Origin of the sequence: Sinosporangium album (assembly GCF_900100605.1) — a bacterium.
GTDB lineage: Bacteria > Actinomycetota > Actinomycetes > Streptosporangiales > Streptosporangiaceae > Sinosporangium > Sinosporangium album.
Map to the genome: position 1 here is coordinate 1 of NZ_FNCN01000043.1, position 47,053 is coordinate 47,053.

At 69.7% G+C, this 47,053-nt stretch carries 44 protein-coding genes, 1 tRNA gene, 1 pseudogene and 1 riboswitch; of the genes and pseudogenes, 12 read left to right on the forward strand and 34 right to left on the reverse strand.

Annotated elements, in window-relative coordinates:
• Nucleotides 1-74 precede the first annotated feature (74 nt).
• A complete protein-coding gene (locus BLQ73_RS35160) occupies nucleotides 75-443 on the reverse strand; it encodes a transposase (protein WP_093175048.1) in 369 nt (122 codons plus the stop codon).
• A 141-nt stretch (nucleotides 444-584) separates the two neighbouring features.
• Between BLQ73_RS35160 and BLQ73_RS27630 the strand changes: the two genes are divergently transcribed.
• From BLQ73_RS27630 to BLQ73_RS33600, 3 genes are all read left to right on the forward strand, one after another.
• Nucleotides 585-821 carry a hypothetical protein gene (locus BLQ73_RS27630; protein WP_093175051.1) on the forward strand — a complete coding sequence of 79 codons (237 nt, stop codon included), beginning with the start codon at nucleotides 585-587 and terminating at the stop codon, nucleotides 819-821.
• A gap of 123 nt (nucleotides 822-944) precedes the next feature.
• Nucleotides 945-2,102 carry a radical SAM protein gene (locus tag BLQ73_RS27635; RefSeq protein ID WP_093175053.1) on the forward strand — a complete coding sequence of 386 codons (1,158 nt, stop codon included), beginning with the start codon at nucleotides 945-947 and terminating at the stop codon, nucleotides 2,100-2,102.
• Nucleotides 2,095-2,760, forward strand: a complete 666-nt coding sequence (locus BLQ73_RS33600) for a 3'-5' exonuclease (RefSeq protein WP_218126049.1) — start codon at nucleotides 2,095-2,097, stop codon at nucleotides 2,758-2,760. Before BLQ73_RS27635 ends, BLQ73_RS33600 begins: the two co-directional genes overlap by 8 nt.
• Nucleotides 2,761-3,005: 245 nt before the next feature.
• Here BLQ73_RS33600 and BLQ73_RS32875 read toward each other — a convergent pair.
• Together BLQ73_RS32875 and BLQ73_RS27645 are read right to left on the reverse strand one after the other, a co-directional pair.
• A tRNA-Ala gene (locus BLQ73_RS32875) sits at nucleotides 3,006-3,129 on the reverse strand.
• Nucleotides 3,129-3,803, reverse strand: a complete 675-nt coding sequence (locus BLQ73_RS27645) for a phosphoribosylanthranilate isomerase (RefSeq protein ID WP_245691483.1) — start codon at nucleotides 3,801-3,803, stop codon at nucleotides 3,129-3,131. Before BLQ73_RS27645 ends, BLQ73_RS32875 begins: the two co-directional genes overlap by 1 nt.
• A 126-nt stretch (nucleotides 3,804-3,929) precedes the next feature.
• Here BLQ73_RS27645 and BLQ73_RS27650 point away from each other — a divergent pair, with 126 nt between their 5' ends.
• Nucleotides 3,930-4,688, forward strand: a complete 759-nt coding sequence (locus BLQ73_RS27650) for a cobalt-precorrin-6A reductase (RefSeq protein WP_245691485.1) — start codon at nucleotides 3,930-3,932, stop codon at nucleotides 4,686-4,688.
• Nucleotides 4,689-4,738: 50 nt separating this feature from the next.
• Here the strand turns inward: BLQ73_RS27650 and cobN are convergent, their stop codons facing one another.
• Complete coding sequence (gene cobN, locus BLQ73_RS27655) at nucleotides 4,739-8,353, reverse strand: cobaltochelatase subunit CobN (protein WP_093175059.1); 3,615 nt, start codon at nucleotides 8,351-8,353, stop codon at nucleotides 4,739-4,741.
• A 116-nt stretch (nucleotides 8,354-8,469) separates the two neighbouring features.
• Nucleotides 8,470-8,594: riboswitch (cobalamin riboswitch) on the reverse strand.
• A gap of 75 nt (nucleotides 8,595-8,669) precedes the next feature.
• Between cobN and BLQ73_RS27660 the strand changes: the two genes are divergently transcribed.
• The 3 genes from BLQ73_RS27660 (at nucleotide 8,670) to BLQ73_RS27670 (ending at nucleotide 12,593) form a co-directional block, all read left to right on the forward strand.
• The gene (locus BLQ73_RS27660) at nucleotides 8,670-10,220 is read left to right on the forward strand and encodes a precorrin-3B synthase (RefSeq protein ID WP_245691486.1); all 1,551 of its coding nucleotides are present in this window, start codon (nucleotides 8,670-8,672) and stop codon (nucleotides 10,218-10,220) included.
• Nucleotides 10,217-10,843 (forward strand): precorrin-8X methylmutase, encoded by a 627-nt coding sequence (locus BLQ73_RS27665; RefSeq protein ID WP_093175064.1) that lies wholly within the window; start codon nucleotides 10,217-10,219, stop codon nucleotides 10,841-10,843. Before BLQ73_RS27660 ends, BLQ73_RS27665 begins: the two co-directional genes overlap by 4 nt.
• Nucleotides 10,844-11,087: 244 nt before the next feature.
• On the forward strand, nucleotides 11,088-12,593 hold the full coding sequence (locus BLQ73_RS27670) for a precorrin-2 C(20)-methyltransferase (protein ID WP_093175066.1): 1,506 nt from the start codon (nucleotides 11,088-11,090) through the stop codon (nucleotides 12,591-12,593).
• A 1-nt stretch (nucleotide 12,594) separates the two neighbouring features.
• Here the strand turns inward: BLQ73_RS27670 and BLQ73_RS27675 are convergent, their stop codons facing one another.
• From BLQ73_RS27675 to BLQ73_RS27770, 23 genes and pseudogenes are all read right to left on the reverse strand, one after another.
• Nucleotides 12,595-12,942 (reverse strand): hypothetical protein, encoded by a 348-nt coding sequence (locus BLQ73_RS27675; protein ID WP_218126050.1) that lies wholly within the window; start codon nucleotides 12,940-12,942, stop codon nucleotides 12,595-12,597.
• A 72-nt stretch (nucleotides 12,943-13,014) separates the two neighbouring features.
• On the reverse strand, nucleotides 13,015-13,755 hold the full coding sequence (locus BLQ73_RS27680) for a 4'-phosphopantetheinyl transferase family protein (RefSeq protein ID WP_245691488.1): 741 nt from the start codon (nucleotides 13,753-13,755) through the stop codon (nucleotides 13,015-13,017).
• Between the two features lie 232 nt (nucleotides 13,756-13,987).
• Nucleotides 13,988-14,197 (reverse strand): annotated as a pseudogene (locus BLQ73_RS35165) (transposase); the annotation flags it as partial.
• Between the two features lie 42 nt (nucleotides 14,198-14,239).
• Nucleotides 14,240-14,638, reverse strand: coding sequence for a YbaB/EbfC family nucleoid-associated protein (locus BLQ73_RS27685; protein WP_093175074.1), 399 nt, complete (start codon nucleotides 14,636-14,638; stop codon nucleotides 14,240-14,242).
• 2 nt (nucleotides 14,639-14,640) lie between these two features.
• Entirely contained in the window at nucleotides 14,641-15,027 is a 387-nt protein-coding gene (locus tag BLQ73_RS32880) for a YbaB/EbfC family nucleoid-associated protein (RefSeq protein WP_176955722.1), read from the reverse strand.
• Entirely contained in the window at nucleotides 15,024-15,692 is a 669-nt protein-coding gene (locus BLQ73_RS32885) for a hypothetical protein (protein ID WP_176955723.1), read from the reverse strand. The genes BLQ73_RS32880 and BLQ73_RS32885 overlap by 4 nt, the downstream gene beginning before the upstream one ends.
• A 175-nt stretch (nucleotides 15,693-15,867) precedes the next feature.
• Complete coding sequence (locus tag BLQ73_RS32890) at nucleotides 15,868-16,032, reverse strand: hypothetical protein (RefSeq protein WP_176955724.1); 165 nt, start codon at nucleotides 16,030-16,032, stop codon at nucleotides 15,868-15,870.
• Nucleotides 16,033-17,283: 1,251 nt separating this feature from the next.
• On the reverse strand, nucleotides 17,284-17,733 hold the full coding sequence (locus BLQ73_RS27700) for an SRPBCC family protein (RefSeq protein ID WP_093175076.1): 450 nt from the start codon (nucleotides 17,731-17,733) through the stop codon (nucleotides 17,284-17,286).
• Nucleotides 17,734-17,885: 152 nt separating this feature from the next.
• Nucleotides 17,886-18,482 carry a DUF4276 family protein gene (locus BLQ73_RS27705; protein WP_093175079.1) on the reverse strand — a complete coding sequence of 199 codons (597 nt, stop codon included), beginning with the start codon at nucleotides 18,480-18,482 and terminating at the stop codon, nucleotides 17,886-17,888.
• The gene (locus tag BLQ73_RS34745; protein WP_275936330.1) at nucleotides 18,479-18,613 is read right to left on the reverse strand and encodes a hypothetical protein; all 135 of its coding nucleotides are present in this window, start codon (nucleotides 18,611-18,613) and stop codon (nucleotides 18,479-18,481) included. Before BLQ73_RS34745 ends, BLQ73_RS27705 begins: the two co-directional genes overlap by 4 nt.
• A 40-nt stretch (nucleotides 18,614-18,653) precedes the next feature.
• Nucleotides 18,654-19,838 carry an RNA-guided endonuclease InsQ/TnpB family protein gene (locus BLQ73_RS27710; RefSeq protein WP_245691490.1) on the reverse strand — a complete coding sequence of 395 codons (1,185 nt, stop codon included), beginning with the start codon at nucleotides 19,836-19,838 and terminating at the stop codon, nucleotides 18,654-18,656.
• A complete protein-coding gene (locus BLQ73_RS27715; RefSeq protein ID WP_093175082.1) occupies nucleotides 19,831-20,187 on the reverse strand; it encodes a hypothetical protein in 357 nt (118 codons plus the stop codon). The genes BLQ73_RS27710 and BLQ73_RS27715 overlap by 8 nt, the downstream gene beginning before the upstream one ends.
• 353 nt (nucleotides 20,188-20,540) lie before the next feature.
• Complete coding sequence (locus BLQ73_RS27720) at nucleotides 20,541-21,437, reverse strand: NAD(P)-dependent oxidoreductase (protein ID WP_093175084.1); 897 nt, start codon at nucleotides 21,435-21,437, stop codon at nucleotides 20,541-20,543.
• Nucleotides 21,438-21,653: 216 nt separating this feature from the next.
• A complete protein-coding gene (locus BLQ73_RS27725) occupies nucleotides 21,654-22,625 on the reverse strand; it encodes an alpha-ketoacid dehydrogenase subunit beta (RefSeq protein WP_245691491.1) in 972 nt (323 codons plus the stop codon).
• A gap of 126 nt (nucleotides 22,626-22,751) precedes the next feature.
• On the reverse strand, nucleotides 22,752-22,991 hold the full coding sequence (locus BLQ73_RS27730; protein ID WP_093175089.1) for a biotin/lipoyl-containing protein: 240 nt from the start codon (nucleotides 22,989-22,991) through the stop codon (nucleotides 22,752-22,754).
• Between the two features lie 69 nt (nucleotides 22,992-23,060).
• The gene (locus BLQ73_RS27735) at nucleotides 23,061-24,065 is read right to left on the reverse strand and encodes a thiamine pyrophosphate-dependent dehydrogenase E1 component subunit alpha (RefSeq protein ID WP_093175091.1); all 1,005 of its coding nucleotides are present in this window, start codon (nucleotides 24,063-24,065) and stop codon (nucleotides 23,061-23,063) included.
• Between the two features lie 13 nt (nucleotides 24,066-24,078).
• Nucleotides 24,079-25,326 carry a M24 family metallopeptidase gene (locus tag BLQ73_RS27740; RefSeq protein ID WP_218126051.1) on the reverse strand — a complete coding sequence of 416 codons (1,248 nt, stop codon included), beginning with the start codon at nucleotides 25,324-25,326 and terminating at the stop codon, nucleotides 24,079-24,081.
• A gap of 97 nt (nucleotides 25,327-25,423) precedes the next feature.
• Nucleotides 25,424-26,467 carry an ABC transporter ATP-binding protein gene (locus BLQ73_RS27745; RefSeq protein WP_218126052.1) on the reverse strand — a complete coding sequence of 348 codons (1,044 nt, stop codon included), beginning with the start codon at nucleotides 26,465-26,467 and terminating at the stop codon, nucleotides 25,424-25,426.
• Nucleotides 26,464-28,437 (reverse strand): dipeptide/oligopeptide/nickel ABC transporter permease/ATP-binding protein, encoded by a 1,974-nt coding sequence (locus BLQ73_RS27750; RefSeq protein WP_093175097.1) that lies wholly within the window; start codon nucleotides 28,435-28,437, stop codon nucleotides 26,464-26,466. Before BLQ73_RS27750 ends, BLQ73_RS27745 begins: the two co-directional genes overlap by 4 nt.
• 2 nt (nucleotides 28,438-28,439) lie before the next feature.
• Nucleotides 28,440-29,384 carry an ABC transporter permease gene (locus BLQ73_RS27755; RefSeq protein ID WP_093175099.1) on the reverse strand — a complete coding sequence of 315 codons (945 nt, stop codon included), beginning with the start codon at nucleotides 29,382-29,384 and terminating at the stop codon, nucleotides 28,440-28,442.
• Nucleotides 29,381-30,748: an amidohydrolase family protein gene (locus BLQ73_RS27760; RefSeq protein WP_143020476.1), complete on the reverse strand. Its 1,368-nt coding sequence runs from the start codon at nucleotides 30,746-30,748 to the stop codon at nucleotides 29,381-29,383. Before BLQ73_RS27760 ends, BLQ73_RS27755 begins: the two co-directional genes overlap by 4 nt.
• Nucleotides 30,741-32,417, reverse strand: a complete 1,677-nt coding sequence (locus BLQ73_RS27765; RefSeq protein ID WP_093175104.1) for an amidohydrolase — start codon at nucleotides 32,415-32,417, stop codon at nucleotides 30,741-30,743. The genes BLQ73_RS27760 and BLQ73_RS27765 overlap by 8 nt, the downstream gene beginning before the upstream one ends.
• Before the next feature lie 53 nt (nucleotides 32,418-32,470).
• Nucleotides 32,471-34,051 carry an ABC transporter substrate-binding protein gene (locus tag BLQ73_RS27770; protein WP_093175106.1) on the reverse strand — a complete coding sequence of 527 codons (1,581 nt, stop codon included), beginning with the start codon at nucleotides 34,049-34,051 and terminating at the stop codon, nucleotides 32,471-32,473.
• Between the two features lie 231 nt (nucleotides 34,052-34,282).
• Here BLQ73_RS27770 and BLQ73_RS27775 point away from each other — a divergent pair, with 231 nt between their 5' ends.
• A complete protein-coding gene (locus tag BLQ73_RS27775; RefSeq protein WP_093175108.1) occupies nucleotides 34,283-35,065 on the forward strand; it encodes a helix-turn-helix domain-containing protein in 783 nt (260 codons plus the stop codon).
• A gap of 18 nt (nucleotides 35,066-35,083) precedes the next feature.
• Here the strand turns inward: BLQ73_RS27775 and BLQ73_RS27780 are convergent, their stop codons facing one another.
• A complete protein-coding gene (locus BLQ73_RS27780; protein ID WP_245691493.1) occupies nucleotides 35,084-36,304 on the reverse strand; it encodes a cytochrome P450 in 1,221 nt (406 codons plus the stop codon).
• 373 nt (nucleotides 36,305-36,677) lie between these two features.
• On the opposite strand from BLQ73_RS27780, the gene BLQ73_RS27785 reads away from it, so the two are divergent.
• The 3 genes from BLQ73_RS27785 (at nucleotide 36,678) to BLQ73_RS27795 (ending at nucleotide 38,294) form a co-directional block, all read left to right on the forward strand.
• The gene (locus BLQ73_RS27785) at nucleotides 36,678-36,845 is read left to right on the forward strand and encodes a DUF3073 family protein (protein ID WP_093175140.1); all 168 of its coding nucleotides are present in this window, start codon (nucleotides 36,678-36,680) and stop codon (nucleotides 36,843-36,845) included.
• A 118-nt stretch (nucleotides 36,846-36,963) separates the two neighbouring features.
• On the forward strand, nucleotides 36,964-37,323 hold the full coding sequence (locus tag BLQ73_RS27790; protein ID WP_093175115.1) for an ArsR/SmtB family transcription factor: 360 nt from the start codon (nucleotides 36,964-36,966) through the stop codon (nucleotides 37,321-37,323).
• A 140-nt stretch (nucleotides 37,324-37,463) separates the two neighbouring features.
• Nucleotides 37,464-38,294: an SAM-dependent methyltransferase gene (locus tag BLQ73_RS27795; protein ID WP_245691495.1), complete on the forward strand. Its 831-nt coding sequence runs from the start codon at nucleotides 37,464-37,466 to the stop codon at nucleotides 38,292-38,294.
• A 91-nt stretch (nucleotides 38,295-38,385) separates the two neighbouring features.
• Here BLQ73_RS27795 and BLQ73_RS27800 read toward each other — a convergent pair whose 3' ends face one another.
• Nucleotides 38,386-39,738 carry a serine hydrolase domain-containing protein gene (locus BLQ73_RS27800; protein WP_093175120.1) on the reverse strand — a complete coding sequence of 451 codons (1,353 nt, stop codon included), beginning with the start codon at nucleotides 39,736-39,738 and terminating at the stop codon, nucleotides 38,386-38,388.
• A 260-nt stretch (nucleotides 39,739-39,998) separates the two neighbouring features.
• Nucleotides 39,999-41,351 (reverse strand): serine hydrolase domain-containing protein, encoded by a 1,353-nt coding sequence (locus tag BLQ73_RS27805; RefSeq protein ID WP_245691496.1) that lies wholly within the window; start codon nucleotides 41,349-41,351, stop codon nucleotides 39,999-40,001.
• 164 nt (nucleotides 41,352-41,515) lie between these two features.
• Between BLQ73_RS27805 and BLQ73_RS27810 the strand changes: the two genes are divergently transcribed.
• Nucleotides 41,516-42,175 carry a TetR/AcrR family transcriptional regulator gene (locus BLQ73_RS27810; protein ID WP_093175122.1) on the forward strand — a complete coding sequence of 220 codons (660 nt, stop codon included), beginning with the start codon at nucleotides 41,516-41,518 and terminating at the stop codon, nucleotides 42,173-42,175.
• Here BLQ73_RS27810 and BLQ73_RS27815 read toward each other — a convergent pair.
• The 4 genes from BLQ73_RS27815 to BLQ73_RS27830 form a co-directional block, all read right to left on the reverse strand.
• Nucleotides 42,172-42,906: an HAD family hydrolase gene (locus BLQ73_RS27815; RefSeq protein ID WP_245691497.1), complete on the reverse strand. Its 735-nt coding sequence runs from the start codon at nucleotides 42,904-42,906 to the stop codon at nucleotides 42,172-42,174. The genes BLQ73_RS27810 and BLQ73_RS27815 overlap by 4 nt on opposite strands.
• Before the next feature lie 437 nt (nucleotides 42,907-43,343).
• A complete protein-coding gene (locus BLQ73_RS27820; protein WP_176955725.1) occupies nucleotides 43,344-44,060 on the reverse strand; it encodes a FadR/GntR family transcriptional regulator in 717 nt (238 codons plus the stop codon).
• Nucleotides 44,061-44,326: 266 nt separating this feature from the next.
• Nucleotides 44,327-45,934, reverse strand: coding sequence for a SulP family inorganic anion transporter (locus BLQ73_RS27825; RefSeq protein ID WP_093175127.1), 1,608 nt, complete (start codon nucleotides 45,932-45,934; stop codon nucleotides 44,327-44,329).
• A gap of 605 nt (nucleotides 45,935-46,539) precedes the next feature.
• On the reverse strand, nucleotides 46,540-47,053 hold a 514-nt coding region (locus BLQ73_RS27830), incomplete at its 5' end, for a pyridoxamine 5'-phosphate oxidase family protein (RefSeq protein ID WP_245691499.1).

A 47,053-nucleotide genomic window follows, 5' to 3' on the forward strand; every position in this document is an offset into this window, starting at 1 on the left:
GCGACCACCATCGAGTTCCGCGGTCATCTCAAAGCCCAGCACACCGACGCGCAACGCCACGGCGACATCGACCGTCAAGCTGCATACGCCAAGGCCATCGACACGCTCAACGACACGGTCGCTTGACAGCGATCACCCGCATAAGCGGCGGCTTTTTTAAGGAACTCGTTTTCCGTCCGCAGTTCCCTGTTCTGGCGTTCGAGTTCGCGGAGGCGGGCTCTTTCGTCCACCGTCAGATCGGCTGCGGCGTTTGCTTCCTGCTGCTCCCGCCGGTAAGTGTTCACCCAATTGTGGAGGGTGTGGGAACTGATGCCGAGCTCACGCGCAACTTGAGCGACCGGGCGCGAGGTCTCGATGACTAGGCGTACGGCCTCTTCCCGGTACTCGGGCGAGAAGCTTTTTCTCTGTCGGGCCAAATCTCTTACCTTCCGGGTGACCCCCACTCTAGCGGGGGACCTGTCCGGAACCTTCGAGGCACCTCAGTCCTGGCTCGGGACAGGGACCGGCCGCGCTTGACGCTCCCACTCCTGCCCGCCACGATGGGTCGAGAACGGTTCGCTAAGTTTCTCGCAACGGAGGCAACGATGCGCGCTAGGTTCCTCGGCAAGGACCCGGAGTCCCAGGAGGGGCAGTCGCCCACCCTGTTCGCCACCGACCGCGCCGACCGGGTGACGTACATCGCCCAGGGCTGGAAGGTCACCGACCCTCAGGCGCTCGCGGACGTCGGGGACGTGCCCGATCATGAGACCCTGATCGAGATCCCGGAGGACGTGCTCAAGATGTACGCCCGCCGCTACCTGGAGCAGGAGAGCCAGCGCTGAGCCGTATGATCCAGATGTTTCGAGAAATCATAAGAAACTTTCTATTCACCGCTGCCTTTCCTTCCTACTCTCCAAACGAGGACGCCGAACAGCGTCCGCCCACAAGGGGCTTGGGAGTAGCCAGTGGCGACCCGTGTTGCCCTGCTGAGCAGGGATCAGATCGACAAGCTTCCCGACCGTGCCCGTGAGGTCGTGGAGTACCGCAAGAGTGGCCTCAGCCTGAACCACATTCAGGGCTGTCCGCTGGACTGCGCGTACTGCATCCGGCACACCTACGGCCTGTGGGATCAGCGCGTACCGCGGGCACTCATGTCCGACGCCCAGGCCGTTGAGGAGCTGGTGGCTCACCAGTACTTCCAGCCGCACGTCACGCCGATCCAGGTGTTCAACCGGGCGACCGACCCGTTCCTCCCTGTCGTCCGGCCGCACACCTTCGCCGTGTTGGAAGACCTGGACGAGCGCGAGTTGACCAACCACGTCCTCGTCATCACGCGGCATCAGATGAAGCCAGAGGACATCGAGCGGCTGAACCAGCTCAAGCACATCAAGCTCACGCTGCTGTTCACGTTCAGCGGCATCGACAACAAGGAGATCGAGCCGTACCCGTCGTCGGTGGCGGCTGAGTCCTTGAAGCTCATGAGCGGGCCAGCGCGGCGCCGGTATCGCACAGTTCTCTACTGGCGTCCGTTAGTGCCCGGTCTCAACGACACCCCCGAGCACCTGGACGCCGCCTACCAGCTCGCCCAGCACGCCGACGCCACGGTGTTCACCGGCCTGTTCTACCGGGACGAGATCGCGGAGTACTACAAGGCCAACGGGCTGCCCGAGCCGTACGACGAGACTGCTCGGCGCAAGATCGTGCCGGAGACGTTGGAGGAACGCATCCTCGCGGCGTTCGGCAACACCACTCCGTTGTTCCGCAAGACCTCGTGCGCCGTTGCGTACGCGCACGGTTTGCCGGACTACAACGGCCACATCGGCATCCCCGAGCTGTGCGACATCTGCCCGCTGAGTCAGCTCGAACTCTGCCGGAACGCACACACGCAACCGTCACCCGAGCGGTTGCGGGAGGTCGCAGCACGCCTGCCTGAGGCGCGTGGTCTTGTGGTCGTGGACATCACCGAGCGGGCGGCCGTGGTGTCTGGCCTGGAAACCGAGCAGCCGCGCTACTACCTGCAACACGCCCTCGGCTTCCAGGTTCACGACGTGCGCCACCCGCACCGTGAACGTCGGCACGGCCGTGCCAACATCGGCTGGAAGGGCGAGACGCAAGATGAGTGACTGGACGAGCCTGAACTTCGTGGTCGTGGACGTCGAGGGCAACGGCCAGCAGCCGCCCGACCTGGTGGAGCTGGCCGCCGTCCCCGTGGTCGGCGGTGTCATCGGGGAGCCGCTGAGCTGGCTGGTGAAGCCGGACGCCCCGATCAAGCACTTCGCCACCCGCATCCACGGCCTGACCAACAAGGACGTGGCCGACTGCCCGTCGTTCGAGGCCATCACCGGCAACGTGCTCGCCGCCCTGGACGCTGACGCCCTCGTCGCGCACAACGCCCACGTCGACCTTGGCGTGCTGAGCCGCAAGCTCCCCGACTGGGAGTCGCCCGAGGTGTTCGACACGCTGAAGCTGGCGCGACGGCTAGTTCCGGGCCTCGACAGCTACCGGCTCGGCAACTTGGTGGAGACGTACAGCCTGCGACGTGCTCAAGTCCGAGCAGGAACGCATCACACGCGAGCTGGCCGGAGCACAGCAGGCCATCGGCCGCGCCTCAACCCAGATCGAGGCCGTTGTGCGGGTGGTCGAGGAGGCATTGCTGTTGTGCGTCAACGCCCACCGGCTCTACCTCAGCGCCCCGCCTGCCGTCCGCCGCCAGCTCAATCAGGCCGTCTTCGCTCGCTTCTGGATCATCGACGATCAGGTGCATGGTGCGGACCTGACTGAAACCTTCGCCCACCTACTCACACCCGACCTTGCCGACCGGCTGGCCGGAGATCAGGACGGCGAAGACACCACGAACGGTGGCAACCAGCGCGGCCGTAAGGCCCGCAAACGTGCCCCAGAGGCACGGAAACCCACCCTGGAATTGGTGCGGCCCACGGACGCCATACAGCGCCCGCGCGGCCCACTTCCCGCCGAAACGACGAACCCCGGACCCAACCGGGACCGGGGTTCGAACGTACTTACTCTGGTGGAGATGAGGGGATTCGAACCCCTGACCCCTTCGATGCGAACGAAGAGGTCACTTAGCGCCTGCGGGGCACAGGAGTGAGCTCTAGACAGTTACCTTCTTGAGGTCGACGTCACAGCCCCTAAACCTGGGCGCGGGCTGCCTTGATGAAGGACGTGATCAAGGCCGGGTCCTTGACCCCACGGCTGACCTCGACGCCGCTTGACACGTCTACCCCGAAAGGCTTGGTTGCCGCGATGGCTTCCCCGACGTTGTCCGGAGTGAGACCTCCGGCGAGAAGCCACTTGTCCGTTGATGACCCGAATTGCGCCCAGTTCCAGGGGACGCCCGCCCCGGGCGTGGGGGCGTCGAGAAGGAGCATATCCTCCCCCATATCGCCATACTGCGGGATCGGCTCACGAAAGGCGGCGCCGCGGATCAGTACGACGTCGTCCTGGCGCAGAATGTCGTAGTAGTCGCGCCCCTCGCTCCCGTGCAGCTGAACCGCGCCCACGCCCGCGGCGGAGCTCAAAGCCCGTACCTCCCCCAACGACTGGTTGCGGAAGACAGCGACCGTAAGCACATGCTCCGGCACTCGCCGTACAAGCCGCCGCGCGGTGTCCGCATCTACCTGACGCGGACTCTCGGCGAAGACAAACCCGATGGCGTCAGCTCCGGCTTCCACCGCGGTGTCCACGTCACGCTCGGTACGAAGACCACAGACCTTCACGAAAAGCGACGTCAATGGGTTCCAATCGTTCACGGCGGCCCTGTCGAGGGGATGACCTATCGCCATCAGCGGATAGCGACGACTCACGGCAAATCTAAGATCACGAGAGCTCTTCGAGCTGCTCCCGTCTGGGGACAGATTACCCTCGCAGCGCCCACGGGCCGATCGGCCCCGGGCCGCCGCGCGCTCAGCGCACGCCGTACTCTGCGTGACGTGAACCTGAATGTCTTGCTGCTCGGCGGCACCGACGAGGCGAGGAGGCTTGCCGCGGCGCTGTACGGCCGGCCGGACCTGCGTGTCGTCTCGTCGCTGGCCGGGCGGGTCCGCGATCCGAAGCTGCCCGTAGGGGAAGTGCATGAAGGCGGTTTCGGTGGCGCGGAGGGCCTGGCCGCCTGGATACGCGACCACGGGGTGGATGTCGTCGTCGACGCCACCCACCCGTTCGCGGCGCGCATGAGCGCCTCTGCCGTGCAGGCCACCCGGGCCGCCGGGGTGCCGCTGCTGGTGCTGCGCCGCCCCGGCTGGCGCGAGCGCGACGGCGACGACTGGCATTGGGTGCCGTCCCTGGAGGCCGCAGCCCAGGCCCTGCCGGCCCTCGGCAGCCGAGCGTTCCTTACAACCGGCCGCCGAAGCCTTCCGGTTTTCGCGGCGCTGGATGGCGTCTGGTTCCTCGCCCGTTCGGTGGATCCGCCCGAGCCGCCGGTGCCCGCCAATGTCGAGATCGTGCTCAGCCGGGGCCCTTTCACGGTCGAGGGCGAGATCGCGCTCATGCGCGAGCACGACGTGGACGTGCTGGTCACGAAGGACAGCGGCGGACAGATGACGACCGCCAAGCTCGACGCCGCCCGCGAGCTCCGCATCCCCGTTGTGATCGTACGGCGACCGCCGGCCCATGAGGGCACCCCCCATGTGGACACCGTGGAGGCCGCCGCGCATTGGATCGACGCGCTCCGGTCAGCCGGGTCCCGTTGAGTGTGAAACCCGGGCACCCACCGAAAGGGTGGGCGCCCGGGCGGGGATGACTAGGCTTCGCCTTCCAGGTCGCCTTCGGCTTTGAGGTAGACCTCTTGCAGTTGGGCGTAGATCTCGGGGTCGGGGTGCTCCCACATGCCGCGGTTGGCGGCTTCGAGAAGGCGTTCGGCGATGGAGTGGAGGGCCCAGGGGTTGGACTGGGTGAGGAAGGCCTGGTTCTCCGGGTCGAGGACGTAGGTGGCGGTCAGTTTGTCGTACATCCAGTCGGCCACGACGTCGGTGGTGGCGTCGTAGCCGAAGAGGTAGTCGACGGTGGCGGCGAGTTCGAAGGCGCCCTTGTAGCCGTGTTTGCGCATGGCGGCGAGCCAGCGCGGGTTGACGACGCGGGCGCGGAAAATGCGGGAGGTCTCCTCCGACAGGCTGCGGGTGCGGACGGCGTCGGGCCGGGTGCTGTCGCCGATGTAGGCGGCGGGGGCGCGGCCGGTGAGGGCGCGTACGGTGGCGACCATGCCGCCGTGGTACTGGAAGTAGTCGTCGGAGTCGGCGATGTCGTGTTCGCGGGTGTCGACGTTCTTGGCGGCGACGTTGATGCGCCGGTAGGCCGCCTCCATGTCGTCGCGGGCGGGCACGCCGTCGAGGTCGCGGCCGTAGGCGAAGCCGCCCCACACGGCGTAGACCTCGGCGAGGTCGCGGTCGTCGCGCCAGTTGCGGCTGTCGATGAGGGGAAGCAGGCCGGCGCCGTACGCCCCGGGCCGCGAGCCGAAGACCCGCATGGTGGCCCGGCGCGTGTCGCCGTGGGCGGCGCGGTCGGCGGCGACGTGGGCACGGACGTAGTTGTCGTCGGCGGGTTCGTCGAGCTCGGCGACGAGCCGTACGGCGTCGTCGAGCATGGCGACGACGTGGGGGAACGCGTCGCGGAAGAAGCCGCTGATGCGGATGGTGACGTCGATGCGGGGGCGGCCGAGCTCGGCGAGGGGGATGGGTTCGAGGCCAGTGACGCGGCGGGAGGCCTCGTCCCAGACGGGGCGGACGCCGAGCAGGGCAAGGACTTCGGCGACGTCGTCGCCCGCGGTGCGCATGGCGCTGGTGCCCCACACCGACAGGCCGACGGATCGGGGCCATTCGCCGGTGTCGGCGCGGTAGCGGGCGAGCAGCGAGTCGGCCATGGCCTGCCCGGTCTCCCAGGCGAGCCTGCTGGGGACGGCCTTGGGGTCGACGGAGTAGAAGTTGCGCCCGGTCGGCAGCACGTTGACGAGGCCGCGCAGCGGCGAGCCGCTGGGACCGGCGGGCACGTAGCCGCCGTCGAGGGCGTGCAGGATGGCGCCGATCTCGTCGGTGGTGCGGGCGAGACGCGGCACGACCTCGTCGGCGGCGAACCGGAGGATCTCGACGACCAGGCCGTGATCCGCACCGTGATCCGCATCGGTGCCGGCGAGTACGGCCGACGCCACCTCGCCCGCCGCCTCCGCGTCCCAGCCCCGCTCCTCCATGCCCTCGACGAGCGCTCGCGCCGCGCTCTCCGCCTGGTCGACGGTAAGGCGGCCGACGGTGCCGTCCTCGGCGAGGCCGAGCGCTTCGCGCAGGCCGGGCAGCGCCTGCTTGCCCGCCCACATCTGCCTGGCGCGCAGCATCGCCAGCACCAGGTCGACCCGGCCGGCGCCTTCGGGCGCCGCGCCGAGGACGTGGAGGCCGTCGCGGATCTGCACGTCCTTGACCTCGCACAGCCACCCGTCGAGGTGCAGCAGGAAGTCGTCGAACTCCGCGTCGTGCGGCCTGTCGTCGACGCCGAGGTCGTGGTCGAGTTTGGCCGCCTGGATGAGGGTCCAGATCTGCGCCCGGATGGCGGGCAGCTTGGCCGGGTCCATGGCGGCGATCGAGGAGTGCTCGTCGAGGAGCTGTTCGAGTCTGGCCATGTCGCCGTAGGTGTCGGCGCGGGCCATCGGCGGCACGAGGTGGTCGACGAGGGTGGCGTGGGCGCGGCGCTTGGCCTGGGTGCCTTCGCCGGGGTCGTTGACGAGGAACGGGTAGATCAGCGGCAGGTCGCCGAGGGCGGCGTCGGGGCCACAGGTGGCCGACATGCCGGCGGATTTGCCGGGCAGCCATTCGAGGTTGCCGTGCTTGCCGACGTGGACGACGGCGTGGGCGCCGAAGCCGTCGGACAGCCAGCGGTAGGCGGCGAGGTAGTGGTGGCTCGGCGGCAGGTCGGGGTCGTGGTAGATCGCGATGGGGTTCTCGCCGAAGCCGCGCGGCGGCTGCACCATGACGACGATGTTGCCGGCGCGGAGCGCGGCCAGCACGATCTCGCCGTCGGGGTCGGCGGAGCGGTCGACGAAGAGTTCACCGGGCGGCGGGCCCCAGTGCTGCTCTATGTCGTCGCGCAGCTCCTGCGGCAGTGTGCCGTACCACTGGGCGTAGCGGCTCGCCGCGATGCGCACCGGGTTGCCGGCGAGCTGCTCTTCGGTGAGCCAGTCCTGGTCCTGTCCGCCGGCGGCGATGAGGGCGTGGATGAGGGCGTCGCCGTCCTGGGCGACCACTCCGGGCAGTTCGCCGTCGGCGCCGATGTCGTAGCCGTGCTCTTTCAGCGCGGCGAGCAGCCTCACCACGCTGGCGGGCGTGTCGAGGCCGACGGCGTTGCCAATGCGGGAGTGCTTGGTCGGGTAGGCCGACAGCATCAGCACGATGCGCCGCTCGGCGGGCGGGATGTGGCGGAGCGCGCCGTGCCGTACGGCGATGCCAGCGACTCTGGCGGCGCGCTCGGGGTCGGCGCGGTAGACGGTGAGGCCGTCCTCGTCGATCTCCTTGAACGAGAACGGGACGGTGATGATGCGCCCGTCGAACTCGGGGATGGCCACCTGGGTGGCGGCGTCGAGGGGGGACAGGCCGTCGTCGTTCTCCTCCCACGAGTCGCGGCTCGCGGTGAGGCAGAGGCCTTGCAGGATGGGGATGTCGAGCTCGGCGAGCGCCCCGACGTCCCACGCCTCGTCGTCGCCTCCGGCCGAGGCGGTGGCGGGGCGGGTGCCTCCGGCGGCGAGTACGGTGACCACGAGGGCGTCGAGCGTGCGCAGCTTGGCCAGCAGGTCGGGCTCCGCCGTGCGCAGGGAGGCGCAGTAGAGGGGCACGGCCTGGCCGCCCGCGTCTTCGACGGCCGAGCACAGGGTCTCGACGAACGCGGTGTTGCCGGCGACGTGGTGGGCCCGGTAGTAGAGGACGCCGATGACCGGTCCGTCGGTGCGGCGGGTCTCGCGGTCGAGCACGCCCCACGACGGGGTCTCGACGGGCGGGGCGAACCCGTGGCCGGTCAGCAGCACGGTGTCGGACAGGAAGTTGTGCAGCTCGGCGAGGTTGGCCGGGCCGCCGTGGGCGAGGTAGGCGTGGGCTTGCGCGCACACACCTCCGGGCACGGTGGCGAGCTCCATGAGCTCGGCGTCGGGGGCCTGTTCGCCGCCGAGCACCACCACGGGTCTCGGCCCGGCGAGCAGCAGGTCGAGCCCTTCCTCCCAGGCTCTGCGCCCGCCGAGGAGCCGGACCACGACGAGGTCCGCGCCTTCCAGGAGGGGCGGGAGGTCGTCGGCGGTGAGCCGCGCGGGGTTGCCGAGCCGGTAGTCGGCTCCGCTCGCGCGAGCGCTCAGAAGATCGGTGTCGGAGGTCGAGAGCAGAAGGATCATGCCTGGCCTCCCGCCTGGTGCGTCGGGACCGTCGAACGGCATGGGCACGGCAGACAGCGCACTGAGCGTCCTCCCTCGGGGTCCTCGCCCCGGGTTGTGGTGGTCGCGACGGCGGGAGTCTCCTGGCTCCCGGATCGACGCTCGCCCCAGCCTTCCCGCCCGGTTTTCGGGCAGTGGCGCGCGGTGGGGGTCGCTCCCCGGTCACAGTGGCGGGACCACGCCGGAATCTCACCGGCTTCCTCCCAGGACCGTCACCTACGGTGAGCCTACGGCAGGGCGATCGGTCACAAGAAACCGGTGTATACCTTCGATACGTGTGGATTCATCGTTTTCGTCCGGCGATCCGAGCTCTCGCAGCGCCATCCGGGGCGGCGGCCCGATGACGGCGATCGGCGACCCGGGCCGCACGCCCGCCCCCGGCGGGCGCGCCCGGGCGGACGCGTGCCCGGGAGCGCTCCACGTCCACCAGGCCGCCGACGGCGGCCTGGCCCGCATCCGCGTGCCCGGCGGCCACGTCACCGCACCACAGCTCAGGCTCCTCGCCGCCTTCGCGCCCGTCGAACTCACCTCCCGCGCGAACATCCAGATGCGGGGCCTCGCCTCCGGCGCCGAGCTCCCCCTCGCGGCCCGCCTCGCCGACGCCGGGCTGCTGCCGTCCCGCACCCACGAGCGCGTACGCAACATCGTCGCCTCCCCCTTCAGCGGGCTCGACGATCAGAGCCTCCTCGACGTCGCCCCCCTCGCCACCGCCCTCGACGCGGCCCTGTGCGCCGCCCCGGCCCTCGCCGCGCTCCCCGGCCGCTTCCTGTTCGCCCTCGACGACGGCCGGGGCGACGCCACCGCCCTCGACGCCGACGTCACCGCCGTCCCGCTCGGCGGGGGAACGCCGGACCGTACGGCGAAAGCCGGCCCGCCGCAGGTGGCGCTGCTTCTCGCCGGCGTGGACACGGGTCTGCGGGTGCCCGCCGCCCACGCCGTAGCGGCCATGCTCGCCGCTGCCTCCGCGTTCCTCGACGAGGTCGCCGCCGACGGGACGCGCGCCTGGCGTATCGCCGAACTGCCCGACGGCCCCCGGCGTGTCACGGCCCGTCTGCTCACCGCCCCTCACAGGGCGACAAGCCTGTACGGCACAGCCCCGTCCACCTCCGCCCCCGCCACCGGCCCGCTCCCCATGGCCCCCGCCTCCGCCGACCCCGACGGCGGGCCGCTCCCGGTCCCCCCCAGCCCGGTCCCCCGCAGCGCAGTCCCCCCCGGCCCGGTCCCCCGCAGCGCAGTCCCTCCCGGCCCGGTCCCCCCCGGCCCGGTCGCCCAGCTCGACGGCCGGGTGGCGCTGGCTCTCGCCGTACCGCTCGGCCGCCTCACCTCCGCGCAGCTCGACCTGCTCGCCGAGGCGAGCGAGGCCACCGGCCGTGCCGTACGGCTGACGCCGTGGCGCGGCGTCGTCGTGCCGGGCCTTGCCGCGGCGGACCTCGACGCGTGGACCGAGCGGCTGGCCGCCGCCGGCCTGGTGGCCGATCCCGCCTCGCCGTGGGTCGGGGTGACGGCCTGTACGGGGCGTCCGGGGTGCGCGAAGTCGCTGGCCGACGTCCAGGCGGACGCGGCGGCGGCCGTGGACGCTTCGGCCGTGGACGCTTCGGCCGTGGGCCTGGGTGCGGCGCGCCCGGCGGAGGCGGGTACGCTTCCCGTGCACCGGGCTCCCGTGCATTGGGCGGGCTGCGCGCGGCGGTGCGGACGCCCGAAGGGGCGGGTGGTGGACGTGGTCGCGACCGGCAACGGCTATCGTGTCGATTTCGGAAATGTCGGTGTGAACTGCGCCGATCTCCAGGAAACCGTGGCCGCGACGGCGGCTGTCAGAGGGGAACGTTGAGCGACTACGTCAAGGACGGCGCGGAGATCTACCGCCGCTCCTTCGCCACCATCCGCGCCGAGACCGACCTTTCCGGCATGCCGGAGGATGTCGCCCGCGTCGCCGTCCGCATGGTGCACGCCTGCGGCATGGTCGACCTCGTCGAGGACATCGCCTACAGCCCCGGCGTCGCCGCCGCCGCGCACGCGGCGCTGCGCGCGGGAGCGCCTATCCTGTGCGACGCGATGATGGTCGCCTCCGGCGTCACCCGCAAGCGCCTCCCCGCCGACAATCCGGTCATCTGCACCCTCGGCGACCCCCGCGTGCCCGACCTCGCCGCGCGCCTCGGCACCACCCGCAGCGCCGCCGCGCTCGAACTGTGGCGCGACAAGCTCGACGGCGCCGTCGTCGCCGTCGGCAACGCGCCGACGGCGCTGTTCAGGCTGCTCGAACTGGTGGAGGAGGGCGCCGGCCGACCGGCCGCCGTGCTCGGCATCCCCGTCGGGTTCATCGGCGCCGCCGAGTCCAAGCAGGCCCTCGCCGACCACCCGTCCGCCCTCGAACACCTCGTCGTCCACGGCCGCCGGGGCGGCAGCGCCATGGCCGCCGCCGCGGTCAACGCCATCGCGAGCGAGCAGGAGTGAGCCGGGACCACGCCCTGGCCGAACAACCCGGCGGGCCGGACTCCCCGAGCCCCCGGACGGCCGGCGAAGCGGAACTACGACACCACGGTCCGGCGCGGCGAACGCGGCGGCGGACGCGTGATCGGCACGTGGGCGAAGCGGAACTACGACACCACGGTCCGGCGCGGCGAACGCGGCGGCGGACGCGTGATCGGCACGTGATGGACACCGGATGGACACGGCAGCGACGGCAGAGGACACAGACATGACGGGTAAGCTCTACGGGGTCGGGCTCGGCCCCGGCGACCCGGAACTCGTGACCGTCAAGGCCGCCCGGCTCATCGGCGAGGCCGACGTGATCGCCTACCACAGCGCCCGGCACGGCAGGAGTATCGCCAGGTCGGTGGCGGAGCCGTACTTCCGGGGCGGCCAGATCGAAGAGGCCCTCATCTACCCCGTCACGACGGAGACCACCGACCACCCCGGCGGCTACCAGGGCGCGATCGACGAGTTCTACGCCTCGTGCGCCGAGCGGCTGGCCGCCCACCTCGACGCGGGCCGCACGGTGGTGGTGCTGAGCGAGGGCGACCCGCTCTTCTACGGGTCGTACATGCACATGCACAAGCGGCTCGCGGGGCGCTACCCGACGGAGGTCGTGCCGGGGGTGACGTCGGTCAGCGGGGCATCCGCCGTACTCGGCAGGCCCCTCGTCGAGCGGGACGAAACGCTCACCGTGCTGCCCGGCACGCTGCCGCCCGACGTGCTCGCAGAACGGCTCGCCGCCACCGACTCGGCCGCCGTGCTCAAACTGGGCCGCACGTTCGAACGGGTCAAGGAGGCGTTCACCAAGGCCGGACGCCTCGACGAGGCGTGGTACGTCGAGCGCGCCACCACCGGCGCGCAGCGCATCGCCCCCCTGGCCGACGTGGACCCGGCGAGCGTGCCGTACTTCTCCCTCGCCCTCCTCCCCAGCCCCGTCAACGCCGCCCTGCCCGTCCCGGCCGAGGCGGCGCCCAAGCCGTACGGCACGGGCGAGGTCGTCGTCGTCGGCCTCGGCCCCGCCGGCAGCCCGTGGCTCACCCCCGAGGCGCAGCACGAGCTGGCCGCCGCCGACGAGCTCATCGGCTACGGCCCCTACCTCGACCGCGTGCCGCCGAACCCGCGCCAGCGGCGCCACCCCACCGACAACCGCGTCGAGGCCGAACGCGCCGCCCACGCCCTCGACCTGGCCCTCGCCGGCTCCCGCGTCGCCGTCGTGTCGTCCGGCGACCCGGGCGTGTTCGCCATGGCCAGCGCCGTACTCGAAGTGTCGTGCGAGCCGCGCTTCGCCGACGTGCCCGTCCGCGTCGTGCCCGGCCTCACCGCCGCCCACGCCGTCGCGTCGCGCGTCGGCGCTCCCCTCGGCCACGACTACTGCGTGCTGTCCCTGTCCGACCTGCTCAAACCGTGGGACATCATCGCCGGGCGCATCAGCGCCGCCGCCAAGGCCGACCTTGTCATCGCGATCTACAACCCGGCGTCGCGCAGCCGTACATGGCAGGTGGACGCGGCCAAGGACCTCCTCCTCGCCCACCGCGCCCCCGACACCCCCGTCGTCATCGGCCGCGCCGTCGGCTCCCCCGCCGAAACCGTCACCGTCACCACCCTGGGCGACCTCGACCCGGCGGCGGTCGACATGCGCTGCATGCTCCTCATCGGCTCCAGCACCACCCGCGTCGCCGACCGGCCCGCCGGCCGCGTCGTCTACACCCCGCGCCGCTACCCGGCGTGATTCACGTGCGCAGCATGCCCACCAGGGCGACCACGGCACGCTCGTCGTAGTCGGCCGCCGTCTCCGCCCCGTGCAGGACGCGGTCCTGGAACAGGCCGACCAGCAGGGCGTGTACGGCGGGAGCCGGATCGGCCGCCTGCTCCGCCGTCGTGCGCTCCTCGCCTCCCTCGGCCAGGCGGCGGCCGGTGAGGAGCGCGGCGATGGAGATCCCCATCTCCTCCGGCGGGTCGACGACGGCATCACACGCCTCGTCGAACGCCTTCCGATCGGCCATGGTCAGGGACGCCACACCATCCGCATCGCCGACACCCCCGGCGCCGTCGGCCGGCAGACCCGCATCATCGGGCACCACTGACCCGGCGCCCCACCAGGCCGCTCCCCGACCCTCCGCGTCCGGGAGCGGCTTGCCGCGCCAGAGCCGTCAGCCCGCGGCGGGATGAGCGATCGCCGTGATCACCAGCCCGTCCCGGGCCAACCAGCGCCCCTCGAACCCGGCGAGCGCCTCCCCCGCGACCACCGGCCCGGGGACGAGGAGGCTCGCGGTGAAAGTGCCGTCCACGTGGAACACGATGCGAGCGTCCTCGAACCCCAGCCAGCGCCGCGCCAACGGATACCACGCCTTATAAACGGCCTCCTTAGCGGAGAAGATCAGCTTCTCCCACGGAACACCGGGTTCCACCGAGCCCAGGTGGGCCAACCTCGTGCGCTCCTCCGGAAGCGTCACCGCCTCCAACACCCCCTCCGGCAGCGGCCCCGCCGGCTCCGCGTCGATCCCCACCGAAACAAGGTCGCGCTCCCAGGCGACCACACACGCCCGATACCCCTGGCAGTGCGTCATGCTCCCCACCACGCCCCCCGGCCACACCGGAGCCCGCGCCTCCCCCGGCACAATCGGCACCCGCCCGAACCCCAGGCCCGCCAGCGCCCGCCTCGCACACACCCGGACAGTGATGAACTCGTGCCGGCGACGCTCCACCGCCTTCGCGATCGTCGCCTCTTCCTCAGGAAAAAGCCGCGCCTCCGGATGGAGCTCCGGGTCGACGGCATCCTTGAACAACTCCACCGCCACCGCGTTGGGCGGCAACAACCCGTTCAACAGGCCGCTGTCCGAACCGCTCCCCCACGCTGCTTCCCCCGACGACACCGGGCCCGGAACCGTCACGAGAGCACGGGAACAACGTCGAACGATCCCCCGGCGTACGGCTCGGCAAGACATCTGGACACGTGTTGTGCCACCCCTCCGGTCTCGACGACGCGACCATCCTGCGTCACGCCCCCGGCCGCACACACACTGGACCTCACCGGGGCCGCGCAACTTCCTAGTGTCGCAACCGCCAGACCGCGCCACAACGCCACAAGCAGATCAACTACCCGACCCACGACAACCCCGTCAAGTACTCGCGGAGCCACCGGTTCGTGTTCTCGTTGGTGCCCCCACTCCCAGGGCGAATGCGGGTGGGCGAAGTACACCTCGATGTCAGCGGCCACCGAATGGCGCGGCGTGGCGGGCCATCTCGGCACCGCAGTTCCACGTCAGGGTTCGGCGCAACGTCACGGGCAGCCCCCTTGGTCCGCTCGGCGACCGATGCACGGACGGGGGTGCTTACGGGCCGACCTTGGGACGGTGTCCACATATCACGTCGCCGTCAGTCACAGTCGCGTTTGAGGCCACTGCGGGTCTCGAACGAGCGCTGGGCCTCGCTGAGCAGGCTGCCGACATGAGGGCCCGCGCCGGCCTGCAGCTCCCGCATCATGGCCTCCTTCGCCTCGGCGGCCGCCAGTTCGCCCGCGTGCACCGCAGCGACCACGGCGTCGCCGATGGTCACGCCGTCGAGCCTGCGCTTGCTCAGCGGGCTGATCTCGAGGGACAGCAGGTTCCCTGCCGCGTCTACAGTGGCGACGACGCCGCCCTTGTCAGCCGTGCCGGTGAAGCGCCGCTCACTCCACTGCGCGACCGATGCCTCGAACGCAGCCGACGATTTCGACAACTGTTCGGCCAGCCTGCGCAGCTCGCCCAGATCGCCCAGATCGCCCAGATCGTCCATGCTCACCCGCCCCGCAGGATGTCGTTGAAGTACGCGGCGAAAGGATCGTGGTTGGGGTCAGGCTGCGGCATTCCGTGGGTCAGCGCGTTCATGGCCGTGGTCAACTCCTCGGCCATAGCGATGCGTGCGGCTTCGATCGCCTGCCGTACGGCCTCGGCGACCTCGACGTGGTCGAGGTCACGCATCGCCTGCGGAGCGACGGTGACCTTCAGGAGCCGCCCTGAGCCCGAGACCTTGGCCGTGACTCGCCCGCTTTCGTCGTAGCCGGTCAGCGTCTGTTCCTCGAGCTCGCGTAGTGTCGTGGCCATCGCGTCGACCCAGTTGTGGATATCGCCGACCAGCTTGCCGATATCACCCGGTCCGGTGTCGAAGGCGTCGTTGTGCCTCATGCCGTCTCTTCGTTGACCGGTGCCCAGTAGGCGGTGTTGGCGACCTGCGGACTCATGTTCAGGTCGCGCGGTCCCATCGCGGGGTTGCCGCTCACGTAGAACAGGCCCTTGAGGTCGAACGCTTTGGTCTCGAGGTCGTTGAGCGCACTTTCGTACTTGGTGTAGATGTCGGCGAACTGCTTGATCAGATTGCCCGCCGCCGTGATGAAGGCCCCGGCCTGCGCTATGAGGGCGACTCTGCCCAAGGGGTGCGCGCTCAGGTTCTTGAGAGCTCCGAAGACGGGCGCGGAGGTCGCCATCAGGGTGAGCGCCGAGAGGTCGTACTCCAGTACCTCCTTGTACTGGCTGTGCATGGTGCCGTTCATCTCCTTGGCGATGGCACCGAGCTGGTCGAACATGCCGATCAGCTTGAACCGGAGGTACTGCTGGAAAGTCTCCACTGCGTGGCCCTTCCAGTTGGGTGAGATGTCGCTGAAGTAGACCAGCCACACATCCCATGCGCTGCCTTTGAGGTAGCCCAGCATCTCCTTCCAGGTATCCCGCCGGAAGACGAACAGAGCAGGGTTGCCGATGTTGGCCATCACGGCCCCCACGATGACCACGCCCGGCAGGCCGACTCCGGCCATGACCAGTCCCTGCCTGACCGGGTTGCTGTGAGTTCTCACCTGTGTGAGCACGGACTTGAAGAACCCTGGGTCGGTGGGACGGCTGAAAGTGACGGTTCGTACCAACCTCCCCTCGTTATTAAGGACGTTCAGCTTCCCGGGGCTAGTGGGAGGGAGGTTCTTCGGGAGGCTAAAGGCGGGCGGCCGGGGTGAGGGATCGGGCATGGGATGCCTTTCAGCGCTTCAGTCGGGCAGCCGCGGCCTTGGCCTCATCCTCGGCGCAGGTGTAGGTGGCGGCGACCTTGTCGATCTTGTCCGAGTCCTGGTCGAGCACGCGCTCCAGGATGTCGGCGCAGTCGGCCCAGAGCTGGGAGATGTTGTTGAGTCGATGGACGTACATGAGTCCGATGGCCGGAATCCCGGCGAAGGGCAAGAGGTTCGAGCCGTCAAAGAAGGGAGTGGCGGCGCCGATCTGACCGACCGACCTGCCGGCGGACTCCAGCGTGTGGCCGAAGGAGGCGATGGTGCTCGTGTCGAAACCGAGGCAGCCCCGGTCGCTCGGCGCGGGCTTCTTGGGACCGGGCGGAGTGATGACAGGGAGGTCGTCGCTGGGCAGGAGGCCGGGGGGAAAGCATGGTTCAACGCAGCGGGGCTGGTGCGGGCACGGATTGTTCGAGGTGAGAGGAGTACTGGGGCCGCCTGCCGACGGGCTCGGCGGCCCCGTCTCACTAGGCGAAGGGCTCGGAGAGCCGCTCCCGCTAGGCGAAGGGCTCGGAGAGCCGCTCCCGCTAGGCGAAGGGCTCGGAGAGCCGCTCCCGCTAGGCGAAGGGCTCGGAGAGCCGCTCCCGCTAGGCGAAGGGCTCGGAGAGCCGCTCCCGCTAGGCGAAGGGCTCGGAGAGCCGCTCCCGCTAGGCGAGGGACTGGGCGAGCCGCTCCCGCTAGGCGAGGGACTGGGCGAGCCGCTCCCGCTAGGCGAGGGACTGGGCGAGGCGGGGTTGCTTGGGGACTGCGAGGGCCCCGCAGAGGAGCTTGGCGATGGGCCATTTGATGGGCTCGGGTCGGAAAGCATACCGTTGGGCACCCCGTTACCTCTTCCCCTGCGCTGCTGTCCTGGAGGCAGCCATCTACGATCGTTCCCCAAGAGAACGAGCAACGCGCAAGAGGGGACCCCCGTCGACCTCGCCCCCGCCGCATGAGCATGCGGGGTCACGCTCTGCTCCTCGGATTTATGACTATACATCCATGATCCACCCAAAATCACCCTTTCGGTCGATCTCGGCGATAGCCCAAAAAGAGCCGCTGCTCAGACATGGTCCGACCCTGCTCCAGGGGATCAACATGCGGGCGGGGACGCAGATTAGATGCAGGCGGACCGGTTTCCGCGGGGCGCTCAACCGCTACCGGAACATGAATCGAGACTGGGCCGCCGCCATCAAGGCATTCCCCGTCACCCTGCCGGGTTAGGTCTCCTCGCGCACATTCGACGGCTACGGCCACTGGATCCAACAGGAAGGGCGAGACGAGGTCAACGAGATCCTGACCGGCCGGCTCGGGTCGCTGCCCACCTGACCTGGGGGACGCGCAGGGCACCTGCCCAGTGCGGCCCTGCCGCCTCCGGTCCCTGAGCCCCCGACCGGCGCCGAGACCGCTGTCAGCCGGGACGGGCGGCCAGGCGGGCGAGGCGCTGGAGCGACAGCCGCAGCAGCGCCTCGCTCAACGGCCGGACCGGCAGCCAACCCACCCGGCCCACCGGGCCGAACGGCAAGTCCAGCGACTCCCACCACGTGATGACCGAACGCCCCGGGCCGGTGTCCTCGATGCGGAAAGCCCCGGATCCACGCACCAGCCGCCCGGTGTGCGCCACCTCGACCAGGTGTGGCGGCTCCCACCGGGTGATCGTCATCGTGTCCAGGAACCCCGCCGGCCCGACCCCGCTGAACGCCGCGATCCGGCTGCCCACGCTCCTGCCGTCCCCCTCGCGCACCTCCGCGGACGTCAACACCATCCACTCCCGGTGCCGCGGCCAGTCCGTGAGCACCGCGAACACCCGCTCCGCCGACGCCCCCGCCCGCACGCTCACCGCGATCTCCACCCTGGACACCCCGTCATCGTGCCACGACTCCCCCGCCCCAATGAACGACCGGACGCCTACGGCCGCCGACCACCACTGACAACTTCGCCCATGCCTGGCCGCGCGGTCAGAGGGACACCATGTCCGCTACTCATATGCCTGACAGCCGTCGACCGACTTGATCAGGAGCCGACGAGGAGCCGCTCGACATCACGCCAGGACTTGTCAAAGGACGGCGCCGACTTGCGAGCTGCTGGGAGGTCGAATGCGGCGGCCAATCCCGCCTGATCCACCGTCGGCTTGTAGCTGGTGCCATCGGTCTTGCGCGCGGACAGCCACTCTTTGGCCCCTCGGATCGCCTCTGGATCCGAAGGTCGCTCCAGCGGATCAGCGAGTCCTCGGCAGCCGCCCAACGATGCTGCGGCGGCCAGGAACCACGCCTCGAACTCCCGATGGGCGAGAACCACAGAGATCTCACGATCAGCGCGTACGGAACGTCCCCTTTCGAGCAACGTGGGCCCCAGCTCAGCGGGACAATCGTCGTCGGAGTCGATGAGAATCAGAACTCCTCCAACGTTTCCCACCTGGTAGGAAACCTGGAGCACAGCATTCTCAACTCCACCCGGCGCCAAGAGCTTGCTCCGTGTCACCCGATGTGGCCGCGGAAGAGCCAAATTCCACACCGATAGTTCGGTCGCGATCCTTCTCAACAGGACTGGCAGCGCGGTGACCTCCCCCTCGCCTTCAACGATGGAGGCGATGACGACGGGCTCGCTCACGTGCCGGCCTCCGTCCGCAGGTGGCCGCCGCGCATCAGTTCGCCGATCGTCGTCCTCTTGTCGGCGACGAGACGGCGGCTGACGTGGTCGATCTCGCCGATCGAGGTGACTCCTCCGCTCATCGTCACCACACGTGTGACTCCTCCGCCTCCTGAAGGAGGCGGCTTCTCGCTAAGCCGCTTCCGCAGCCCGGCGAAGGGCAAGCCCTGCCCTCAAGATGTTGACCGCCGCGTTCACATCGGCGTGCGCTTCGTGCCCGCACGCCGTACACGCGAACCCGGCCTGGGTGGTGCGGTTCTCCTTCGCGCGGTGCCCGCAGCGGGCACAGGTGCGGGAGGTGCCGGCGGGGTCCACCGCGATCAGCTCCCGACCGGCGCTTTCAGCCTTGTGCGCGAGGACCTGCAGGAACACCCCCCAACCCGCGTCCAGAATCGAACGGTTCAGACCGGACTTGGCCGCGACGTTCCGACCCGGAGCCTCGACCGTCCCGGACGCGCTGCGGGTCATGTTCGCGATCTTCAGGTCCTCGTGGACGATCACGTCGTAGCCGCGGACCAGCGCGTTCGCCGCCTTGTGCGCGCCGTCCAGGCGCTGACGCCGCACCCTGGCGTGCAGCGCGGCGATGCGCGCCACCTGCTTGCGGCGGCGCGTCGACCCGCGCTTCTTCCGGGCCAGGGCCTGCTGCGCGGCGGTGAGGCGGCCGGCGGAGGCAGCCAGGTGGCGCGGGTTGTCCAAGTGCTCGCCGCCGCTGGTCGTCACCAGGGAGGCGACCCCCATGTCCAGGCCGACCGCCGCACCGGTGGCCGGGAGCGGCCGGGCGGGCACGCCGTCGCACGACAGGACCACGTACCAGCGGGAGCCCTCCCGCTTCACACCGATCGTCTTGACGGTGCCGGACACGCGGCGGTGCCGGTGGACCCGCACATGCCCGACACCCTGAAGCCGGACATACGTCGCGGTCGGGTGGTCGGGCTGGGAGTCCCACCGGCACCCGTCGCCGTCTTTGGGCCATTCCACGGTGTCGAACCGGCCGCGCCCTTTGAAGCGGGGGAAACCGGGCGCGCGACCTGCTTCGACGCGGGCGAAGAACGCCTTGAACGCCCTGTCCAGACGGCGCAGGGTGGCCTGCTGGGAGGAGAACGACCACCGTCCCTGCCCGCCGGGGTCGCCGGCGCGGATGTGCTTCAACTCTCCCGACTGGTCGCCGTAGCGGACGGTGACGCCCGCCTTGCCGTAGGCGGTGCGGCGGTGCTCCAACGCGGCGTTGTACAGCTCCCGGTGGTCCTCCAGACACGCGGCAAGCGCGGCGGCCTGCCGGGCGGTGGGGCGCATCAGGAACTTGAACGACCTACGCACGGCCACCACCCCCGGGGAGGCACCGGGACCGCGACCGCGGCGCGGGCAGCCGGGAACGCGGATGACCGAACCCGGCGCGCGGGTGGCCGGAGGCGGACCCCCTGGACCGGTCGGCGACATGCGGCAGCGGGTTCTCCGGCTGCGCCTTGACGGGCAGGTGCACGCAGCCGGGCACCACCTCAAGCGCCGCGACCCGCCGGCCGTGCCCTCGGTCCCCGGCACCGATCGGCTCCCGGAGGCGGGCCTCCACCCGCCCGCCCGGGACCGGGCGGCGGCACCACGGGCACCGCACCACGCGGTGGCCGAGGTCGAACGCAGCACCGGGAGAGGTGGGCACCTGGCGGGTCACCCGGTCATCATGACGCCGCCGCACATCCGACACGCCCAAGACCGCAGACCTCCGACGCGCGGACCGGACAGGTCAGGGCACGCCCGGGCCTTGGCGGCCCTCCCGCTCCCGATTCCCCCGCCGCCTGAAGGCAACGGTCCCCTCGGGAGAATCTGATGGGACGAGCGACGGTGGTCGCCTCCGGAGACCATCTCTCCGGCACGGTGACGCCCGGTTGTGGGCGGTGGCGGCCGTGCACCGACACCCGCACGAAGGACCGGCGCAGACGCGACGAGGCGGCGGCTCGTGTGAGCCGCCGCCTCGGTGATGCGGGGTCGGCGTTGGCCGACACCCGGCGGCCAACGCTGGGGTGGTTACTCCTCGCCGCGGAGGGGCAGGCCGGCGGCGCGGGCCTCGACCTCGTAGAGGGCGGCGTAGTCCTCTTCGGCGAAGCCGTGGCCGATGGCGGTCTGGATGAGCTGGTGGACCATGGAGCTCAGCGGCATGGGCACCTCAAGGGTGCGGGCCGCGCCCAGACCGAGGTCGTAGTCCTTGCGGAGCATCTTGTTGTTGAAGGTGGGCGTGTAGTCGCGGGCGACGATCGCGCGGGACTTGTGGTTGATGAAGGTGGAGCCGAGCACCGAGCCGTTGATGAAGCTGGTGAAGGCGGCGCGGGTGACGCCGCCCTTCTCGGCGAGGGCGGTGACCTCGACGAGGGCCTGGGTGATCATGCCGAGCAGCAGGTTGTGGCAGATCTTGACCAGGCGGCACTCCTCGCCCGGGCCGGCCCACACGACGGTGGGGGCCATGACCTTGAGGTAGCCCTCGACCTCGTCGAAGGTGGCCTTGGGGCCGGAGGTGACGATGGCGGCGCGGCCTTCGGCGACCATGTGCGGGTTGCCGCTGATGGGCGAGGCGATGAAGGCGACGCCCGCTTCCTCGGCGGCGGCGCGGACCTCGGCGGAGGCCTCGGCGGAGACGGTGGAGCAGTCCACGATGATCTTCGGACGGCGCTCGGCGGTGAGCAGGCCGCCCTCGCCCTTGGTGACGGCGATCAGGTCGGCGGAGGCCGACACCATGACGAACACGATGTCGTTGGCGCCCAGCTCGGCGACGCTGCCAGCCACCTTGGCGCCCTTGGCGACGAGGGGCTCGGTCTTGGAGACGGTGCGGTTCCACACGGTCACGTCGGCGCCGCTGTCGAGCAGCATGCCGGACATGACGGCGCCCATGTTGCCGGTGCCGAGCCAACCGATGCTGTGCTTACTCATATCTACGCTCTCTCTCCTGATGCGCATGGTGCGCACGCATTGGTTTCGTACGGCGGCGCACCGGCCACTCGCCCACGCCGGGGGAGGGCGGACGAATGGCCGGTGCACACGGTGGCCCGGCGGCGGGTCCTCCGCCGGGCCGGTCCCGGGCCGCCGGTCCACAGAGTGGGCCTGGCTGCGCCTTTTCCACGGGGGTCCCCGAGGGGGCCCTGAGGGTTAGCCCTTGAGGGCCTTGGCCACGGTGTCGGCGATGCGCCGAGGCGTGGGCAGGGCGAGGTCCTCCAGGCTGTCGGCGGACGGCAGCGGGATGTGAGGGGTGGTGATGCGGATGGGGGCGCCGTCCAGAGCGTCCCAGCGCTCTTCGGTGACGATCGACACGATCTCCGCGCCCCAGCCGCACAGACGCGGGTTCTCCTCGACGGTGAACAGGGTTCCGGTCTTCTCCACCTCGCTCAGGATGGTCTGCGTGTCGAGCGGAACCAGGCTGCGCACGTCGACGACGGTGGCCTGGATGCCGTGCTCCTCGGCGAGGAGGTCGGCCGCGGCGAGCGACCTCGGCACCATGGCGGCGAGCGCGACGATGGTGGCGTCGCCGCCTTCACGGCGGACGACGGCCTTGCCGAGCTCGTCGACGATCTCCCCGTCGGGCACTTCCTCCTTGGACGCGTAGAGCGCCTTGTGGTTGAAGAAGACGACCGGGTCCTCGTCGCGGACGGCGGCGGCCATGAGGCCGACGACGTCGCGGGGGGTCGCGGGAGCGACGACCTTGAGGCCGGGGATGGACATGGCCCAGTTCTCGATCGACTGGGAGTGCTGCGCGCCGAACCGCAGGCCGGCGCCGTTGCCGCACTGGATGACCAGCGGGAACGACACCTGGCCGTCGGACATGTAGCGGCTCTTGGAGATCTCGTTGGCGACGAGATCCCAGCAGACCGCGAAGAAGTCGCTGTACATGATCTCGGCGATCGGGCGCAGCCCGGTCATGGCCGCGCCCATGGCGGCACCGAGGATCGCCTGCTCGCTGATGGGTGTGTCCCGCACCCGCAGCGGGCCGAACTCCTCAAGCAGTCCTACGGTCGTCTTGAAGACGCCGCCGGCGGCGGCGACGTCCTCACCGAGGAACACCACCCTGTCGTCCCGGCGCATCTCCTGAGCGATGCCGCGGGCGACAGCGCTGCGATAGGTCAACAAACTCACTGGATCTGCACTTCTTTCCTGTGAACGAGAGATTCTCCCCGGTCCGCGACCGCGCAGGAGACCTGTCGTGCCCCCGCCGTCCCCCGCACGTCTCCGTGCGGGGGCGGCTCACAGGGGCTAGTCGGGGTCGATGACGCCGAGAACGGTTCCGATGTCGACAGTCTCACCGGCCTGGACCCGGATCTCGCGCAGGACCCCCGAGACGGGGGCAGGTACCTCTGAGTCGACCTTGTCCGTGCCGATCTCCAGCAGCGGTTGGCCGGCCTCCACACGGTCACCGGGCTTGAAATACCAGGAGTTGATGGTGCCGTCATCAACGGTTTCCCCCATGCGGGGCATGACCACTTCGACGCTCATTGCTGTTCTTCACCCCGATTCATGCGTTCGTTCGTACGGCAGGCTGAACGATCCGGAGCGCTTGCGCGCTCAGTTCCGCCACTCCGCGCCGCCGTCGGCCCAGACATTCGTGTAGAGACGCTCGGGCTTCGGCCACTCGCCGGCCTTGGCCTCCTCGGTCGCCGCGTCCACCTCGACACCGATCTCGGCGTCGATCTTCTCGAACACACTGGGGTCGACTCCCCGGGCGATCAGGCGCGCCCGGTAGGCGGGAAGGGGATCCTTCTCCAGCCATTCCGCGACCTCGGCGGGGTCGCGGTACTTCGCGGGATCGGCCCGGGAGTGCCCGCCGTGCCGATAGGTGACGGCCTCGATGATGGAGGGGCCGCCGCCCGCGCGGGCGAGATCGACGGCCTTCTTCGCGGTGAGGTAGACCTCTTCCACGTCGTTGCCGTCGATGACGATCCTGGGCAGGTTGTAGCCGGCCGCCCGGTCGGCGGCGGGGTGCTCGACCGCGGTGATGGTGTCGGTCTTGGTGTACTCCATGTAGAGGTTGTTCTCACACACGAAGACGACCGGCAGATTCCAGATCACCGCGAAGTTGAGCGCCTCGTGGAAGGCGCCGATGTTGGTCGCGCCGTCGCCGAAGAAGCAGACCGTGACCTGGCCGCTGCCGCGGTACTGCGCCGACCAGGCGGCGCCGTTGGCGATGACGAGCTGGGCGCCGATGATCGCATACGACCCGAGCACGCCGCGTTCGGCGTCGATGAGGTGCATCGACCCGCCCTTGCCGTGCATGAGGCCGTTGTCGCGGCCGAGCAGCTCGGCCATGAGCGGCGCGAGCGGGGTGCCCCGGGCGACCAGGTGGTTGTGACCGCGGTAGGTCACGAAGGTGTAGTCGCCGTCGGCCATCGCCTCGGCGACGCCGGAGGCGACGGCCTCTTGGCCGATGCCGAGGTGGGTGGTGCCCTTGACCAGGTTCTGCATGAACAGGTCGTAGGCACGCTTCTCGAACTGGCGGGCGGTACTCATCGACCGGTACAGCGAAATGCCCAGCTCTTCCGAGATCTCGGATGAACTTTGGACTTCCGTCATGTCAGTCCTCACATCAGTACTGGTTGGTGACGAACAGCTCGTCGGCGGGGAACTTGGTCAGCACCTCGCAGCCGTCGGCGGTGACGACGACCTCCTCCTCGATGCGGGCGGCCGACACGCCGTCGGTCGCCGGGCAGTAGGTCTCCAGGGCGAAGACCATGCCCTCCTGGATCTGCATGGGGCTGTCCAGGGAGCTGAGGCGGCTGATGATCGGGCGCTCGTGCAGGGCGAGGCCGAGGCCGTGCCCGAAGAGCAGGCCGAAGGCCTCCTTCTCGTCGTTCATGCCGATCTCCTGCGCCGTCGGCCACAGCAGCGCGACGTCGGAGGTCGACACACCCGGCTTGATGGCCTGGATCGCGACGTCCATCCACTCGCGGGCGCGCACGTAGGCGTCGCGCTGCGGCGCGGTGGACTTGCCCACCGCGAAGGTGCGGTAGTAGCAGGTCCGGTAGCCGTTGAACGAGTGCATGATGTCGAAGAACGCCTGGTCGCCCGGGCGGATCATGCGGTCGGAGAAGTTGTGCGGGTGCGGGTTGCACCGCTCGCCCGACACGGCGTTGATCGACTCGACGTCGTCGGAGCCCATCTCGTAGAGGCGCTTGTTGGCCAGCGCGACGATCTCGTTCTCGCGCACGCCCGGCTTCAGCGCCTCGACGATGTCCTGGTAGACACCGTCCACCATGGCCGCCGCCATCGAGAGCAGGGTGATCTCGTCGCGGTTCTTGATCTGGCGGGCGTCGAGCATGGTCTGCTGACCGTCGCGCACGTCGATGCCCTGCTTGCCGAGCTCCGTGAGCATCGGCATGTCGACGATGTCGACACCGATCGGCATGCCGCCGACGCCGGCGTCCTCAAGGCGGCCCTTGATCTCGCGAACGGCGTTCGCCATCAGGTCGCCCGGAGGCACCGCACCGCGCATGGTGGTCCAGGAGGAGAGGCAGTTCTCCGGCTTCATCCACGGCGCGTACATGCGGTTGTGCACGGCGGCGGAGCCGAAGTCCCACAGGATCAGCTCGCCGGTACGCGTGTAGATCGCGTAGCGCGACAGCTTCTCCCGCGTCCACTCCCCGATCGCGATCCCGGTCAGGTAGCGGATGTTGTTGTTGTCGAAGACCAGGACCGCGCCGAGGTCGGACTGCTCCAGCGCCTCCTGGATCCGACCGATGCGGTACTTGCGCAGCCGGTCGAAGTTGATCCGCTCCTCGAAGTCGACCAGCATGTTGCCCGGAGCGGGGGCGACGGGGATCCTCGGGATGGTCACGAATACCTCCTGGATATTTCATGTGACGTACGGCTCGCGCCGGGAGCCGCGCCGGTTCTGGCGCGAGCCGTACGGTTGTGGGGATGGCGTAGGGATGTCACCCGCGCACGGTGGCCCCGTGGTAGCAGGCCACCTGCTGGGTCGGAGAGAGCGGCGTGGTGAGCACAGGGATGTCGCCCTTGCACACGTCCGTCACGAAGGTGCAGCGGGTGTGGAAGGGGCAGCCCGGCGGCGGGTCGAGCGGGCTCGGCGGTTCGGAGACCGGGCCGAGCTCCCTGCGCCGTGCCGAACGTTCCGCCTGCTTGTCGGGGTTCGCCACCAGGGTGGAGGCGAGCAGCGTCTGGGTGTAGGGGTGGCCGGGAGTGTCGTAGACCTCGTCGGCGGGTCCCAGTTCGGCCAGACGTCCCAGGTAGAGCACGCCGATGGTGTCGCTCACGTGGCGCACGACGTCGAGGTCGTGGGCGATGAACAGGTAGCTCACGCCCAGCTCCCGCTGGAGCTCCATGAGCAGGTTGATGACCTGGCTCTGGGTGCTGACGTCGAGTGCGCTGACGGCCTCGTCGCAGACGATGAGCCGGGGCTTGGTCGACAGGGCCCTGGCGATGGCCACGCGCTGCCGCTGGCCGCCCGAAAGCTCGTGCGGGTAGCGGTCGGCGTGGTAGGACGGCAGGCCGACGCTGTCGAGGAGGCCGATGACCTCCTTGTCGAGCTGCCGGCTCGGCATCGGCCGGTGGCGGTTGATGCCCTGGCCGAGGGTGGTGCCGATGGTCTGCCTCGGGTTCAGCGACGACATCGGGTCCTGGAACACCACCTGCATGTCGCGGTGGTACGAGGCGGGGGCGCGGCGGCCGAAGCCGCCGACGTCCTGCCCGTCGAAGATGACCTTGCCCTCGGAGATCGGCGCGAGCCGCAGGATGGCCCGGCCGATGCTGCTCTTACCCGAACCGGACTCGCCGACCAGGCCGAGCGTCTTGCCCGCCTCGATGCCGAAGGTGACATTGTTGACCGCGGCGAGGCTGGTGGTGCGTCCGGTGATGCTCCGGCCGAGCGGGTAACGCACGGTGAGGTTCTCGACCGACAGCAGCGGGCGCGCTCCCGGCCGCGCCCCGGCCCGCTCCTCCAGCATGGTCTCCCTGCTCATTTGGCACCTGCCAGCTTGAGTTCGACCGCCCGGCGGCAGCGCACGCCGTCGTCGAGCGGGATGAAACCGGTCTTGCACTCCTCCACGGCGTAGGTGCAGCGGGGGTGGAAGCGGCATCCCTGCGGCCACGCCCAGGCGGGCGGAACCCGTCCGGGGATGGTGGCGAGGGCCTCGCTGCCGTTCGCGCCGTGCGGCATGGCGGCGAGCAGCGCCTCGGTGTACGGGTGCCGGGGCTGGTTGAACGCGCCGCGTACGGTGTTCACCTCGACGACCTGGCCCGCGTACATGACGCCGACGCGGTCGCAGATATCGGCCACCACGCCGAGGTCGTGCGTGATGAGCAGCAGCGACATGTTCAGCCGCTCCCGCAGACCCGCGAGCAGGTCGAGCACCTGCGCCTGGATCGTCACGTCGAGCGCGGTGGTCGGCTCGTCGGCGATGAGCAGCTCGGGGTCGCAGGCGAGCGCGCCGGCGATGACGACGCGCTGCGCCATACCACCGGAGAACTGGTGCGGGTAGTCCAGCAGCCGCTTGCGCGGAGCGGGGACGCCGACCAGCGACAGCAGTTCGACCGCGCGTTCCTCCGCCTGCTGCTTGGTGAGGCCGCTGTGCGAACGGATGGCGTCGGTGAGCTGGCGGCCCACGGTGTGCACCGGGGACAGCGCCGAGATCGGGTCCTGGAACACCATGCCGACGCGGCGTCCGCGGATCTGGCGGAGCGCCTCCCCGCCGAGGCCGGTCAGCTCGGTGCCGTCGAGCTGGACCGAGCCGCCGGTGACCTCGACGCCCTTCGGAAGGAGGCCGAGGATCGCGGCGGCGGTGATGGACTTGCCGCAACCGGACTCGCCGACCAGGCCGAAGGTCTCGCCCTTGCCGATGTGGAAGGAGGCGCCCGACACCAGTTCGGCGCCGGTGTGCGTGGTGACGGTGAGCCCGCTGACGGTGAGCAGCGCGTTCTTCGCCGCGTCGGCGGTGGGAGCGCTCGCCGGGGCGGTGGTGACGGCCTTGGCGGTGCCGTTCTGCTCGGCCTCGGCGGTGGCGGCGGTGTTCTTGGCGGGCTTCTTGCGCTTGCCGCCGCCGACGCCGCGCGGCGAGCTGGCGTCGCGCAGGCCGTCGCCCAGGAGGTTGAACACGAGCACGCTCAGCGTGATGGCCGCACCGGGGAAGATCGCGAGCAGCGGCTGCTCGCTGACGTGCTGGCGCGAGGCGTCGAGCATGGAGCCCCAGCTCACCGCGGTGGCGTCGACGCCGATGCCGAGGAAGCTCAGCGTGGCCTCGATGAGCAGTGCCGTACCGAGGGCGATGGACGCCTGGACGATCAGCGGCGGGGCGATGTTCGGCAGGACCTGCCGGAACATGATCGACGAGGATCTCAGGCCGAGCACGCGGGCCGCGTCGACGTAGAGCCGCTCCCGTTCGGCGAGCACGACGGCCCGGGCGACCCGCATGAAGCCGACGGCGAAGATGATGCCGACGGCCAGCATGGCCTTGCCGAGGCCGTTGCCGATGACGGCGACCAGGGCGAGGGCGAGCAGCAGGGCGGGGATGGACTGCATGACGTCGGCGATGCGCATGCCGATCCGGTCCCACCAGCCGCCGCGGTAGCCCACGAAGACGCCGAGGCTCACGCCGAGCACGAGGCCGATGGCCACGCTCTGCGCGGAGGCGATGAGCGCGGTCTGGGTGCCGTAGATCAGGCGGGACAGCGTGTCGCGGCCGAGGTCGTCGGTGCCGAGCAGGAAGGCGCTGCTGGGGCTCTCCAGCCGGTGCTGCACGTTCGGCTGCAGTGGGTCGTACGGCGCGAGCAGCGGCGCCGCCAGGGCGATCACGATCTGTAGCGCCAGGATGGCCAGGCAGATGAGCGTGATCGGCTGCCGGACCGCCCGGTAGAACATCCCGATCTTCTGCCGGGCCGTCGGGGCGTCCTCGGCGGTGCTCGGAGGCGGGTCGGCGAGAGCGACGGGTTCCATTGTCACTGCGGCCTCACCTTCGGGTTGATCAGGCCGTACGCGATGTCGGCCGCGAGGTTGACCAGTAGCACGAAGACCGCGACCACGACGATCGTGCCCTGGAGAACGGGGTAGTCGGCCCGGACGACGCTGTCCATGAGGAGCGTGCCGAGGCCCGGGATGGCGAAGATCCGCTCGATGACGAAGCTGACCGCGACCAGCACCGACATCTGGATGGCGACGACGGCGAGCACCGGCACCATCGCGTTCTTCGTCGCGTAGCGCAGCACGATCGCGCCGCGTTTGACGCCTCTGGCCAGCAGGGTCTGGACGTAGGACGAGTCCAGGGCCTCGATCATCGCGCTGCGGACCTGCCGGGCGATGACCGCTGCGGTATGCACGCCGAGGGCGAGCGACGGCAGCACCAGGCCCATCAACCAGCCGACGGGGTCCTCGAACAGCGGTGTGTAGCCGATGACCGGGAACCACCCGAGGTTCACGGCGAACACCAGCGCTAGGAGCAGGGCGAGCCAGAAGCTGGGTACGGCGAGGCCAGCGGCGACCACGACCGTCAGCAGGCGGTCGGCCACGGTGCCGGGGCGGAGCGCGCCCAGGACGCCGAGGGGGATGCCGACGATCAGCGCCACGGCCATTCCGGCGATCGCCAGCGACAGCGTGATGCCGATGCTGTCGCCGATCGATTCCGAGACCGACAGGCTGGTGTAGAGCGAGGCGCCGAGGTCGCCCTGGACGGCCGAGACCAGCCAGGAGACATACTGCTCGGCGACCGGCCGGCCCAGGCCGAGCTGCTCGGCGAGCTGAGCCTTGGCCTCGGAGGAGGCCCCCTCACCCAGGATCTGCGCGACCGGGTCGATCGGCGTCGCGTGGATGAGGAGGAAGACGAAGACCGAGACGAGCAGAAGCGTGGGCAGGGCGGACAGCAGTCGTCCGACGACGAATTTGATCATGCCGCCGGAACTTTCCTGAGGTGCGGTGGCATGGCGGGGTGCTCCTCTCCGAGCACGCGGGTCCTGACACGCTGGATGGCGGCACCCGCGTCGCCGGCGTCCAGGTCGGTGAGGCGGCCACCCTGCTTGCGCACGACGCCGCCGATGACCACGGTGTCCACGTCGGCGGGAGCCGTACGCAGGACGACGTGGTTGGCCGGGTCGCCGAGGGCCATGCCGTACGGTCCCGGGTCGATGACCACGAGGTCGGCGAGGTAGCCGGGGGCCAGCCTGCCGAGGTGGTCGCCGAGGCCGATGTGCTGTGCGGCGTTGACGGTGGCGAACTCCAGCATCGTGCGGGGCTCGACGAGCGGAGTCCCGGGGCGGCGCTCCAGCGGCCAGCGGTCCGCTTCGCGCTCCTCCTGCGCCTGCAGGTAGCGCATGATGGTGAAGGTGATCCGCATCTGGCCGAAGATGTCGACCTTGGTGCGGGCGGCGGTGTCGACGCCGAGGCTCGGCGTGACACCGGCCTTGAGGGAGCGCGCGATCACCGTCATGGAACGTCCGCCGACGAATTCGCCCTCGGGGGTGAAGGAGATGCCGCCGCCCATGGAGGCGAGCACCTCCAGTTCGTCGTCGGCCGCGACGTTGGCGTGCGCCGGCAGCATGTCGCCGCCGAGCAGCCCGAGCTGGTGGAGCTGGCGGAGCTGGCCGCCCACGTTCTGGTGGAACGTCATCCGCAGGCCGAGCTCGCGCGCGAGCGCGATCTCGGTCTCCACCTCGTCGACCGAGCGGTATTCCATGGAGGACACGGCCAGGCCCAGGCGGATCAGCTCGGCGGGGTCGTCGCCGAACTGGGCGTGCAGGTCGCGCACCTTGTCGAGCCGCCACTGGTGGTCGGTCTTCAGCTCCTCGAAGCTGCCGAGCATGCCGATCGCGAACACGGCGCGCTGGCCGTTGTCGCGGTGCGCCCGGACCGACTCGTCGGCGTGCTCGGGCGTCATGGTGTTGTGGCAGAAGTTCAGCACGGTGGTGATGCCGGCGTCGATCATCTCCACGCCCGCCGCGAACGTCGCGTCGTACATGTCCACCGGGGTGAAGCTCTCCCGCAGTGAGAACACATTGTTGTGGTAGTCCGCGTTGCCCCAGCCGTGCGCGTAGCCGCCCCGGAGGGGGGCCTGCCACGAGTGCATGTGCGTGTCATGCAGGCCCGGGATCACGATCTTGCCGCGGGCGTCGATCACCTGGGCGCCCTCGGCCTCAAGGCCGGCGCCGACCGCGGTGATCCGGTCGCCCTCGATGAGGATGTCACCTAGCACGTCCCCCAGCAGGGGGTCCATGGTGAGGACGATTCCGCCCTTGATGAGTAGGCGGCGTTCAGACACGCGAAACCCCCAGCGAACGGTTGGCGGTGGTGACGGGCAGGGTGCCGTACGGCTCGGCGGTGTGGACGACCTTGCCGCCGACGACCGTCAGGACCGAGAAGAGGTGCTGGATCTGCTCCAGGTCGACCGTGTAGTAGTCGTCGCTGAGCACCGCGAGGTCGGCGAGCATGCCCGGCTCAAGACGGCCGCGCTCTTCCTCCTCGAAGCTGAACCACGCACCGGCGGCGGTGTAGCCGCGCAGCGCCTCCTCTCGGGAGAGCAGGTTGTGCTTGGCCAGCGTCTCCTTGCCGTTGACGGTCTGGCCGGTGAGGAACCACGCGAGGGTGGTGAACGGGTTGTACGACGCGACGCGCATGGCGTCGGAGCCGAGGCCGACCCGCATGCCCATGTCCAGCATCTTGCGGAACGGCGGAGCCTCCGCCACGACCTCCTCGCCCCAGATCTCAAGGGCGTCCTCGCCCTGGAAGCGGAACAGGCCCTGGGCGAGCACGCCGCCGCCGAGCGCCTGGATGCGCGAAAGGTCCACCGGCTTGAGAGGCTCGGCGTGGACCAGCGACCAGCGCAGGCCGCTGATGTCGAACTCGGCGTGCACCTTCTCCCAGGCCGTCAGGATCGCGTCGATCGTCTCGTGCTGGTGGGCGTGGGCGTGGATGGTCCAGCGGTTCTTGGCCAGGTCGCGGAACATCTGAAGGAACTGGTCCCGCGCCTCGGCGCCCACGTCGGCGGGCTGGCCGATCTTGTCCAGCGACCGGTAGAGGATCAGCTCGCCGGCGCCGAGGACGCGCAGCATGCCGTCGCCGAGGTCGAGCGGGGTGAACCGCTGGTAGCCGGCCATCTCCTCGAACTCCCGGCCCGCCGCGGAGGCGTGCAGGGTGAGGCGGGTGCGGACGGTAAGCTCACCGCGCCGCCACGTCTCGTACATCGCGCGGTAGGTGTCGGGGCCGCTGTTCATGCCGCCGCCGTCGATGGCACCGGTGATGCCGAGCCGGTTGAGCTCGCGCGACATGGTCGCGGTCGAGGCGACCTGCTCCTCGAAGGTGGGGGCCGGCATGCGGCTGTAGAACCACTTCATCATCTCGGTGCCGCTGACCTTGCCGGTGAACCGCCCGTCGGCGTCGGTCTCGAAGTACTGCGGGCCGAGCTCGTTCACCAGGTCGGCGTTCACGTCGATCGCCTGCATGGCGGCCGTGTTCAGAACCGCCCAGTCGTAGAGGAACTGCACGTAGACCGGGTTGTTCGGGGCGACGGCGTCGAGTTCCTCACGTGTCGGGCCGCGGCCCTCGGGGAACTGGCCCGGGTGCCAGCCGCCGATGGTCCTGATCCACGCGCCGGGCGGCAGCGAGGCGGCGCGGCGGCCGATGGCCTCAAGGGCGGAGGCGAGGGAGTGCTCGTTCTCCCAGCGCACCTCATCGTTCCAGGTGCGCCCGGCTCGCATGATGTGCACGTGCGAGTCGATGAGGCCGGGGATGACCCGGCGCCCCGCGAGGTCGACCACCTGCGTGGCCGGGCCGGCCAGCCTCCTGATCTGCTCGCTGGTGCCGACGGCCGAGATCCGGTCGCCGGTGATCGCGAGTGCCTCCACTTCGTCGGCCGGGTCGTAACCCGCCATCGTGGTGATGCGGCCGTCGACCAGGATCAGGTCGGGCGTGCTGTTCTCGTTGAGGGCCATTGGTGTCTCCGTGGTGGCGTCATTTCCTGGGGTGATCGAACCGCTTGTGGCGGTCACCCCTTGACCTTGGCTTCCTTGTAGCGGAAGAGCGCGACATCGTTGGTGGTGGACACGATGTTGTCGACCTTCTTGGGGTTGTAGGCCCAGAAGCCGGTGTAGCTGAAGTAGCCGCAGTCCAGCGCCTCTTCATCGACGATCTTGGTGATCTTCTGCCAGGCGGCGTCCCTGGCATCGGGCGTCTTGGCGTCCAGGGCCTCTTCCACAGCCGCGGTGATCGCGGGGTACTCGACCTTCAGCGGGTTGCCGGACGCGTCGGGCGCGAACTTCGTCGTGTAGTAGTCGTAGGCGCCGGCGCGCGCGCCGTCCGACAGGATGGCGAGCGGGTACTTGCCGTTCTGGTAGGTGCTGAGGAACTGCGGGAAGTTCGGCAGCTCGACCGTGACGTCGATCCCGATCTCCTTGAGCTGGCTGCGGAAGAGCTCGGCGATCGGGCGCTGGGTGTCCCAGCTGATCAGAGTGAAGGCCACCTTGGGGTTGCCGAGCTCCTTCATGAGCTCCTTGGCCTTGGCCGGGTCGTAGGAGTAGCCCTTGACGTCGGGGTTGAAGCCCGGCTGCCCTTCCCTGAAGCGCTGCGTCTGGATCTCGCCCCTGCCGCCGAGCGCGGCGTCGATGTAGTCCTTGGGGTTGATCGCGTAGCAGATGGCCTGACGCAGCTTCGCGGGGTTCAACGTCTTCTTCGTGTCGTACATCTGCAGGTGCCACAGCACCGACGGGAACGACGCGGACGCGAAGCCTTCCTTTTCGGCCTTGTCTGCCAGGGCCGGCGTGGCCCAGACCACGTCGAACTGGCCGGTGCGCATCGCGTTGTAGAGGCTGTCGGCGTCGTTGATGTAGGTGACTTCGAGGTTCTGCGGGCCGACGCTGGCCTTGTCGTAGTACTTGTCGAAGTACTTCAGGGACACCTTCAGGCCGCGGGTCGACGCCGCCGTGTCGATCTTCCAGGGGCCGGTGCCGCTCGGCGTGGTCTTGTAGGAACCGTCGTCCAGCGCCTTCGGCGAGATGATGTAGGTGCCAAGCCGGGCGATTTCCATGAGCAGGCTGGGCGCGGGCCGCTTGAGCTTGATGACCACCTCGGTGGGGCTCTTGGCGGTGACGCTCTCGACTTCCTTCATGCTGCCCTGGTAGGTGCTGGGCGTGGTGCGGACGCGCTCCAGGTTCTTGACGACCGCGTCGGCGTTGAACGGCGTGCCGTCATGGAAGGTGACGTTCTCGCGGAGGGTGAAGCTCAGCTCTTCGTCGCTCTCCTTCCAGCTCGTCGCGAGCTGGGGCTGGAGCGTAATGCCGTCCTTGGCCAGCGACAGCAGGCCCTCGTAGACCAGCGCGGTGTACGTCGCGTTCTGCTTGGTGATCGTCTCCCAGTCATCGAGACGCTGGTTGGTCCCGAAGTGGAGCGTTCCACTGGGACCCGCCCCCTGAGCTCCCGTCGGGGAGGCATCGTCCTCGGCCGGGGCGGCGTTCCCCCCGCCGCAGGCGGCCAGAACCGCGGCGGCGAGAAGGCCGCCGAACCCTGCGGTTAGGGTCCGGCGGGCACCACCGACCCGCCGTGAGGGGTGTGAAATGTTCTTGTTGTGCACGGTGTGAACCTCCGCAGTGCCGTGGACCCGAGTGTGACCGCGACAACACTCTGTGCGTTATGATGAACATATGTGCAGTGACACTGTCAACAGTAGTTGCAGATTAAACCGCCATCTTGCACAAAACGTGACACTTGGCGTTAGCTATACGCGCAGATCATCAAGGTTTATCGCTGTACAGTGCGGTGGATGTTCAACGCGAGAACTCGCGTACACAGGTGAGGGGGCTCCATGAACTCTCCCAAGCCCGGCGCCAGCCCCGGGCTCGGTGTAAGGCTACGCAAGATACGGACCGAGCGTCGCATGTCGCTGCGCGAGCTCGGCCAGCGGGCCGGGTGCTCGGCGAGCCTTATATCTCAGGTCGAACGCGGACAGAGCGCGCCCTCCGCAGGGGTGCTCTACGCTTTGGCCAACGAACTGCAGATCTCCCTCGACTACCTCTTCGGCGTCAGCGATGCGGAGGGCGCGCCCGCCCCGGTTCCGACCCCCATCCCCGAGGCCCCCTCGATCTCCTGGGGTGAGTACACGCCTGCTACCCAGATCGCTCACTCCCCCGCCCCCGCGAGCCACGCCCCGGTGCCACCCCCGCCGGGCCATGCCGCCGAGGGCTCACTGCTCACCGAGGCCCCGCAGGGCGCCCCCATCACCGGCCCCGCCCTCGCCCCCGCCGTGCCCACCATCCTGCAGCGTGGAAGTACCAGGCGCACCATCGACCTCGCCAGCGGCGTGCGCTGGGAGCGGCTCACGCCGCAGGCGGACGGCCGCGTCGACTTCCTCGAAGTCGTCTACGCGCCCTTCGGCCGCTCCACCGAGTCCCGCACGCTGATCCGCCACGAGGGCCGCGAATATCTGCTCGTGCTGGAGGGCCGCCTCCACGCGGACATCGGCTTCGAGACCTACGTCCTCGAACCGGGCGACTCGCTGGCGTTCGACCCCTCGGCGCCGCACCAGTACCGCAACATGACCGACCAGCCGGTCCGCGTGGTGTCGGTCGTCATCCACCGCGCCGACTGACCGCCGGGCCGCGGCCCGTCACCAGGTGAGTTCCAAAGCCCGCGGCGAGCGGTGCATCAGTGTGGGCACCATGGTGACGGGCAGATCCGGGGAGAGCCGCAGTCCGGGCAGCCGCGTGGTCAGCGTCTCCAAGGTGACGCGCACCTGCTCCCGGGCCAGATGCGATCCCGGGCATCCGTGAACCCCGTGCCCGAAGGCCAGGTGCCGGGCCGGGGAGCGGGTGATGTCGAACCTCTCGGGCCGGTCATATCTGGCCTCGTCCCGATTGGCCGAGCCGAAGGCCACCAGGAGTTGCGCCCCCGCGGGCAGGGCCGTACCCGCGAGAACCACCGGTCTGGTGGTGATCCGCCGGAACGCCTGCACCGCCGTGTCGTAGCGCGCCGCCTCCTCCACCGCCGCGGGGATCAGCTCCGGCGAGGCGCACAGCAGCTCCCACTGCTCCCGGTCGCTCAACAGGTGCAGCACCGACGTACCGATCAGCGCGGCCGTCGTCAGATGCCCGGCGATGAGCAGGTTCAGCAAATTGGACACCACCTCCCCGCGCTGCTCGGGAGTCAGCTCGTCCGCCCCGGGCGCGAGGCCCATCACGATCTCCGAGCAGAGGTCCTCCCTCGGCCGCTCCCTGCGGGCACGCGCGTAGCGGTCGAGCATGTGCTGCAGGTCCACCATGTCGCGGGCCGCGCGCAGGCGCTCCTGGTCGCCGAGGTGGTGGAACAGCAGCGCCTCGGCCTGATAACCGCCGTGTACGGCGAAAGCCACGTCGGCCTCGTCCAGCCCGAACAGCCGGCCGATCACCTCGCCGGGCAGCCGCCTGGCGTAGCCCTCCATCAGCTCGACCCGCCCGTCCCCGGCGAACGAGTCGACCAGGGCCTGCGCCCTCTCCTCGATGAAGGGGATCAGCGCGGCGACCCGCCCGGAGGAAAGCCCTCTGTTGAGCGGTCTTCGGTAGCGCCGGTGGGCATCGCCGTCGGCCGTGACCACGGTGCCTCCGCCGCCGATGCCCCGCGCGAGTTCGGCCAGCACCTCGGGACTCGGCGGGATGTCCGCCAGCATGGCGTTCGCGGAGGAGAAGTCCTCGGGGCGGCGCAGCACCTCGCGCGCGTCGGCGTGCCTGCTGACCAGCCAGGAGTCGAGCTCGGGGATGAAGGTCAGCCCTTCGGCCGCCCTGGCGCGCGCGTAGAGCGGGTAAGGATCCCAGTAGATATCCGCGTACGGCATGCGCACCCCATCCTCGGTCAAAGAGATCCCCTCAGACTCACGCGAACCCGATCTTTACTCCCATGGTGGCAGGTCGGCCCCCTCCCCCACAGGCAGTCCCAGGATCAGCCGGACATTCACCGCCCGTGCCTCCTCGATCAGCGGCGGAGGGCCGAGATCGAAAGACTTGGCGAAATTGCAAATTGCAAGATTCTTTAATTCGCAAGGCTGTTGGGTAGAGTGGTGCTCTGTCGGCGAGCAGCGGCAGGCGCGGGCGACGACACCTCTGACCCATGCGGCCATCGAGGGCGACCCGCACCGCTGCACAGCGGCGACAATGCACAAGAGCGCGCCGGTCCGCACCGGGCGCGAGTGGGGATGGGCCGGGCACGGTCCAGACGAAGGAGTGGAGTCCATGGGGCGAGGCCGGGCCAAGGCGAAGCAAACGAGGGTGGCTCGCAAGCTCAAGTATGACAGCCATGTCATAGATCTCGATCGGCTCCGTCAGGAGCTCAACGTAGCCGAGGACTCCGAGCCGGACGACGAGGTTCCGGCGCCGGGTGACAGACAGGAAGGCCGATAACCGACAGCCCGCGGACCCCTCCGCCACACGCGGAGGGTCCGCCGGCACGAGCCCCCGGACGGCGGCAGGTCCGGACGCACGTGGCCCCCTGGGGCATGAACAGGGAAGGGAGATCATATTGAGCACGCCGCTCTACCAGCTGAAGGCCGAGTTCTTCAAGACACTCGGCCATCCGGCGCGCATCCGGATCCTGGAGTTGCTGAGCGAGCGTGATCATTCGGTCTCGGAGCTGCTTCCCGAGGTCGGTATCGAAGCCGCCCACCTCTCCCAGCAACTCGCCGTCCTGCGCCGCTCGAACCTCGTCGTGTCACGCAAAGAGGGCTCCACGGTGCACTACTCGCTGACGACGCCGCTGGTGGCCGACCTCCTCGACATGGCGCGGCAGATCCTCACCGAGATGCTCTCCGGCCAGGCCGAGATGCTGCACGATCTCCAGGCGGCGCACGCCCCGCTCCGGGCCGCCTCCTCACGGAGCTGAGACCGCCGACGTTCGTCGGACCTCATCGTCGGACTTGTCCGCAAAATTCTGTTCGCCATCTGTTCCTTATGGATGGCCCAGCTCGGCGGCAACTATGCTTGTTCTTGATCATCCGCGGGGTCGGACAGAAGGAACATCCATTGACCGAGAGCGACTGGGATCAGCAGGAGAAAGACCGGGTTCCGCCGACGGTGGACCCGACCAGACCGAGCATCGCACGCATCTACGACGCGATCTTAGGCGGAAAGGACAACCTGGCGGTCGACCGGGCCGTCGCCGAACTCGCCTGCAAGGCGTTCCCCGACGGCGGGGAAGGGGCCAGGCTCAACCGCGCCGTGCTGGCCCGAGCCGTACGCCACATGTGCGAACAGGGAGTCGATCAGTTCCTCGACCTGGGCTCGGGGCTGCCCACAGTCGAGAACACCCACGAGATCGCCCAGGCGGTCAACCCCGACGCCAAGGTCGTCTACGTCGACAACGATCCGGTCGTGCTCACCCACGGCCGGGCCCTGCTGGCGACCAACGCCAACACCACGGTCGTGACGTCCGACCTCCGCACCCCGCAGCAGGTGCTCGAACACCCCCAGATCTCGGGTTTCCTCGACATGTCCAAGCCGATCGGCCTACTGCTGGTCGCCATCGTCCACCACGTGCTGGACGAGGAGGACCCCGCGGGTCTCATCGCGGAGTACAAGAAGGCCCTGGCCCCCGGCAGCTACATGCTCATCACGCACTTCACCAACTCCACCCCCGAGGCGCGCGAACTGGAGACCGTGCTGCTGAGAACCATCGGCCGCGGCCAGCTCAGGAGCCGTGAGGAGATCACGGCCTTCTTCGACGGGTTCGAGCTGGTGGAGCCGGGTGTAGTGCACCCGCCGCAGTGGCGTCCCGACGACCTGCAGGGCCCGGCGCCGCAGAAGCTCAGCAGTCTGCTCTACCTGGCGGGACTGGGCCGCAAGCCGGACGCCTGACGTCCACGGACCGTGCACATGGCACATGGCACTGGGCACATGGCACTGGGCCCCGCCGCGTGGCAGCGGCCGGGCCCAGGGCGTGATCGGCTCAGACGCGCGGCAGCGCCCGGCTCAGGAACACATGGGTCGCCTTGCCTCCGTCCATGATGAACGAGAGCACCTCGTGGTGGGCCCCCTCGCCTTCCACGGCGATGAAGACATGCTCCGACAGCGCGACATACCGCTTCGTCGAGGTCGGCATCTCCTCAAGGCCCGGCAGTTCCCCCGGTGCGGTCGACACCTGGAGGGCGCCGCCGCCCGCGTCCACGACGTCGTAGCGGAGGATGGGGGCGGCGTAGGAACCGACATACGGAGCGGTGTCGACGACCTCCGGCTCGGCCGGAGGCTTCGGCGTCACAGGGCGGGTGAGGCCGGCGACGTCGCGGGCTAGGGGGGTGACGACGTCGTCGAGCAGCCCCATCACGTCGCCGCCGTTGACGGCCAGGGCCAGGACGACCCCCCGTTCGGGGGCGATCCACCAGGTGGTGGACTGCCCCGGCGTGCCGCCGTCGTGCCCATAAGCGCCACCGCCCCAGCCGTGAAGCTCCACGCCGAGCCCCCAGGCGGAGGGGAAGCCCGGGAAGTACGGCACATCCACCTGCGGCGTGACCATCGCACGGACCGACTCCTCCGACAGCACCCGCGTGCCGTCCTCGGCGACGCCCCCCGCCAGCAGCATCCGCCCGAACCGCACCAGCTCACGCGGGGCCAGGCACAGCGTGGAACCCGCGGGGCCGTTGCTCCGCGGGGCGAGCCACGGCCTCACCACCTGCGGCTTGTCCGGCGGGCCCCCATGTCCGGCGGCGGCCCGGAACAGCACCGCCTCCTCCGGCAGCACCGCTACCTGCGTGCATCCGAGCGGCTCGGCGAGGTGCTCGCGCAGCGCCTGCTCCCAGGTGCAGCCGCGGAGCCTGGCCACGATCGCACCCAGGACCACATATCCGGAGTTGCAGTAGGAGAACGTGCTGCCCGGCTCGTCGATCTGCCCGGCGATGCTCAAGGACTTCACGTAGATGTCGACGCAGTCGTCGCCGCGCCCGGTGTCGGTGAAGATGTCGCCGACGAAGCCGCCCGTGTGCGTGAGCAGGTGCCGTACGGTCACCCGCGCCGCGGCCTCCTCGTCGGCCAGCGTGAACTCCGGCAGGTAGGCGCGGACAGGCTTGTCCAGGTCGACCAGGCCCTCGTCGACAAGCTGCATGATGAGGGCGGCCGTCCACACCTTCGTCGTGGAGCCGACCTGGTGCACGCTGTCAGGGGTCGCCTCGACACCCGTCTCCACGTTGAGCACACCGGCGGCGGCCTCGTGCAACTCGCCGTCGGCGTAGACGGCGAGGGTCGCACCGGGCACGCCGCGAGCCTTGACCGCCTCGTCGAGGGTCTTCTGCAGTTCGGAGAGCGTCATCCGATCCCCTTTCGTATGGAGAGCGCCGGTAGTTGCTCGGCTGCGCCACGGGTAAAGTGCATCGCACGTTATAGGGGCGGATCAGTGCGCGCCACATTCGATCCGCCAAACTCGGCAACCGTCTTCGTACACCCCGACATACAGGGCGGACACCTGTGTCAGAGTGCCTCGGCCGCGGCGACCTGCGCCTGGTACGCCTTGTGCACAGTGCGGGGCCGTGACGCCGGGACCCGGCGTCACAGCCCGCAGGGGTCTCCCGCTCAGACGCGGGGCAACGCCCGGCCGTCGAACAGGCGGGCGGCCCTGCCGTCCTTCATGGCGAACGAGATCACCTGGTGCTGTCCGCCGAGGGGTTCGGTGCCGATGAAGGTGTGCTCGCCGTACGCGACGAAGCGCACGGCCGTGTCCGGCAGCCCGAGTGCGGAGATCGGGCCGGTGACGGTGATCTTCACTTCGAGCGCGCCGTCGACGGCGGCGACGTTGTAGCGGACCTGCGGACCGGCGTAGACGCCGACGTAGGGGGCGGCGTCGGCGCGGGCGGGCTCCGCCGGGGGCACGGGCCTGGTCTCGGGCACCAGTCCGGCCTGGCTGGTGATCGGGTTGACCACGTCCTCGACCAGGCTGTCGACGTCACCGCCGTTTGCGTTGACGGCGAGGACGACTCCGCTCTCCGGGGCGATCCACCAGATGGTGCTCTGCCCGATCGTGCCGCCAGTGTGGCCGTAGGCGCCGTTGCCCCAGCCCATGATGGTGAACCCCAGCCCCCAGTGGCCGCCGAAGCCGGGCAGGTCCGGCACCTTGAACTGCGGGGTGAGCATCTGGCGGACCGACTCCTCCGCCAGGACGCGCGTCCCGTCCTCCGCCACACCCCCGGCCAGGATCATCCTGGCGAAGCGGACCAGCTCGCGGGGCGCCAGGTTCAGCATCGAGCCCGCGGGGCCGAGGCTGCGGGGAAGCTGCCAGTGGGGTGCCGGCACCGGCTCGGAGGCACCTGGCGGGGTCACGTGGCCGAAGGCGGCGCGGAACAGCAGGGCCTCCTCCGGGTACAGCGCCGCCTGCGTGCACCCGAGGGGGGTCAGCAGGCGCTCACGCACGACCTGCTCCCAGACGGCGCCGCGCAGCCTCGCCACCAGCGCGCCCAGCACGATGTAGCCGGAGTTGCAGTAGGCCAGCGCCTCCCCCGGCGGCGTGACCTGCGCGGCCGTGGAGAGGCCCTTTACGTAGATGTCGACGCAGTCGTCGCCGCGCCCGGTGTCGGTGAAGATGTCGCCTTCGAAGCCGCCGGTGTGGGTGAGCAGGTGCCGTACGGTGACCCGCGCGGCGGCGTCCGCGTCGGCGAGCGTGAACTCGGGCAGGTAGGTGGCGACGGGCTTGTCCAGGTCGACCAGGCCCTCCTCGACGAGCTGCATCACCAGCGCGGCGGTCCACACCTTGCTCGTCGACCCCACCTGGAACACGCTGTCGACGGTCGCCTCCACGCCGGTGTTGACGTTGAGCACACCGGTCGCGGCCTCGTGCAGCGCGCCGTCGGCCCACACCGCGATGGCCGCGCCGGGCACGCCGTGGGCGCGCGCCGCATCCTCGAGGTTCTTTTGGAGATCGTCCAGCATCATGGTGCCCGTCCCTTCCACCTACGGCCCGCGGTCTGTGCCGGGGCGGGCCGCGTCCGACTTCCGCCAACCGTTAACGTATAAAGCACGTTATGGAGGACGTCATTGCGTCGCCATGGCGGATCCACCAAACGGTCCACGTTTCTTCGTCCGAGGAGACCTAGCGCATGACGGCCCCGAGACGCACCCGTGTGCGGCGCAACTCACTCAGCCGAGCCCTCGTCGTCGAGGCCGCCATCACGCTGCTCGACCGGGACGGCCCGGACAAGGTCACCATGCGCGCCGTCGCCTCCGCGCTGGGCGCGCAGCAGATGTCGATCTACAACTATGTGAGCGGCAAGGCCGACCTGTTCGCCGCCGTCGAGGAACATCTCTACAGCACACTGCGGGTGCCCGATCCGGCCACGGCCGGGATCGAGGAGTTCGTCGGCGTCTACCGCGAGCTCTGGCGTCTACTGAAGGCCCATCCGTGGCTGGTCCACCTCCACATCGCGGTGGTGGACGTGCCGGACATGCGCCTGCGCATGGCCGAGGCGACCTACGCCATCCTGTTCCGCCTCGGCCTCTCCGCACGGGAGGCCGTCATCTTCTCCACCGCGGCGGGAAACCTCGTCCTCGGATGCGCCGCGCTGTACGCCGAAGCGCGGCACACCGACGTCGAGGCGGACCGGGCGGCGGCGATCAGGCGGCTCGCCGGCGGCTACCCCTCGCTGATCCACATCACCGAAGTCCAGGACATCGTCCTGCAGGACGATGTCCTGGACTTCGGGCTCGCCGCCCTCGTCCGGGAACTGCGCGAACGCACTGGAGCCGGCGGAGCCGCCTAGAAGTGGTCGAGCAGCTCGGGGAAGGCCGACAGGTGGAGGACCCCGGCGTCGCCGGGGTCGAGTTCGTCGTGCTCCAGCACCCAGGTGTGGGCGTGCGGGATGAAGACCGCGTTCATGCCCGCCCGCCGCGCCGGGAGGATGTCCGACTTAGGAGAGTTGCCGATCATCCAGGTGGCGGCGGGCAGGAGCGCGAGGTCCGCGCTGATCCGCGTGTAGGTGGCGACGTCCTTCTCGGGCACGATGTGCACGCTGCTGAAGTGGTGGGCGAGGTCCGAAGCCTCGATCTTGCGCCGCTGCTCCTCGACGGCGCCCTTGGTCAGCAGCAGCAGGTCGTGTCTGCCGCCGAGCTCGGCGAGCGTGTCGGCCACCCCCGCGACGAGCTCGACGCGGCGCTCCGTGAGCGCGACGGCCAGCCGATCGATGTGGCGGAGCTCGGCCTCGGAGGCCGGCCTGCCGCGGAGCCGGGCGAAGCAGTCGGCGAGGCTGCGGAGGAAGACCAGCGTGCCGTAGCCATGCACGCGCGTGTTCGCCTTCTCGATTTCGTTGAACACGGCGCGGCGGGCGTCCCTGTCGGACTCGGGATGCTCGACCCAGTCGAGAAAGTCGCCGATGATCCGCTCGAAGATGACGTTGTTCTCCCAGAGCGTGTCGTCGGCGTCGAAGATGAGCACTTGCCGGTCGCGTCTCACGCCCGGCCTCCCGCTCTGGGAGGCCGTCTCCGTCGGTTTCACTGAAGCTCCTCACTCCCCTCGCCCCGACTTGGGGCCACAGGGAGCGTACATTTCCGGAGCGTCCGCAGGCTTCAGGTTTTTACCTGGCCTCCGCCGGGGCCTCGCATCCCCTGAAATACAGGGGAATCCACCGCGTGACCTGCGCCGTGGTGCGCGCGGCGGCAAAAAACTCCCCTCGAACTCTTGACATAGGCCACGACCAGAGGTGAGTGTATTGGCATAGCCACTTATCCGATTGGCTGATGTTGGGACGGATAGGTGCACCGGGAGGCGGTTTGACCGCGGAATCGCCCGCTTCCCACGCCGGTGGTGCATACGGAGCGGCGGCATGGACGCCGCGCGGGTGTCCACACAACCCCAGTGGACACCCCCAGCCCCGGCTCCGGGTGGGCGGGACGGCCTGATCCCCAGTCACAGCCGTCTCGCCCGCACCGGAGTCACCACTTGTGAGTGTGGCGGCGGCCCAGGTGGTCCATCACCATCGTGTGGTGGTTCTGGACGGCGGACACCGCCGCGTCCTCGTCGGCCCGCTCCAGCGCGTGCATGATCGGCTCGTGGATCGCAATCAGCCTACCCGCCGCACTCGGCTTCAGCCAGGCGGGCACCTTCTCGCTCTGGATCCACGGATCGTATTCGTAGCGGATCACCGCCGTGTGCACACTCTCGTAGATCGACGACAGGAACGGGTTGCCCGAACGCTGCACCACCGTGGCGTGGAACACCGTGTCGGCAGCGATCCACGCCGACGTGCTGCCCGCGGCCTCCTTCAGCTTCTCGAACGCCGCCCGCACGTCGTCCAGCCCTTCGGTGCCGCCGCGGCGGACCGCCTCGCGAACACCTATCGTCTCCAGCCACAAACGGAGCTCGGCGAGGTCCGCCACGGACTCCTTGTCGAGTTCCAGCATGAGACTGACCGACGCCGTCATGCTGCGGTCGGGCCTGTGCACCACGTAGGCGCCCGACCCGGGGCGGATCTCCACCAGGCCCATCAGGGACAGGGTGCGCAGTGCCTGACTCACGGTGGGGCGGCTCGCGCCGAACCTCACCGCGAGGTCGCGCTCGGAGGGAAGGCGGGTGTTCTCCGCCAGATCCTCGGTCACGATGAACTGGCGGATCTGCTCGGCGACAAGCTCCGACAGGCGGCTCACGGCCACGGGGCGAACGGGTCCGAAATCAACGGGCCCAGACCGACCGCGCCCCGCACCACCGGCCGAACCCTTCGATGCCTTCATGAGCGACTGCCCCTTCTCGTCATCAGATCCACGGGCGAGTCTAGGCCGTTTATCCTCAGCGCGCCGCCCCGCTTCGGCGGCATCTCGCACTGCGGCGAGGGGGTTTGCCGACCTCTGTGATCCCCGGTGTCCGCGCCCATGGCACCCCCTCGCGCTCAGATGTCGCCGATCAGCTGGAATGCCGGTGGTCAGGGGCTCGCGGAGGGGAGCACATATCGGCCGGCGACAAGGTGCCGGGCGTGCGCGATCGCCGATGGGGTGTCGGTGAAGACCGACCCCTCGCAGGCCACGCCGAGAGCGGTGAACACCCTCCTGTGCTGGGGCCGTACGCCCGACAGCAGGACCGTGATGTCGCGCTGCTCCAACTGCTTGATCACCTCGCCCAGCACCTGGGCCCCGGTCGCGTCGACGGTGGTGACCTGCGACATGCGCAGGATGACGACCTGGACGTCGGCGACGGCCCCGAGCTGGAGGAGGAACCGGTGGGCGGCGGCGAAGAACAGGGGTCCTTCGAAGCGGTAGGCCACGATGTGCTCGTTGAGGAGCCGGCGCTCCTCGTCGGTCTGCGCGCCCGCGGCCCCGCCGAGGGGGACCCGCTGAACCTGGACGCTGCGGGCGACCGCCCGGACCGCCAGCAGGATCGCGACGCCGATGCCGACGACGACCGCGGTGATGAGGTCGAGCGCGACCGTCACGGTGAACGTCAGCACCATGACGAGCGCGTCGCCGCGGGTGGAGCGGGCGATGGCACGCAGCGAGCCGATCTGGACCATGCGCACGGTCGTGCCGAGCAGCACGCCGGCGAGCGCGGCGAGGGGGATGCGGGCCACCAGGCCCGCGAGCGCGAACACGATGACGGCCAGGACCAGCGCGTGGACGACGGCCGACAGGCGGGAGCGGGCCCCGGCGCGCACGTTGACCGCGGTACGGGCGATGGCCCCCGTGGCCGGCACCCCGCCGAACAGCGGCGTCACCAGGTTGGCGACTCCCTGGCCGAACAGCTCACGGTCCGGCTCGTGGCGCTCGTCGGCGCTCATGGTGTCGGCCACCGAGGCGCACAGCAGGCTTTCCAGCGCGGCGAGCGCGGCGACGGCCAGGGCCGCCGGCAGGAGTACGGCGATCGCCCCGAAGTCGAGGAAGTCGAGCGAGGGCGCGGGGAGCGTGGCGGGCAGGGCGCCGATCCTGGCGATGTCGAGCTCCAGGGTCTCGGCGGCGAGGGCGGCGAGCGCCACCGCGATCAGCGAGAACGGCACTCCCGGCCGCCACTGCGCCCCAATGAGCATCACCGCGGCGACCAGCAGGGCGACCAGAGGCGCCTCCCAGGAGGGCGCCCGCACGAAGGCCGCCACCGCCTCCGCCGCGACCTGCCAGACCCGCTCGGCAGAGCCCGCGGCGACGCCGAGCGCGGCGGGGATCTGCTGGAGGGCGATGACCACGGCGATGCCGGCGGTGAACCCTTCGATCACAGGAGTGGGGACAAAGGCGGCGAAGCGCCCCACTCTCGCCAGGGCCAGGCCGAGCAGCATCACCCCGGCGAGGAGCCCGACGAACAGCACGCCGTTCACCCCGAACTGCGCGATGATCGGGACCAGCACCACGGTCATGGCGCCGGTCGGCCCGGACACCTGGAGGTTGCTCCCTCCGAAGACCGCGGCTAAAAAACCCGCCACGATCGCGGTGGCGAGCCCCGCCTGCGCGCCCGCCCCCGAGGTGACGCCGAAGGCCAGGGCCAACGGCAGCGCCACGATGGCGACGGTGACACCTGCGACTAGGTCGCGCCGCGGATCGCGCCGCATGGCCGCAAGGTCAGCTCGGCCGGGCAGCAGGCCATGGAACAGGGCGGTCAGTCTGCGCTGCGTCCACGCAGTTGCGAGTGCCGTACTCACCCGAATCTCCCCTCACTCGTGTTTCGGTGCTCTTCACTCCGGTCACGCGCGGGTAGCGGATGAGCGCGGGCCCTCCGTCCATGCCGCAACCGGTGGTGCGATGCGCTGAACAACTCACGGGGTGCCGAGTCCGGTTGGGAGGCCCGCATGTTGGGCTCGCCACGACCGAACCCACTCCGACACGACTGACCACATATTTGGCGTGGTACGGCATGTGCGGGGTTAGCCAATTGCGCAAATTCATAGGGATTGGCGAAACGCCAATATTGTAACCATGCGTAACACCTATCTGACTAACCGTACATGCCCACTGAAGCGCTTGGTACAGAAATCCCAGGCGGCGGGGATCAACACCAGTCGTTCCCCTACACCCCGCCAACTCTTCGCCCCGGACATGATCATGCCTCCGGCGCATTCCGCGTCGGAGGCGTGAGCCGACAGGATCAGAGGGGACCAGACAGGACCAGACGGGGTCGGGCGGGGTCGGGCGCGCTCAGGCCGGGGCCGGGCCGGGGTCAGGCGCAGACGCGGATGCGGCGGCCGGTGATCTCGCCCGCGTCGACGCGCACGTAGAGCTGGCGGTCTCCGCCCGCCCACGGACGCACACCGAGGGTGGCGACGGCGTCGCGCTCCTCCTCGGCGACGAGGTGAGCGCCGCCGCGCACAAGGACGCTCCAGCCTTCCCGGTTGACGTCGTCGATCCGATCGACCTCGAAGGCGATCTTGAAGGCGAGCCCTTCGACGCCGGTGCGCAGGCCGCGGTCGAGCGGGCCGCCGAAGGCGGTGCGGAAGTAGACCGCCCCGTCGTGCAGCACGTAGTTGACCGGGAGCACGGTGGGTCCGCCTTGGTCGTTGAAGCCGACGCGCCCGACTCCGCCGGGGGCGATCAGGCGCAGGCAGTCGGCGCGGTCGAGCATCTCCAGGACGGGTTCGCCGGTGCCGCAGCGGGGGCCGCTGCCGGGCGGGCGTTCGACGGAGCCACCGAGAAGCTCGTCGGGCGGGACGGAGAGGGCCGAGGCGAGACGGGTC

Excerpts from the sequence above, each read along its gene's own strand:
- BLQ73_RS27630 (WP_093175051.1), top strand. The coding sequence starts at position 585 with ATGCGCGCTAGGTTCCTCGGCAAGGACCCGGAGTCCCAGGAGGGGCAG.
- BLQ73_RS33600 (WP_218126049.1), top strand. The coding sequence starts at position 2,095 with ATGAGTGACTGGACGAGCCTGAACTTCGTGGTCGTGGACGTCGAGGGC.
- cobN (WP_093175059.1), bottom strand. The coding sequence starts at position 8,353 with ATGATCCTTCTGCTCTCGACCTCCGACACCGATCTTCTGAGCGCTCGC.
- BLQ73_RS27670 (WP_093175066.1), top strand. The coding sequence starts at position 11,088 with ATGACGGGTAAGCTCTACGGGGTCGGGCTCGGCCCCGGCGACCCGGAA.
- BLQ73_RS27685 (WP_093175074.1), bottom strand. The coding sequence starts at position 14,638 with ATGGACGATCTGGGCGATCTGGGCGATCTGGGCGAGCTGCGCAGGCTG.
- BLQ73_RS32880 (WP_176955722.1), bottom strand. The coding sequence starts at position 15,027 with ATGAGGCACAACGACGCCTTCGACACCGGACCGGGTGATATCGGCAAG.
- BLQ73_RS32890 (WP_176955724.1), bottom strand. The coding sequence starts at position 16,032 with ATGTACGTCCATCGACTCAACAACATCTCCCAGCTCTGGGCCGACTGC.
- BLQ73_RS27720 (WP_093175084.1), bottom strand. The coding sequence starts at position 21,437 with ATGAGTAAGCACAGCATCGGTTGGCTCGGCACCGGCAACATGGGCGCC.
- BLQ73_RS27730 (WP_093175089.1), bottom strand. The coding sequence starts at position 22,991 with ATGAGCGTCGAAGTGGTCATGCCCCGCATGGGGGAAACCGTTGATGAC.
- BLQ73_RS27735 (WP_093175091.1), bottom strand. The coding sequence starts at position 24,065 with ATGACGGAAGTCCAAAGTTCATCCGAGATCTCGGAAGAGCTGGGCATT.
- BLQ73_RS27745 (WP_218126052.1), bottom strand. The coding sequence starts at position 26,467 with ATGAGCAGGGAGACCATGCTGGAGGAGCGGGCCGGGGCGCGGCCGGGA.
- BLQ73_RS27750 (WP_093175097.1), bottom strand. The coding sequence starts at position 28,437 with ATGGAACCCGTCGCTCTCGCCGACCCGCCTCCGAGCACCGCCGAGGAC.
- BLQ73_RS27755 (WP_093175099.1), bottom strand. The coding sequence starts at position 29,384 with ATGATCAAATTCGTCGTCGGACGACTGCTGTCCGCCCTGCCCACGCTT.
- BLQ73_RS27765 (WP_093175104.1), bottom strand. The coding sequence starts at position 32,417 with ATGGCCCTCAACGAGAACAGCACGCCCGACCTGATCCTGGTCGACGGC.
- BLQ73_RS27775 (WP_093175108.1), top strand. The coding sequence starts at position 34,283 with ATGAACTCTCCCAAGCCCGGCGCCAGCCCCGGGCTCGGTGTAAGGCTA.
- BLQ73_RS27785 (WP_093175140.1), top strand. The coding sequence starts at position 36,678 with ATGGGGCGAGGCCGGGCCAAGGCGAAGCAAACGAGGGTGGCTCGCAAG.
- BLQ73_RS27800 (WP_093175120.1), bottom strand. The coding sequence starts at position 39,738 with ATGACGCTCTCCGAACTGCAGAAGACCCTCGACGAGGCGGTCAAGGCT.
- BLQ73_RS27805 (WP_245691496.1), bottom strand. The coding sequence starts at position 41,351 with ATGATGCTGGACGATCTCCAAAAGAACCTCGAGGATGCGGCGCGCGCC.
- BLQ73_RS27810 (WP_093175122.1), top strand. The coding sequence starts at position 41,516 with ATGACGGCCCCGAGACGCACCCGTGTGCGGCGCAACTCACTCAGCCGA.
- BLQ73_RS27825 (WP_093175127.1), bottom strand. The coding sequence starts at position 45,934 with ATGCGGCGCGATCCGCGGCGCGACCTAGTCGCAGGTGTCACCGTCGCC.